This window comes from Bacillus sp. FSL K6-2869 (genome assembly GCF_040869405.1).
Taxonomy (GTDB): Bacteria; Bacillota; Bacilli; order Bacillales; family Bacillaceae; genus Bacillus; species Bacillus altitudinis.
On record NZ_CP152035.1, the window covers coordinates 1,235,638 to 1,292,294 of the forward strand.

The 56,657-nt window shown below is 41.0% G+C and carries 63 protein-coding genes, 1 pseudogene, 4 riboswitches and 1 other annotated feature (1 of these 69 running past the window's edge); of the genes and pseudogenes, 49 read left to right on the forward strand and 15 right to left on the reverse strand.

What is annotated here, in order from left to right; genetic code table 11:
• Positions 1-436: the end of a sugar-binding transcriptional regulator gene (locus MHI58_RS06215; protein WP_007498849.1), read on the forward strand. 521 nt of this gene lie to the left of the window's left edge; only the last 436 of its 957 coding nucleotides appear in the window; the start codon falls outside the window, past its left edge; its stop codon occupies positions 434-436.
• Positions 437-499: 63 nt separating this feature from the next.
• On the forward strand, positions 500-829 hold the full coding sequence (locus tag MHI58_RS06220; protein WP_024719605.1) for a hypothetical protein: 330 nt from the start codon (positions 500-502) through the stop codon (positions 827-829).
• A 13-nt stretch (positions 830-842) separates the two neighbouring features.
• On the opposite strand, the gene MHI58_RS06225 is transcribed toward MHI58_RS06220, so the two are convergent.
• Positions 843-2,168 carry an APC family permease gene (locus tag MHI58_RS06225; protein WP_045034937.1) on the reverse strand — a complete coding sequence of 442 codons (1,326 nt, stop codon included), beginning with the start codon at positions 2,166-2,168 and terminating at the stop codon, positions 843-845.
• Positions 2,169-2,497: 329 nt separating this feature from the next.
• Here MHI58_RS06225 and MHI58_RS06230 point away from each other — a divergent pair, with 329 nt between their 5' ends.
• The gene (locus MHI58_RS06230) at positions 2,498-3,448 is read left to right on the forward strand and encodes a ring-cleaving dioxygenase (protein WP_045034938.1); all 951 of its coding nucleotides are present in this window, start codon (positions 2,498-2,500) and stop codon (positions 3,446-3,448) included.
• A 41-nt stretch (positions 3,449-3,489) separates the two neighbouring features.
• On the opposite strand, the gene MHI58_RS06235 is transcribed toward MHI58_RS06230, so the two are convergent.
• Positions 3,490-4,809 (reverse strand): S1C family serine protease, encoded by a 1,320-nt coding sequence (locus tag MHI58_RS06235; protein WP_045034939.1) that lies wholly within the window; start codon positions 4,807-4,809, stop codon positions 3,490-3,492.
• Between the two features lie 169 nt (positions 4,810-4,978).
• On the opposite strand from MHI58_RS06235, the gene proG reads away from it, so the two are divergent.
• The 10 genes from proG to MHI58_RS06285 all read left to right on the forward strand — a co-directional run bounded on the left by proG (position 4,979) and on the right by MHI58_RS06285 (position 15,374).
• The gene (proG, locus tag MHI58_RS06240; protein ID WP_017359139.1) at positions 4,979-5,803 is read left to right on the forward strand and encodes a pyrroline-5-carboxylate reductase ProG; all 825 of its coding nucleotides are present in this window, start codon (positions 4,979-4,981) and stop codon (positions 5,801-5,803) included.
• Between the two features lie 189 nt (positions 5,804-5,992).
• On the forward strand, positions 5,993-6,817 hold the full coding sequence (locus MHI58_RS06245) for a M55 family metallopeptidase (protein WP_045034940.1): 825 nt from the start codon (positions 5,993-5,995) through the stop codon (positions 6,815-6,817).
• An 18-nt stretch (positions 6,818-6,835) separates the two neighbouring features.
• Positions 6,836-7,771 carry an ABC transporter permease gene (locus MHI58_RS06250; protein ID WP_008346233.1) on the forward strand — a complete coding sequence of 312 codons (936 nt, stop codon included), beginning with the start codon at positions 6,836-6,838 and terminating at the stop codon, positions 7,769-7,771.
• Positions 7,768-8,730, forward strand: coding sequence for an ABC transporter permease (locus MHI58_RS06255; RefSeq protein WP_024719611.1), 963 nt, complete (start codon positions 7,768-7,770; stop codon positions 8,728-8,730). The genes MHI58_RS06250 and MHI58_RS06255 overlap by 4 nt, the downstream gene beginning before the upstream one ends.
• Before the next feature lie 7 nt (positions 8,731-8,737).
• Positions 8,738-9,751 carry an ABC transporter ATP-binding protein gene (locus MHI58_RS06260; RefSeq protein WP_007498841.1) on the forward strand — a complete coding sequence of 338 codons (1,014 nt, stop codon included), beginning with the start codon at positions 8,738-8,740 and terminating at the stop codon, positions 9,749-9,751.
• Complete coding sequence (locus MHI58_RS06265) at positions 9,748-11,367, forward strand: peptide ABC transporter substrate-binding protein (RefSeq protein ID WP_368004397.1); 1,620 nt, start codon at positions 9,748-9,750, stop codon at positions 11,365-11,367. Before MHI58_RS06260 ends, MHI58_RS06265 begins: the two co-directional genes overlap by 4 nt.
• Positions 11,368-11,481: 114 nt before the next feature.
• Positions 11,482-12,423 carry an LD-carboxypeptidase gene (locus tag MHI58_RS06270; RefSeq protein WP_368004398.1) on the forward strand — a complete coding sequence of 314 codons (942 nt, stop codon included), beginning with the start codon at positions 11,482-11,484 and terminating at the stop codon, positions 12,421-12,423.
• Positions 12,420-13,499, forward strand: a complete 1,080-nt coding sequence (locus MHI58_RS06275; protein WP_368004399.1) for a dipeptide epimerase — start codon at positions 12,420-12,422, stop codon at positions 13,497-13,499. The genes MHI58_RS06270 and MHI58_RS06275 overlap by 4 nt, the downstream gene beginning before the upstream one ends.
• Positions 13,499-14,416 (forward strand): NlpC/P60 family protein, encoded by a 918-nt coding sequence (locus tag MHI58_RS06280; protein ID WP_024719615.1) that lies wholly within the window; start codon positions 13,499-13,501, stop codon positions 14,414-14,416. The genes MHI58_RS06275 and MHI58_RS06280 overlap by 1 nt, the downstream gene beginning before the upstream one ends.
• Complete coding sequence (locus MHI58_RS06285) at positions 14,406-15,374, forward strand: ABC transporter ATP-binding protein (RefSeq protein WP_008346217.1); 969 nt, start codon at positions 14,406-14,408, stop codon at positions 15,372-15,374. Before MHI58_RS06280 ends, MHI58_RS06285 begins: the two co-directional genes overlap by 11 nt.
• Positions 15,375-15,435: 61 nt before the next feature.
• On the opposite strand, the gene MHI58_RS06290 is transcribed toward MHI58_RS06285, so the two are convergent.
• Positions 15,436-16,296, reverse strand: coding sequence for a dimethylarginine dimethylaminohydrolase family protein (locus tag MHI58_RS06290; RefSeq protein ID WP_025207220.1), 861 nt, complete (start codon positions 16,294-16,296; stop codon positions 15,436-15,438).
• Positions 16,297-16,475: 179 nt separating this feature from the next.
• Between MHI58_RS06290 and MHI58_RS06295 the strand changes: the two genes are divergently transcribed.
• The 5 genes from MHI58_RS06295 (at position 16,476) to MHI58_RS06315 (ending at position 19,560) form a co-directional block, all read left to right on the forward strand.
• A complete protein-coding gene (locus MHI58_RS06295; RefSeq protein WP_008346212.1) occupies positions 16,476-16,997 on the forward strand; it encodes an acyl-CoA thioesterase in 522 nt (173 codons plus the stop codon).
• A 114-nt stretch (positions 16,998-17,111) separates the two neighbouring features.
• Positions 17,112-17,438: a PadR family transcriptional regulator gene (locus MHI58_RS06300; RefSeq protein ID WP_045034946.1), complete on the forward strand. Its 327-nt coding sequence runs from the start codon at positions 17,112-17,114 to the stop codon at positions 17,436-17,438.
• Positions 17,439-17,442: 4 nt separating this feature from the next.
• Positions 17,443-18,195: an NADH dehydrogenase gene (locus MHI58_RS06305; protein ID WP_045034947.1), complete on the forward strand. Its 753-nt coding sequence runs from the start codon at positions 17,443-17,445 to the stop codon at positions 18,193-18,195.
• Between the two features lie 309 nt (positions 18,196-18,504).
• A complete protein-coding gene (locus MHI58_RS06310) occupies positions 18,505-18,993 on the forward strand; it encodes a small multi-drug export protein (protein WP_007498817.1) in 489 nt (162 codons plus the stop codon).
• A 21-nt stretch (positions 18,994-19,014) separates the two neighbouring features.
• Positions 19,015-19,560: a GNAT family N-acetyltransferase gene (locus tag MHI58_RS06315; protein WP_045034948.1), complete on the forward strand. Its 546-nt coding sequence runs from the start codon at positions 19,015-19,017 to the stop codon at positions 19,558-19,560.
• 18 nt (positions 19,561-19,578) lie between these two features.
• Here the strand turns inward: MHI58_RS06315 and MHI58_RS06320 are convergent, their stop codons facing one another.
• On the reverse strand, positions 19,579-20,622 hold the full coding sequence (locus MHI58_RS06320; protein WP_024719619.1) for a bifunctional transcriptional activator/DNA repair enzyme AdaA: 1,044 nt from the start codon (positions 20,620-20,622) through the stop codon (positions 19,579-19,581).
• Positions 20,623-20,821: 199 nt separating this feature from the next.
• Positions 20,822-20,931, forward strand: a riboswitch (guanidine-I (ykkC/yxkD leader).
• A 66-nt stretch (positions 20,932-20,997) separates the two neighbouring features.
• On the opposite strand from MHI58_RS06320, the gene MHI58_RS06325 reads away from it, so the two are divergent.
• Both MHI58_RS06325 and MHI58_RS06330 read left to right on the forward strand, forming a co-directional pair.
• Positions 20,998-21,327: a multidrug efflux SMR transporter gene (locus tag MHI58_RS06325; RefSeq protein WP_024719620.1), complete on the forward strand. Its 330-nt coding sequence runs from the start codon at positions 20,998-21,000 to the stop codon at positions 21,325-21,327.
• Positions 21,324-21,638 carry a multidrug efflux SMR transporter gene (locus MHI58_RS06330; protein WP_017367096.1) on the forward strand — a complete coding sequence of 105 codons (315 nt, stop codon included), beginning with the start codon at positions 21,324-21,326 and terminating at the stop codon, positions 21,636-21,638. Before MHI58_RS06325 ends, MHI58_RS06330 begins: the two co-directional genes overlap by 4 nt.
• Before the next feature lie 33 nt (positions 21,639-21,671).
• On the opposite strand, the gene MHI58_RS06335 is transcribed toward MHI58_RS06330, so the two are convergent.
• Positions 21,672-21,857 (reverse strand): hypothetical protein, encoded by a 186-nt coding sequence (locus MHI58_RS06335; protein WP_024719622.1) that lies wholly within the window; start codon positions 21,855-21,857, stop codon positions 21,672-21,674.
• A 163-nt stretch (positions 21,858-22,020) separates the two neighbouring features.
• Between MHI58_RS06335 and purU the strand changes: the two genes are divergently transcribed.
• The 6 genes from purU (at position 22,021) to MHI58_RS06365 (ending at position 27,589) form a co-directional block, all read left to right on the forward strand.
• Positions 22,021-22,923, forward strand: a complete 903-nt coding sequence (purU, locus tag MHI58_RS06340) for a formyltetrahydrofolate deformylase (RefSeq protein WP_007498809.1) — start codon at positions 22,021-22,023, stop codon at positions 22,921-22,923.
• A 43-nt stretch (positions 22,924-22,966) separates the two neighbouring features.
• Positions 22,967-23,185, forward strand: a binding site (T-box leader).
• A gap of 56 nt (positions 23,186-23,241) precedes the next feature.
• Positions 23,242-24,339: a glutamate 5-kinase gene (gene proB, locus MHI58_RS06345; RefSeq protein WP_045034970.1), complete on the forward strand. Its 1,098-nt coding sequence runs from the start codon at positions 23,242-23,244 to the stop codon at positions 24,337-24,339.
• A 12-nt stretch (positions 24,340-24,351) separates the two neighbouring features.
• Positions 24,352-25,599: a glutamate-5-semialdehyde dehydrogenase gene (locus MHI58_RS06350; RefSeq protein WP_041507403.1), complete on the forward strand. Its 1,248-nt coding sequence runs from the start codon at positions 24,352-24,354 to the stop codon at positions 25,597-25,599.
• Between the two features lie 124 nt (positions 25,600-25,723).
• On the forward strand, positions 25,724-26,860 hold the full coding sequence (locus tag MHI58_RS06355) for a Rap family tetratricopeptide repeat protein (protein ID WP_024719625.1): 1,137 nt from the start codon (positions 25,724-25,726) through the stop codon (positions 26,858-26,860).
• Complete coding sequence (locus MHI58_RS06360; RefSeq protein ID WP_008346190.1) at positions 26,850-26,984, forward strand: hypothetical protein; 135 nt, start codon at positions 26,850-26,852, stop codon at positions 26,982-26,984. Before MHI58_RS06355 ends, MHI58_RS06360 begins: the two co-directional genes overlap by 11 nt.
• Before the next feature lie 176 nt (positions 26,985-27,160).
• Entirely contained in the window at positions 27,161-27,589 is a 429-nt protein-coding gene (locus tag MHI58_RS06365) for an organic hydroperoxide resistance protein (protein ID WP_007498801.1), read from the forward strand.
• A gap of 33 nt (positions 27,590-27,622) precedes the next feature.
• Here MHI58_RS06365 and MHI58_RS06370 read toward each other — a convergent pair whose 3' ends face one another.
• A complete protein-coding gene (locus tag MHI58_RS06370) occupies positions 27,623-28,069 on the reverse strand; it encodes a MarR family winged helix-turn-helix transcriptional regulator (RefSeq protein WP_008346188.1) in 447 nt (148 codons plus the stop codon).
• Positions 28,070-28,230: 161 nt separating this feature from the next.
• Here MHI58_RS06370 and MHI58_RS06375 point away from each other — a divergent pair, with 161 nt between their 5' ends.
• The gene (locus tag MHI58_RS06375; RefSeq protein WP_368004400.1) at positions 28,231-28,674 is read left to right on the forward strand and encodes an organic hydroperoxide resistance protein; all 444 of its coding nucleotides are present in this window, start codon (positions 28,231-28,233) and stop codon (positions 28,672-28,674) included.
• 48 nt (positions 28,675-28,722) lie between these two features.
• On the opposite strand, the gene MHI58_RS06380 is transcribed toward MHI58_RS06375, so the two are convergent.
• From MHI58_RS06380 to MHI58_RS06390, 3 genes are all read right to left on the reverse strand, one after another.
• The gene (locus tag MHI58_RS06380) at positions 28,723-29,193 is read right to left on the reverse strand and encodes a nucleoside deaminase (protein ID WP_045034949.1); all 471 of its coding nucleotides are present in this window, start codon (positions 29,191-29,193) and stop codon (positions 28,723-28,725) included.
• Positions 29,194-29,335: 142 nt separating this feature from the next.
• Positions 29,336-31,624: a 5-methyltetrahydropteroyltriglutamate--homocysteine S-methyltransferase gene (gene metE / locus MHI58_RS06385; RefSeq protein ID WP_045034950.1), complete on the reverse strand. Its 2,289-nt coding sequence runs from the start codon at positions 31,622-31,624 to the stop codon at positions 29,336-29,338.
• Between the two features lie 155 nt (positions 31,625-31,779).
• A riboswitch (cobalamin riboswitch) is annotated at positions 31,780-31,972 on the reverse strand.
• A gap of 113 nt (positions 31,973-32,085) precedes the next feature.
• Positions 32,086-33,045, reverse strand: coding sequence for a S8 family peptidase (locus MHI58_RS06390; protein ID WP_007498796.1), 960 nt, complete (start codon positions 33,043-33,045; stop codon positions 32,086-32,088).
• A 460-nt stretch (positions 33,046-33,505) separates the two neighbouring features.
• Between MHI58_RS06390 and MHI58_RS06395 the strand changes: the two genes are divergently transcribed.
• The 9 genes from MHI58_RS06395 to MHI58_RS06435 all read left to right on the forward strand — a co-directional run bounded on the left by MHI58_RS06395 (position 33,506) and on the right by MHI58_RS06435 (position 40,301).
• Entirely contained in the window at positions 33,506-33,808 is a 303-nt protein-coding gene (locus MHI58_RS06395; RefSeq protein WP_041092341.1) for a hypothetical protein, read from the forward strand.
• Positions 33,798-34,013 (forward strand): helix-turn-helix transcriptional regulator, encoded by a 216-nt coding sequence (locus MHI58_RS06400; RefSeq protein ID WP_169476040.1) that lies wholly within the window; start codon positions 33,798-33,800, stop codon positions 34,011-34,013. The genes MHI58_RS06395 and MHI58_RS06400 overlap by 11 nt, the downstream gene beginning before the upstream one ends.
• A 199-nt stretch (positions 34,014-34,212) precedes the next feature.
• Complete coding sequence (locus MHI58_RS06405; protein WP_008346176.1) at positions 34,213-34,899, forward strand: response regulator transcription factor; 687 nt, start codon at positions 34,213-34,215, stop codon at positions 34,897-34,899.
• Between the two features lie 3 nt (positions 34,900-34,902).
• Positions 34,903-36,252, forward strand: coding sequence for an ATP-binding protein (locus tag MHI58_RS06410; RefSeq protein WP_045034951.1), 1,350 nt, complete (start codon positions 34,903-34,905; stop codon positions 36,250-36,252).
• Between the two features lie 66 nt (positions 36,253-36,318).
• On the forward strand, positions 36,319-37,008 hold the full coding sequence (locus MHI58_RS06415) for a PepSY domain-containing protein (protein ID WP_045034952.1): 690 nt from the start codon (positions 36,319-36,321) through the stop codon (positions 37,006-37,008).
• A 93-nt stretch (positions 37,009-37,101) separates the two neighbouring features.
• A complete protein-coding gene (locus MHI58_RS06420; RefSeq protein WP_008346169.1) occupies positions 37,102-37,620 on the forward strand; it encodes a PepSY domain-containing protein in 519 nt (172 codons plus the stop codon).
• Between the two features lie 174 nt (positions 37,621-37,794).
• Positions 37,795-37,938 (forward strand): hypothetical protein, encoded by a 144-nt coding sequence (locus tag MHI58_RS06425; RefSeq protein ID WP_008346168.1) that lies wholly within the window; start codon positions 37,795-37,797, stop codon positions 37,936-37,938.
• A 131-nt stretch (positions 37,939-38,069) separates the two neighbouring features.
• A riboswitch (M-box (ykoK) riboswitch) is annotated at positions 38,070-38,234 on the forward strand.
• 208 nt (positions 38,235-38,442) lie between these two features.
• Positions 38,443-39,801, forward strand: coding sequence for a magnesium transporter (gene mgtE, locus MHI58_RS06430; RefSeq protein WP_007498785.1), 1,359 nt, complete (start codon positions 38,443-38,445; stop codon positions 39,799-39,801).
• A 101-nt stretch (positions 39,802-39,902) separates the two neighbouring features.
• A complete protein-coding gene (locus MHI58_RS06435; protein WP_045034953.1) occupies positions 39,903-40,301 on the forward strand; it encodes a lipoprotein in 399 nt (132 codons plus the stop codon).
• A gap of 133 nt (positions 40,302-40,434) precedes the next feature.
• Here MHI58_RS06435 and MHI58_RS06440 read toward each other — a convergent pair whose 3' ends face one another.
• On the reverse strand, positions 40,435-41,298 hold the full coding sequence (locus tag MHI58_RS06440; protein WP_039170301.1) for a LysR family transcriptional regulator: 864 nt from the start codon (positions 41,296-41,298) through the stop codon (positions 40,435-40,437).
• Between the two features lie 208 nt (positions 41,299-41,506).
• Between MHI58_RS06440 and MHI58_RS06445 the strand changes: the two genes are divergently transcribed.
• A complete protein-coding gene (locus MHI58_RS06445; RefSeq protein ID WP_081105410.1) occupies positions 41,507-41,869 on the forward strand; it encodes a cupin domain-containing protein in 363 nt (120 codons plus the stop codon).
• Between the two features lie 258 nt (positions 41,870-42,127).
• On the opposite strand, the gene MHI58_RS06450 is transcribed toward MHI58_RS06445, so the two are convergent.
• A complete protein-coding gene (locus MHI58_RS06450; RefSeq protein ID WP_007498778.1) occupies positions 42,128-42,457 on the reverse strand; it encodes a MerR family transcriptional regulator in 330 nt (109 codons plus the stop codon).
• 192 nt (positions 42,458-42,649) lie between these two features.
• Between MHI58_RS06450 and MHI58_RS06455 the strand changes: the two genes are divergently transcribed.
• The 3 genes from MHI58_RS06455 (at position 42,650) to MHI58_RS06465 (ending at position 43,830) form a co-directional block, all read left to right on the forward strand.
• Entirely contained in the window at positions 42,650-42,805 is a 156-nt protein-coding gene (locus MHI58_RS06455; RefSeq protein ID WP_008346151.1) for a hypothetical protein, read from the forward strand.
• A gap of 38 nt (positions 42,806-42,843) precedes the next feature.
• Positions 42,844-43,008, forward strand: a complete 165-nt coding sequence (locus tag MHI58_RS06460; RefSeq protein ID WP_045034954.1) for a hypothetical protein — start codon at positions 42,844-42,846, stop codon at positions 43,006-43,008.
• 357 nt (positions 43,009-43,365) lie between these two features.
• Positions 43,366-43,830 (forward strand): MarR family winged helix-turn-helix transcriptional regulator, encoded by a 465-nt coding sequence (locus MHI58_RS06465; RefSeq protein WP_088004396.1) that lies wholly within the window; start codon positions 43,366-43,368, stop codon positions 43,828-43,830.
• A 235-nt stretch (positions 43,831-44,065) separates the two neighbouring features.
• On the opposite strand, the gene MHI58_RS06470 is transcribed toward MHI58_RS06465, so the two are convergent.
• Positions 44,066-46,489: an EAL domain-containing protein gene (locus MHI58_RS06470; RefSeq protein ID WP_045034955.1), complete on the reverse strand. Its 2,424-nt coding sequence runs from the start codon at positions 46,487-46,489 to the stop codon at positions 44,066-44,068.
• A gap of 248 nt (positions 46,490-46,737) precedes the next feature.
• On the opposite strand from MHI58_RS06470, the gene MHI58_RS06475 reads away from it, so the two are divergent.
• The 4 genes and pseudogenes from MHI58_RS06475 (at position 46,738) to MHI58_RS06490 (ending at position 50,586) form a co-directional block, all read left to right on the forward strand.
• Complete coding sequence (locus tag MHI58_RS06475; RefSeq protein WP_045034956.1) at positions 46,738-47,352, forward strand: DedA family protein; 615 nt, start codon at positions 46,738-46,740, stop codon at positions 47,350-47,352.
• A gap of 78 nt (positions 47,353-47,430) precedes the next feature.
• Positions 47,431-47,537, forward strand: a riboswitch (yybP-ykoY riboswitch).
• Positions 47,533-48,425 (forward strand): annotated as a pseudogene (locus MHI58_RS06480) (TerC family protein). Its footprint overlaps the riboswitch before it by 5 nt.
• A 215-nt stretch (positions 48,426-48,640) precedes the next feature.
• Complete coding sequence (sigI, locus tag MHI58_RS06485) at positions 48,641-49,396, forward strand: RNA polymerase sigma factor SigI (protein ID WP_008346139.1); 756 nt, start codon at positions 48,641-48,643, stop codon at positions 49,394-49,396.
• Complete coding sequence (locus tag MHI58_RS06490; protein WP_045034958.1) at positions 49,393-50,586, forward strand: anti-sigma factor domain-containing protein; 1,194 nt, start codon at positions 49,393-49,395, stop codon at positions 50,584-50,586. The genes sigI and MHI58_RS06490 overlap by 4 nt, the downstream gene beginning before the upstream one ends.
• A gap of 39 nt (positions 50,587-50,625) precedes the next feature.
• Here the strand turns inward: MHI58_RS06490 and MHI58_RS06495 are convergent, their stop codons facing one another.
• Both MHI58_RS06495 and MHI58_RS06500 read right to left on the reverse strand, forming a co-directional pair.
• Entirely contained in the window at positions 50,626-50,820 is a 195-nt protein-coding gene (locus tag MHI58_RS06495) for an alpha/beta-type small acid-soluble spore protein (protein WP_008346135.1), read from the reverse strand.
• 124 nt (positions 50,821-50,944) lie between these two features.
• Positions 50,945-51,661: a DUF1836 domain-containing protein gene (locus tag MHI58_RS06500; protein ID WP_045034959.1), complete on the reverse strand. Its 717-nt coding sequence runs from the start codon at positions 51,659-51,661 to the stop codon at positions 50,945-50,947.
• A 279-nt stretch (positions 51,662-51,940) separates the two neighbouring features.
• Here MHI58_RS06500 and htpX point away from each other — a divergent pair, with 279 nt between their 5' ends.
• The 5 genes from htpX (at position 51,941) to MHI58_RS06525 (ending at position 55,491) form a co-directional block, all read left to right on the forward strand.
• Entirely contained in the window at positions 51,941-52,840 is a 900-nt protein-coding gene (gene htpX, locus MHI58_RS06505) for a protease HtpX (RefSeq protein ID WP_008346130.1), read from the forward strand.
• A gap of 143 nt (positions 52,841-52,983) precedes the next feature.
• A complete protein-coding gene (locus MHI58_RS06510) occupies positions 52,984-54,330 on the forward strand; it encodes a TrkH family potassium uptake protein (RefSeq protein WP_007498761.1) in 1,347 nt (448 codons plus the stop codon).
• Between the two features lie 297 nt (positions 54,331-54,627).
• A complete protein-coding gene (locus MHI58_RS06515; protein ID WP_045034960.1) occupies positions 54,628-55,155 on the forward strand; it encodes a DUF421 domain-containing protein in 528 nt (175 codons plus the stop codon).
• Positions 55,152-55,316 (forward strand): hypothetical protein, encoded by a 165-nt coding sequence (locus MHI58_RS06520; protein WP_017367114.1) that lies wholly within the window; start codon positions 55,152-55,154, stop codon positions 55,314-55,316. The genes MHI58_RS06515 and MHI58_RS06520 overlap by 4 nt, the downstream gene beginning before the upstream one ends.
• Positions 55,309-55,491 carry a hypothetical protein gene (locus MHI58_RS06525; RefSeq protein ID WP_008346122.1) on the forward strand — a complete coding sequence of 61 codons (183 nt, stop codon included), beginning with the start codon at positions 55,309-55,311 and terminating at the stop codon, positions 55,489-55,491. Before MHI58_RS06520 ends, MHI58_RS06525 begins: the two co-directional genes overlap by 8 nt.
• Positions 55,492-55,523: 32 nt before the next feature.
• Here the strand turns inward: MHI58_RS06525 and MHI58_RS06530 are convergent, their stop codons facing one another.
• Positions 55,524-56,543: an acyltransferase family protein gene (locus tag MHI58_RS06530; RefSeq protein ID WP_017367116.1), complete on the reverse strand. Its 1,020-nt coding sequence runs from the start codon at positions 56,541-56,543 to the stop codon at positions 55,524-55,526.
• Positions 56,544-56,657: the final 114 nt, after the last annotated feature.

The following is a 56,657-nucleotide window of genomic DNA, read 5'->3' on the forward strand; positions in this document are numbered from 1 at the left end:
ACCTGCGATTTTAGAAACAGAAGAATTAAAAGAGCGGCTGATGGCGATGCAGGACATAGAAGCTGTGCTTGAAGAAGGCAGAAATGTTGATATTGCCCTGATCGGTATTGGGAATCCGCATAAAGGCTCTACATTGAAAACAGTCGGTTATTTAAAAGAAGAAGATTTGTCTGGTTTAAGGCAATCAGGAGCTGTTGGTGATATTGGTTTTCGTTTCTTTGACGGGGAAGGGAAACCAGTCCAAGATGAGCTGAACCAAAAGGTGATTGGATTATCGTTAGAACAATTAAAGAGCGTGAAAAAAGTCATCGCCGTTGTGGAAGGAACCCATAAGGCTGAAAGTATTTTAGGAGCCTTAAACGGCGGCTTTATTCAGGTGCTCGTCACCGATGAATTGACTGCGGCAGCTATTTTAAAGGAAGCATCTGTCCAATAAACAGCTGACAGCCATCGTATTGTATAAAAAGAGCAACATCAAACGAGAAAGGAGCTGTGTATCTTGAAGCAAACCGAAATGGAAGCAAACCTACACTGTACTCGGTGCCAAGAAGAGACCCTCCACAGCATCGTTTATGTGAATGATCAGATGAAAAGCGTTGAGTGTACAGAGTGTCATCAGAAGATCAGTGTGCAAGTCGACATCATGAAGGAATTTTACAAAGAAGTGTATGAAAAAATTGCCACAAAGCCGAAGCGGATGACGCAGGAGTATAAGGCGAATCTGAATGGATTTATTTCAAGACTCCCCATCCGGGTTTTAAGTAAGCCATACCGGCTGATGAGATATTTAAACGAATCTTATAAGGTCATTAAGCAATATAAAAAATAAAGCAGAGGCTGTCTTAGCGCTCTGCTTTATTTTGTGTTTTTTTCATGTAGTAATAAATCGGCAGTCCAGCAATGCCGATCAGCATGGAGATCAGGCAGCTTTGCCAATCGGTGATCATGGTGCTGATTAAGACAAAGAAAGAGCCGATAATCGCAATGATCGGTGTGAGCGGGTAAAGTGGTACGCTATAAGCGCGCTTCATTCCCTTGTTTTGTTTTCTTAACTTAAAGACAGCGAAAAAGGCCATCACATAAAAGATGTAAATCATGAAAATCGAAACCTCTGACAGCTTCTCGGGATTACTGACGATCATAAACACAATGGCAATCAAAATCTGAACAAATACAGCGATCCAAGGTGTTTGAAAAGTAGGATGAATGCGTGAAATGGCTTTGGCAAATGGAATTTGTTTTCGTTCTGCCATCGCAAAAATGACACGCGGGAACGAAAGAACCTTTCCATTCAAACAGCCAAAGATACTAATGATGATTCCGATACTAATAATTTTACCGCCAATTGGACCAAAGAGCATTGTAGCAGCTGTGCTTGTTGCATTTTCACCTAGTTGAACGATTTGATCAGCTGGTAACACATGCAAAAGGGCGATGTTAATAAAGAGATAACATGCTGTGACAATTAAAATACCGCCTGCCATCGCGCGAGGAAGCAGTTTCTCTGGATTTTTCATTTCACCGCCAAGCGCTGCAAGCAAAATCCAGCCATCATAGGCGAATAATGTTGCCAAAATTGCTGCACCGAAGTTCATTTGTGCGATACTCTCATTGACGGCTGTGAAAATATGTTCATTTCCTTTCCATAAGCCAAACACAATAATTGCTGCAATTGGAACAAGCTTTCCGATCGTGGTCAGTCCTTGGACAAAACCACCGTATTTCGTTCCCATGATGTTGATCACACATAAAAAAAGAACGGTGATAATGCCAATCGTTGTAGCCCATAAAGAAGAAAGAGAAAATAAATTAGCTAATAATGAACCAAAATAAAGACCAAGAGCACCAATAATCGCTGGTCCGTAAATAATAATTTGCACCCAGCCACATAAGTAGCCCCAAAATTCACCGTACACTTCTTCAAGATAGGCATATAAACCGCCAGTACGCGGGATTTGTGTACCGATTTCAGCGACTGTTAGTCCGCCTGCAAGGGTTAAGATCCCGCCTAACAGCCATGCGAATAAGGCGATGTCTGAGCTTCCTGAATAAGAAAGGACGTTGCCAGGCTTCATAAAAACGCCAGATCCAATAATTGTTCCGATGACAAGAGATAGGGCAAAAAATAAGCCGATGTCTTGTTTTAACGCTGGTTGTTCTTTGTTCATTACACACGACCTCCTGCATTACTTTCGTACGTTACTGTGACATGTATTTTGTTCATTGTAATACGATTTTAGGAAAACAAGAATTAAAAAAATTTTCTGATTTTCGTATTTGTATTTAAAAGTGTTCATTTATTGGAGATATTAGGATGAATGTTATCTTAAAAGCGAACAATAGAAGATTATTTTTGATGTAATGTTAATTTAATGGACAAAAACCGAACATCCAATAAAGATGCAGTCGAATGGTTGACTTTTCTTCTAAAATGACCTATTTTATTCATAAGGATATTATCTTGAATTCGAGATATTTTATAATAGGAGTGAACACAATGAAAATAAATGGGATTCACCACGTATCAGCACTAACAGCAAATGCTCAGAAAAACGTTGATTTCTACCGCCAAATCCTTGGCTTAAAACTGGTGAAAAAAACAGTCAATCAAGATGATCCATCGATGTATCATCTATTTTATGGAGATGAGGTCGCCTCACCTGGTACAGAGCTGACGTTTTTTGAAATACCGATGCTCGCCCGCCGGCTGGACGGAACAAATGCGATCTCACGCACAGGTCTGATTGTCACTTCAGAAGAGGCACTCACCTTTTGGGAAAAGCGCTTTGAAGAAAAAGGTGTAAAGAAAGAAATAGCTTCTTTAAGAGGCGGCAGACCTGCCTTGAAATTTACAGATCCAGAAGGACAGCAGCTGTTTTTGACTGTAGAACCAAGCGTGCAAGATGGAGCGAAGCCGCCAGTGCATGATGAGATTCCTGCTGATTTTGCGATCAGAGGTTTGGGACCAGTAGAATTAACAGTCGCAGAAGCAGATAAAACGATCAGTGTGTTAACGAGCATCCTTGGTTTCACAGAAAAAGCACGTGAACAATCAAATGATGGGGAAATCGTGACGATTTTTGAATCAGGACAAGGCGGAGCTGGAACAGAGATTCATGTCATTGAAAAAGCAGAAGGACCTGCTGAGCGATCTGGCAGAGGGAGTGTTCATCACGTAGCTTTTCGTGTAGCGGACGCAGAAGAGCTTGAAAAATGGCATGATAAAATAGCCAAAGCCGGTTTCACCAACTCTGGTGTTGTAGAACGTTTTTATTTTAAAGCCCTATATTTTAGAGAGCCAAACGGCATTTTGTTTGAAATCTCAACAGACGGTCCGGGATTTACAGTGGATGAAAGCGTGGATGAGCTTGGTGATCAATTAGCACTTCCACCATTTTTAGAGCACAAACGAGCAGAAATTGAACAAAGATTAGTCCCAATCAAGTGAACATGAAAAAAGCAGCTCAATTTTATGAGCTGCTTTTTTCGTTAAGAACTGACTTGCTTTGATTCAGATTGTGTTAATGTCACTTGTTTTGTTTCTTCTTTTCCATTACGAACGAGTGTGATGCTGATGGTATCTCCTACTTTTGCATTCGTGTAAAGCTCGTGGCGTAATTCACTGCCGGTTGTCACTTTTTTGCCATTGATGGCGGTGATAACATCCTCTGCCTTTAATCCAGCTTTTGCAGCAGGTGAGCCAGCAGCGATTTCTTTTACGTACACGCCTTTATCCAGCTGACTGCTTGTCAGTCCAAGCGTTTCCTTCTGATAAGCTTCTGGTACTTGTTCGAGATCCAGCATGCTGATACCGATATAAGGTCGTTCGATTTTTCCTTTTGTGAGAAGCTGCTCTGCAATTGGTTTGACATCATTGATTGGGAGCGCAAACCCGATACCTTCCACACCTGTTTCAGAAATTTTCATACTGGTGATCCCCACAACCTTTCCGTCTGTTGTTAAAAGCGGTCCGCCGCTGTTACCGGGGTTAATGGCGGCATCTGTTTGAATGACATTAATACTGCTTTCGCCAGCTGATGTATCCATAGAAACTGTTCGATCGACACCGCTGACAATTCCTTGTGTCACTGTTCTTGATAAATCTTCACCAAGCGGGTTTCCGATTGCGATGACGGTTTCTCCTGCACGAAGGGATGAGGAGTCTCCAAGTTCAGCGACTTTTGTAACGCCGCTGCTGCTAATTTCCACGACAGCAAGATCAGTCAGCGGGTCAGAACCAACCACTTTTCCTGCTACCGTCTTGCCATTATGCAAGGAGACTGTTAATTTATTTGCTCCTTCAATCACATGGTTGTTTGTTAATACATAGGCTTTACTGCCGGATTTTTTGAAAATAACCCCTGATCCGGTACCGCTTTCTTGTTCTTGACTGCTGCTGTTTTGATTTTGCTGTGATCCATCAAAAGGTGTGTTCATATCGCCAAAATCTGTGGTTGTTTGACTTTGTGTTTGATAGTTTGTAATGCCGACGATGGCTGGTGATACGTTTTCGACCATACTTGAAATACTGCTGGTCGAATTCGATGTTTGTGACGCTGTTGTTTTTGACGAATTTGTACTTGTATCATTTGTCGATACAGCGGCTGTTTTCGTTGACGAATCAGTTGAACTATTTTCTGAATGCTGAGCATATGGAGTTAGAACGTAAACACCTAACGCTAACGTACCTCCTACAATCCCGCTGACAAATGGCTTCAGCCAGCCACTTGGCTTCTTCTGCTTTTTTTTCGGCTGTTCAATGGTTTGTAATTCATAAGAAGTGTGTTTTTCATCTTTGTGATGTGTCATCAAGATCACTCTCTTTCATCGATTTTTACATGTATGTGTGTAAGGTGATTGACCGTATGTGGTGGATACTGACTTTATCGTAAGAAAAAAGTGTGGGATAAAAATGAAAACATTGTGGGAAATTGTTAAAATAAGTAGTGAATCTAAGCAAAATAGAGGAGATTAAACTGTGGAGACTATTGGAATCATTGGATATGGAAGCATGGCAGATATGATGGTACAAAAATGGCTGGACAAAGGAGTACTTCATGCCAGTCAGTTTATGATCCATACAAGAAGTGAAACGGAGCGGCTGCAACAGCTGAAAGAGAAGAACCAGCATGTCAACATTTGCTCTTTAGATGACATCTCTGCATCATGTGATGTCGTGTTTGTTTGTGTACCACCGCTTGCTGTACTTGATGTCTTAGATCAGCTGAGCCCCGCAAAGACATCTCTTCATATCGTATCAGTGGCAGCGGCTGTCACGTTAGACAAATTAATGCAACATACGAATCAGCCGGTTTCTAGATACATTCCCACTTTGACATCAGCCGTAGGGACGGGTGTATCCCTTGTGGCGCATGGTGAAACCACTGGACAGGAGGCACAAGAACGACTCCACCGCCTGCTTTCAGCTTTTAGTATCGTCAGGGAAGTGGAAGAGGACCGGTTTGATGCGGCGAGTAATTTGACAAGCTCTTCTCCGGGCTTTATTGCAGCAATCTTTGAAGAAATGGCGAGAGCCGCTGTTCGGAATAGTGAGCTGTCTTTAGAAGAAGCCTATGAATTTTTAACATATGCGCTGCTCGGTACAGGACAAGTTCTTGTTGAACACGGACTGACATTTGCTGAAACGGTGAACAGGGTCGCAACAAAAGGCGGGATTACAGGAGAAGGCGCTGCAGTCATCCAGCAGCAGGCACCGCAAATGTTCGATGACTTGTTTACACAAACGATGAAAAAATATGCGCAGCTAAAATCGCAAATCGATGAAGCAGACAAACACCACTAAAGACATAGCTAGTGGTGTTTTTTCTGTCAAATAAATCCTTTCGCATCAATGCTTTTGACCTGTATTACCTGAGTCTAAATTCCTTATTTTCAGACATTGTATTGAAAAATCAATCAAGTTCTCATATAATTTTTTAGAAAATTTAGAAAAATATACACAAATTTTAAGTTTAATTAAAGGGGGATGGGGATGAAGCTCTATGTATCAGTCGATATGGAGGGAATTACTGGTCTAGCTGATCATACATTTGTTGATAGCCGCCAGCACAATTATGAGCGCGGGAGAAAAATCATGACAGGTGAAGTGAACGCCTGTGTAGAAGCTCTTCTTACACATGGGGCGACCGAGATTTTAGTGAATGATAGCCATTCTAAAATGAATAATCTGTTGATTGAAGATTTGCATGAGGAAGCATCTCTCATATCAGGCGATGTAAAGCCTTATTCAATGGTCCAAGGATTAGATCAAACGTATGATGCCGCTGTTTTTTTAGGCTATCATGCGAGGGCATCAATGAAAGGTGTGATGTCTCACAGTATGATTTTTGGTGTCAGACATTTTTACATAAATGATCATCCAGTTGGTGAAATGGGCTTTAATGCGTATGTCGCAGGCTATTATGGTGTTCCGGTCATTCTTGTATGCGGAGACGATCAAGCGGCACTTGAAGCCGAAAAGTTAATGCCTGGCGTGAAAACAGTGGCGGTGAAAGAAACCATTTCAAGATCTGCTGTGAAATGTCTTACTCCTGCCAAAGTCAACCAACTAATCTCTCAGCAAGTGGAAGTCGCAATGAAAGAGATTCATCACATCAAGCCGCTCACGCCTCCTGAGCAGCCAGTGCTGAAAATCGAGTTTGCCAATTATGGACAAGCCGAATGGGCGAATTTAATGCCAGGTACGGCCATCATCGAAGGGACAACAACGGTGACGTACCAAGCAGAGAATATATTAGAAGCCTACCAAGCGATGCTTGTCATGACAGAGCTTGCCGCACGTACAACATTTTGTTAAGCGAGGGGGAGACAGCAGATGGCCAGCTTTTTGCTCAAGCGTTTGATTGCCATGATTGCCACGATTTTAACCATCACAACTTTAACGTTTATTTTAATGAAGGTCATCCCAGGATCGCCCTTCAATGAAGAACGAAATACAAACGAAACTGTCCAGCGAAACCTCGAAAGCTACTATCACTTAGACGAACCACTCTATGTTCAATATATGATCTATTTAAAATCCATCGTTACTTTTGATTTTGGTCCTTCCATTAAAAAGCCTTCTGAAAGTGTCAATGATTTATTGGCGAGAGGTTTTCCAGTCTCATTAGAACTTGGTCTTATCTCTATTTTGATTGCTGTCATCTCCGGTATCTTGCTCGGAATCATGGCTGCCCTCCGGCATAATGGCTTGATTGATTATATCGCCATGACGATTGCTGTTTTCGGTATATCCATACCAAACTTTATCTTTGCTACCTTATTAATTCAGCAGCTTGCTGTGAATGTAAAGCTCTTTCCTACAGCGATGTGGACAAGTCCAATGCATATGGTGCTTCCTACCATTGCACTGGCGGTAGGTCCAATGGCTATCATTGCCCGGTTAACGAGATCGAGCATGATTGAAGTTCTGTCGCAGGACTATATTCGAACTGCAAAAGCGAAAGGACTTTCCCCTTATAAAATTGTGTTTAAACATGCCCTGCGGAATGCGCTTTTACCTGTTGTCACGATCCTTGGCACGCTTGTCGCAAGTATTTTAACAGGCAGTTTTGTGATTGAAAAAATATTTGCGATCCCAGGAATGGGAAAATATTTTGTCGAGAGTATTAACAACCGTGACTATCCTGTCATCATGGGAACCACTGTTTTTTACAGCATCATCTTAATTACCCTTCTTTTCATTGTAGATGTGACATATCGTCTGCTTGATCCAAGGATCCAGCTGCATCAGAAAGGAGGAAAGGCATGAGTATACACCTTCAGCATGATCAAACGAATCAAGCGCATGAAGTGCCAGATGAATGGTTTGCTCCTAAAGAACAAAAGACATCTGAAGTCCATGCCATTAAAAGACCCTCACTTTCGTATTGGGCAGATACTTGGCGACGGTTAAAACAAAATAAACTCGCTATGTTTAGTTTATCGGTGCTGATTTTTCTTTTCGTCATGGCTGTATTAGGCCCACTCCTTGCACCGAATAGTGTGACAGAACAGCGGCTTTCCATGCAAAACTTGCCACCGTCAGCTGCTCACTGGTTTGGAACAGATGAACTTGGACGTGATGTGTTTACACGTACTTGGTACGGCGCACGCATTTCATTATTTGTGGGCGTGATGGCCGCTCTCATTGATTTTGCAATCGGTGTCATCTATGGCGGTATTGCAGGCTATAAAGGCGGGAAGTATGACCATGTCATGATGCGGATTGTCGAGGTGCTTTACGGTCTGCCGTATTTACTCGTCGTCATTTTATTGATGGTTCTGATGGGGCCTGGGCTTGTCACTATTATTGTGGCGCTCACTGTCACAGGATGGATCGGGATGGCAAGAATCGTGAGAGGTCAAGTCCTTCAGCTGAAAAGCCAAGAATATGTCCTTGCCTCGAAAACCTTTGGCGCAAAAAGTTTGCGCATCATCCGCAGAAATTTACTGCCGAATACGATGGGACCGATTATTGTCCAGATGACGCTGACTGTACCGACAGCGATATTTGCTGAAGCGTTCTTAAGTTTTCTTGGTTTAGGGATTCAAGCGCCGTTTGCAAGCTGGGGTGTGATGGCCAATGATGCCTTGCCGACAGTGCTGTCAGATAATGGTCACTGGTGGCGTTTATTCTTTCCGGCATTTTTTATTTCGCTGACGATGTTTTGCTTTAATAATTTAGGTGATGGCTTGCAAGATGCGCTTGATCCGAAGATGAAGAGGTGATGGCGTGATGAAAAAAATGCTTCGGATTATCGATCTGCATGTTAGCTTTCGGACATATGGCGGTTCTGTTCAAGCGGTACGCGGGGTGAATGTGGATGTGTATGAAAAAGAAACCCTCGCCATTGTCGGAGAATCAGGCTGCGGAAAAAGTGTGACGTCTCAAAGTATCATGCGGCTTCTCCCTGCATACAGCGCACAAGTCGATCAAGGGGAAATTTGGTTTCGTGATCGCAACTTGCTGTCATTATCTGAAAAAGACATGCGCAGCATACGTGGTGTCGATATCTCCATGATTTTTCAAGATCCTATGACGGCACTCAACCCGACGCTGACAATTGGAGATCAGCTGATGGAGGCTGCAAAAGTGCATCAGAAGCTGACAAAAAAAGAAGTGAAAGAAGAGGCGCTTCGTATGCTTGATTTGGTGGGGATTCCGCAGCCGAAAGAGAGGCTGAAGCAATATCCGCATCAATTCAGCGGTGGCATGAGGCAGCGGCTCATGATTGCAATGGCTCTTATTTGTGAGCCGAAGGTGCTGATTGCAGATGAACCGACAACTGCACTTGATGTCACCATACAGGCGCAGATTTTAGAACTATTTAAAGAGATTCAGAAAAAAACAGGCGTGACGATTATTTTAATCACACATGACCTAGGGGTCGTAGCACAAGTTGCTGATCGAGTGGCTGTCATGTACGGGGGGAAAATCGTTGAAGTTGGGACAAGGCGAGATATCTTTTACAGTCCACAGCATCCCTATACAAAAGGGCTACTGCAATCCGTTCCAAGGCTGGATATGAAAGATGAACTCATTCCTATTGAAGGAAGCCCGCCAGATTTATTTGCTCCGCCAAAAGGTTGTCCATATACCGATCGATGTCCGTCTGCGATGAAAGTGTGTGATCATATTATGCCGCATGAAACGCAGCGTTCACCTACACATGCAGTACATTGCTGGCTCCAAGATGAACGAGCGAAGCAAACGGTTTTATCTTCAACACAAAGGGGGAGTTTTTCATGAGAAAAACAGGTTGGATTCTCAGTATGTGCTTTATCACAGTGATGCTGCTTGCAGGATGTACAGCCAATGAGCAAGCAGGCAAAGGATCTTCAAGCAAGGGTGAAGAGAAAGTTTTAACATTAAATAACGAAAACGAACCGACATCATTTGATCCGCCTATTGGTTTTAATAATGTGTCCTGGCAAGGGCTCAATAACTTAATGGAAGGATTAACGAGACTGAATGAGAAGCACGAACCATCTGCTGCCATGGCGGAAAAATGGGACATCTCAAAGGACGGAAAAACGTACACGTTCCATTTAAGGGATGGGATTAAGTGGTCAAATGGTGATCCAGTCAAAGCAAGTGACTTTGAATATGCGTGGAAGCGGCTGCTAGATCCAAAGACGGGCTCTTCTGCGGCATTCTTAGCTTATATGATTGAAGGGGGCGAAGCGTTTAACAGCGGAAAAGGGAAGAAAGAAGATGTAAAAGTCAAGGCTGTTAATGATCAAACGCTAGAGGTCAAGCTAGCATACCCGCAGAAATCTTTCTTAAATATGACGGCAAACCCTGCCTTTTTCCCAGTGAATGAGAAGGTAGCGGAAAAGGACCCGAACTGGGCCAAGGATGCGAAAACCTTTGTCGGCAATGGACCGTTTAAGCTGACAGAGTGGAAGCATGATGAAAGCTTTACAATGGAAAAAAGTGACACGTATTGGGACAAACAAACGGTCAAGCTAGACCAAGTGAAATGGCTCATGATCAGTGATCGAAACACAGATTATCAAATGTATCAATCGGGAGATTTAGATACGGCCTTCGTTCCGGCAGAACAAAGTGAAGACTTGTTAAAAAGCAAAGATGTGCAAATTGAGGATCAAGCAGGGCTGTTTTTTTATCGTCTAAATGTCAACATGGAGCCTTTTCAAAATAAGAACATTCGCAAAGCCTTTCAAATGGCGATCAATCCACAGGATATTGTAGAGTATGTGACGAAAAATGAAGAGAAGCCAGCACGTGCCTTCGTTTCACCAGGAATTTTAGATTCAAAGGGTGAAGATTTCAGAGAAGCTGGTGGCGACCTTGTCAAACATGATACGAGTGAAGCTGTAAAACTATTAGAAAAAGGGTTGAAAGAAGAGAACTATTCAAAGCTGCCGCCCGTCACATTAACATATAGTACAAAGCCTGAAAATAAGAAAAAAGCAGAAGCCATTCAGCAGCAATTAAAAGAAGCGCTAGGGGTAGATGTGAAGCTTGCCAACATGGAAGCAAATGTGTTTGCAGAAGATCAAAAGGCACTCAAATTCCAATTCTCGCAAAGTTCATTTCTAGCTGACTATGCAGACCCAATCAATTTCTTAGAGAGCTTCCAAACAGGAAATGCGATGAACCGGACAGGTTGGTCAAATGATACGTATGATCAGCTGATCAAAAAGGCGAGTCAAGAAGCAGATGAACAAAAGAGAAATCGTATGCTGCATGATGCCGAGGCACTTCTGATGGAAGAAGTACCGATGATTCCTATTCATTTTTATAACCAAGTCTATTTACAAAAAGAAGGCGTAAAGGGCATTGTCCGTCATCCTGTTGGTTACATTGATTTGAAATGGGCACAGGTAGATGGAGAGTAAATGAAAAAATGAGAGAATGGGGCGCTTTGAAAAAAGCGTCTGTTCCTTTATTTGTTCATGTTATGAAGAAGATGCCCATAGATTGAAAGAAACGAAGAGAAAGAGGGGATTGGCATGAACCATCTGCCAGTGGCACTTCAAACAGGAGATACAGTGGGAATCATTGCACCAGCAAGCCCGCCTGATGAGCTGAAATTAGCAAGAGGTATTTCTTTTTTAGAAAGCTTAGGGCTAAAGGTGAAAAAGGGGAAGTATATCAACTCCCGGTATGGTTATTTAGCAGCTCATGATCATGAACGAGTGGAAGATATTCATCACATGTTTCAAGATCCAGACGTGAAGGCAGTGATTTGTGCTTGCGGAGGATACGGAACAGGAAGAATTGCAGAAGCCATTGATTATGACTTGATTCGCCGGAACCCAAAAATCTTTTGGGGATACAGTGATATTACGTTTTTACATACAGCCATTCAGCAGCAGACGGGTCTTGTGACCTTTCATGGTCCAATGCTCTCCTCTGATGTGGGACTTGAAGAGGTTCATCCGTATACAAAGGATACCTTTTTACAGCTATTCACTCCAAAAGCCTTTTCGTATACGAACCACCTGTCACCTCTTCACACTTTTTATCATGGCACGGCTTCAGGCGAAATCACCGGAGGAAATCTTGCACTTATTGTCACGACACTTGGTACACCTTTTGAAATTGATACAAAGGGGAAGCTTTTATTGATAGAAGATATTGACGAAGAACCATATAAAATCGATCGAATGATGCAGCACCTAGCCTCTGCAGGAAAATTACATGATGCGGCGGGATTTATCATTGGTGATTTTCATCAATGTGAGCCGAAAAAGAAAGAGCAGTCGTTGACGCTCGATCAGTTATGGGAGACGTATATTGTCCCGCAACAGAAACCTGCACTTGGCGGCTTTCGGATCGGTCATTCCTCTCCAAACTTCGCCATTCCAATCGGCGTGCAGGCTACATTAGATGCTACAGAGAAAAAACTGCATATTTCCCCAGGTGTTGCAGCGAAAGAGGCGATCAAATGAAAATCGTAGATGTTCGCACATGCAGAACGAATGTACCGCTAAAGAAGCCTTTCAAAACAGCATTAAGAACGGTGTATGACGCCGCATCTCTTATTGTGATCATCACCTATGATCAAGGTGATGTCAGCTATGGAGAGGCAGTGCCGACATCGGTCATAACAGGTGAAACACTGGAAAGTATCGACTATGCTATTTGCGCTGTGATGAGGCCGCTCTTGATTGGGGCCTCATTGTCACAATATGAACAAATCTTTTCAGCGATCAACCGTGTACTTGTAGGAAACACGAGTGCAAAGGCTGCAATAGATATGGCGATTTACGATGGTTTAGCGAAGCAGGCTGGCCTGCCGCTTTATCAATATCTTGGCGGTTATCGTGATCAGCTGGAAACGGATTACACGGTTAGTGTCAACCGTCCGCTAGAAATGGCAGAGGATGCGAAGCAATATGCAGCTGAAGGCTTTCGTACCTTAAAGATCAAAGTGGGAAAAGATGATATAGATACGGATATTCAGCGGATCAAACGGATTCGAGAAAAAGTCGGGCCGGATATTCAAATCAGGCTTGACGCCAACCAAGGCTGGACATGGAAGGAAGCGGTTGTGGCCATTCGAAAAATGGAGGCACTCGATATTGAACTAGTCGAGCAGCCAGTGCCTAAAGAAGACATCGAGGGTCTGCGCCGGGTGACGGAAGCAACAGACACATTGATTATGGCGGATGAAAGTATTTTTAGCCTCCATGATGCCATCAAGGTGTTAGAAACGAGAAGCTGTGATCTCATCAACTTAAAATTAATGAAAACAGGCGGTATCAAAAAAGCGCTGAAAATCAATAGTTTAGCAGAAGCATATGGCGTCGAGTGCATGGTTGGCAGTATGATCGAGTCAAAACTAGGGATTACCGCAGCCGCTCATTTTGCTGCAAGCCAGCCGAATATTACCCGTTATGATTTTGATGCGCCGCTTATGCTCAAAGAGGACTTAATAGACGGAGGAATTATCTATCAAGGAAAAGATATTCTCTTTCCGCCGCATCATGGGTTAGGCATTCAAAGAGTGAAAGGGGTCTTATGATGTTATATGAATCAAAGGTTCCAGTCGCAAATATATGGACAGCACCGCAGTCGCCGAGAGAAATAGATCGACACGTTCTTCAAAGTTCCGTCCAGATCAAAGAATGGATTGATGAGCAAACATATGAACAGAAATTGGCCTTATGTGAAGAAAACCTTATTCAAACCCAAGTACTGCTTGGCGAACGAGTCATTGGGCTGGAGGAAACAGATGGCTGGATGAAAGTTGTCATCCCGCAGCAGGCAAGCCGGAAACACCCGCAAGGCTACCCAGGTTATATCCCTGTAGAGCAATTAAATGAAGTATCAGAGAGTGAACCACCTGCTAGTCCCTTGATTGTTTGTCAGAAAAAAGCGGTTTTATATCAAAACGGAACACCGGATATGGAGGTTAGTTTTTTAACAGAACTAGCACCTGTTGAAGAAACGAGCGATTCCTTTGATGTTCTAACTCCAGTAGGAAGAAGAGAAATCAAAAAAGAAGATGTGCGCCGTGCTTCATCACCTTCTTCTATGAGCGGTAAGGATGCCTTAGCTATAGGAAAACAATTTATTGGACTGTCATATTTGTGGGGCGGCATGAGCAGCTATGGCTACGACTGTTCGGGTTTTGTTTACAGCATGTACAAAGCGTGTGGATGTTTATTACCGAGAGACGCAAGTGACCAAGCAGTTCAAGGAACTCCAGTCGCATCAAACCATTTGGCGCCAGGTGATCTCATGTTTTTTGCCAATGACAATGGGAAGGGAGCAGTTCGCCATGTAGGGATGTATGCTGGAGATGGCATGATGCTTCACTCGCCTAAAACGGGCAGACAGATTGAACTTCTTTCTCTTTCTGGTACTTCATATGAACAGGAATGGGCAGGAACAAGGCGGTATTTGAAAGCTGAGAGGGGGAGATGTGATGGGAAGTGAACCACTTCTGCAAGTCAACAACTTAAAAAAGCATTTTCATCTATCGAAAGGAAGAACGTTAAAAGCATTAGATGGTGTCACCTTTCAGCTGAAACAAGGCGAAACCTTTGGTCTTGTTGGTGAGTCAGGCTGCGGTAAATCTACACTTGGAAAAGTGCTCATGCGGCTTTATGACCCGACAGAAGGTGAAGCTTTGTATGAAGGGAAAAGTCTCCATCACTTATCGAACCGAGAATCATTTGATTTCAATAGACAAATTCAAATGGTGTTTCAAGATCCGTATTCTTCTTTAAATCCTAGGCTCTCTGTAAAAGATATTATGCTAGAACCGATGGAGATCCACCAATTGTATGGCAGTCAAAAGAAAAGGCTCGAGCGCGTGAAGGAACTGCTTGAAGCGGTGGGGCTAAGTCATGATTTTGCTACACGCTATCCTCACGAATTCAGCGGAGGTCAGAGGCAAAGAATAGGGATTGCTAGAGCACTCGCCTTATCGCCAAAGTTTATCGTGGCAGATGAGCCGATTTCTGCACTAGATGTATCCGTTCAAGCTCAGGTCGTGAATTTGCTGAAAAAACTGCAAAAAGAAGAAGGATTGACGTTTTTATTTATTGCCCATGATTTATCGATGGTTAAATATATTAGCGATCGAATCGGTGTCATGTACTTAGGACATCTCGTGGAGATGACTAGCAGTGATGCTTTATATAAAACACCGCTTCATCCATATACACAAGCATTGCTGTCTGCTATCCCGATTCCAGATCCTGATGTGGAAGATAAACGCAAGCGGTTTATTTTAAAAGGAGAAATTCCAAGTCCAGTGAATCCGCCAAGCGGCTGCGTATTTCGGACAAGATGTCCTGCTGCAATGGATGTATGTGCGGACAAAAAGCCAGTATTACAAGCAGTCGAAGAAGGGCATGAAGTGGCTTGTCATTTATATGATAGGAAATAGATAGAGGGAAGAAGGTAAGCATTTAAAAAGCCAGCGAGTAGACAAGCTGGCTTTTTGGCTTTTATGAACGCCTAATAGGTAATGTACAGCATCTAAAAGAGCCGCCGGATTTAATGATTTCTGAAAAATCTACTTCAATGACGGTGTAGCCGCGCGCTGTTAATGCAGCATTTGTTTCTTGGTTGATTGGTAAGCTGATGACTTTTTTCTGTCCAATGGACAACACATTTGGTCCAAGTGTGAACTGCTCTTGCTCACTTATTTCAATGAGATCATAATGCTTTGTGAGCATATGAAGATCCTTTTCCGTAAAAGCTTCAGGGTAAATCAAGATCTCATGATGAGAAAGAATATTCATCACACAATCAAGATGCAAAATGTGAGAAGGAAGATGAATAGGAATGATGTCGTGATTCGGCAGTTCTTTTTTGAGCTGCTGGATGGCGGCTAGATTTGTTCTTTTGCTGATCCCCACAAATACCCGGGTTTGGTCTACAAGCACATCGCCGCCTTCAATCGTTCCATCATCCAGCGTGATGGTTGTCCATCCTTTTGTCTGTGCCCATTCTTTTAAGGAATGTTCTTCTCCTTGTCTGACAGGGGCTGCCATGTTTGAAACAAATAAAGTCTGTCCAATTGTAAATCCAATATCCCGAGTGAAGACTTGTTCAGGGAAACGTTCATTTGCAGGAAGAAGGACAGGCCGGACATGATGGTTTTTCAGCGTTTGGATGAATTGCTTATGCTGCGTGAGGGCTTTGATTTGAGAAATATTTTCTCTTGCAAAATGCTTTTGGGTTTCATTGATGATCTGTTTAATTTCCATATAAATTGGACTGCATAAGAGGACTTCTTGTAAATCATCATATTCACTCATACATTGCGGCGTTTTATACACTTTCTCTGATTTCATAGAATCCATCAAAGGGCCTCCTTGTTTATCGATAATTATATTATTCCTCCTTCTAGTAAATGTTGAAACATTTCCGAAAGAAAATCTCTCATGAGAGACTAAAGCAAAAAGTTTAGACAAACCTAATAGAATAGTGTTTAATAAAAGTCGTTCCGCATCAACGAAAACAGCAAGAAGGAGCTATGACGATGAGTGAAGAAAATTTCAAATACTGCAAGGAATCGAAAGTTGTGAAAACCAGCAGGGTATTCCCCCTCGATACGAATAACCACCAAACGTTATTTGGCGGGAAATTAATGAGTTATATAGATGACATTGCTTCCATCTCGGCAGCAAGACACAGCCGCAGTGAAACAGTCACCGCATCAATGGATTCAGTTGATTTTTTAGAGCCGATTGGACAGAAAGAGTCCGTCTGCTTAGAATCTTATGTGACATGGGTCGGCACATCTTCTATGGAAGTATTCGTCAAAGTCATTAAGGAAAACTTGATGTCTGGAGAGCGCAGACTCGCAGCAACTTCATTTCTTACCTTTGTCTCGCTTGATGAAAACGGGAAGCCAAAACGAGTTCCACAAGTCATGCCGGAAACAGAGGAAGAAATCATGCTTCATCAAACAGCGAAGCAGCGGGCAGAGGAAAGAAAAAGCCGCCGGAAGCATAGTAAAGCTTTGGCAGACGCACTTGGGACGGATAAGCCTTGGGCGTAAAAATCACCCTTTAAGCGGTGATTTTTTTCTGAGTCGGTATCTTGCATGGCAAGATAGTGTGTGGTAAGATCAAACTATCTTGTCATGCAAGGTACTGAAAGCGGAGGATCGATGATGACACAATCAACACAAATGCTAAAAGGAATTTTAGAGGGATGCCTGCTGTCGATTATTTCTGAAGGTGAAATTTATGGCTATGAAATGACAAAGAAGCTTGCTCACTATGGGTTTGATCAAATTAGTGAAGGTAGTATTTATCCGATCTTGCTGCGCATGCAAAAAGAACAGCTGGTTCATACGTCCACAAAAGTATCGGCGAGTGGGCCGAAAAGGAAATACTATACGCTCACACAAAGAGGCGAAGAAGCGCTGACGGATTTTACCATGCGATGGAATGAGCTGTCAGGGAATGTAGAGCGATTATTACATAAAGGGAAGTGAGAAGATGGTAACAAAAGAAACGAGACACATCTTATTAGAGCTCCAACTCTATCTCATATCAAAAGGGAAAAATCAGGACGAGATCGACGAAGTGATGGATGAATTAACGACACACGCTGTCGAAGCTGAGAAAGATGGGAAAACAGGGGAAGATGTATTTGGCGGAGATCCACGGGGCTTTGCTGACGAGCTAGCGAAAGAGCTTTCTAGAAATCATAAAGACTGGGTTCCGTTTGTCAGTGCTTTTTTAATTGGATCTCTTTTTTACATGATGTTAGCAGATGCCATCAGTCAAAGTTTATCGTATTCTTGGTATGCACTCATTGGTTATCCGCTAATCATAGTGGCCAATGTGATCATGACCATTGTGATGTTTAGAGCTTCTGCCTTTCAAACAAGCAGGAGGGCATTCTTTTACTTTTGGATATTAGGTGTTTTTCAGATGACAGCCTTGATCACAGTGAAATTATTGGACCAAAAACTTGGTACTCCTTTACTTGTGCTGACCTCGAGCCAAAGATGGGGCGTCATTGTTCTGTTACTGCTGTGTATTGTCTTATTGAATGCTATATTAAAGGCGAATATGATGTCGCTCATTCCGTTGATCTTCTTTGGACCGCAACTCCTATTCGAATGGCTTGGATGGACATCACCTCTCATGCTTCTTTTCACAAGTCTGGTATCCATTGTGATTTTAGTCTTGCTCACAATCGCTTTTTTACAGAAAACAAACAAGAAAAATGAACATTTAATGTAAATAGAGCACATCACTTGCGATGTGCTTCAGCGTGTAGACAAACCCTCGCATTCTTTGTCAGTCCTGCGTGCTGGTGCTCACGAATGTCAAATTCGCTCCGCGCCAGTACTCGTCCTTCCTAGACTGCAAAGGTTTTCTATCACGCTGAAAAGAAGACAAAGGGCTAAAATAAAGTTCATTTTAGCCCTTTGTCAACAATCTGGAGCACATCACTTGCGATGTGCTTTTCTTTTTCTAAAAAAATGTAGATATGGGATCACATTTTTCTTTACAATGAGAAGAGGACAAAAATGAAAAGGGGTTCTGTGATTGGATATTGTATGGGGGTATGTACTCGTTTTTATATTGGCTGCTTTACCTTTCTTTGAAGTGGTTGGTGTCGTTCCGCTAGGGATTTTAAGTGGTCTGCATCCTGTGACAACGGCAGTTATTGGATTCGTCGGCAACTTTCTTACCGTCTTGCTACTCATCGTCTTCGTGGACCGATTTAAAGCGTGGTGGCTGAAGAGGAAAGAGGAGAAACATGATGAAAAAGGAGAGAAAAAACAGCTGAAAGCCAGAAAGGTTTGGGAACGGTATGGTCTCCCTGGTTTGGCACTTATCGGTCCTTTTATCATTGGCAGTCATTTAGCAGCTTTTATGTGTATGAGCTTCGGTACGAAAAGAAAACAAGTCACTGTGTGGATGACGGTCAGTTTAATCATGTGGACCGCATTAGCTGCTAGTTTAACGGGTGCGGGGTTCCATTACTTTGCCCCAGATTCAAACGGGTTGTTCGGAGATATTTTTAGCAAGTAAGCAGGGGAGAGAGGATAACAAATGGCACATCAAACACGGATCGTGCTCGAAACAGAGCGCCTCAGACTGAGAACAATGGATAAACACGATGCATCTTTTTTATATGAAAAGCTATTTCAAGATGAAGAGGTCATGAAGTATTATCCTTCACTAAAGGATGAAAAGCAGACAAAAGAGTGGATTGCTTGGAATCAAAAGAATGACCGCACGTACCATACATCCCTGTGGATCATTGAAGAAAAAGAAACGAAGGAACCACTTGGTCAAAGTGGAATTGTTCTCCAAAACGTCGAAGGACAAACAGAGCTTGAAATTGGCTATATGCTAAAGAGATCGGCATGGGGAAAAGGATATGCTGTTGAGGCTGCAAAAGGCTGTCTTGCGTATGGTTTTGACGAAATGAAGGTGAGGCGAATGGTCAGCTTAATTCGCCCTGACAATGAAGCGTCAGTCAAGGTCGCAATGAAAATGGGGATGAAAAAAGAAAAAACCATTTCAAAATGGGATCAAATGATTGATGTTTACAGTGTTACTCGTGACGGAAAAAGCGGCTCGCTTGAATCATAAGGAGAGCCGCTTTTTCTTTTATAGACGCTGTTCTAACTGAAGTAAATATTTCTTTCGTTCGATTCCCCCGCCATATCCGCCAAGTTCACCGCTTGTTTGAATGACTCGGTGACAAGGAATGATGATGGCCAACTGATTGGCACCATTTGCATTTCCAACTGCCCGAACCAAATGGGGATCGCCAAGCATGATGGCAAGATCTCGATACGATCTCGTTTCGCCTGGCGGAATCTGTAATAGAAGATCCCATACCCTTTTCTGAAAAGGGGTGCCATGTATAGCAAGTGGCACAGTAAACTGCGTGAGTTTCTTTTCAAAATATAAGGCCAATTCCTTTGCTAATTGCTGATGGACGTTTGTTTCTCCAACTAGAATACGGGCATGATGTTTTTTTCTGATGTTCTCAATTTCTCTTTCTAATCCTCGCCTGTCCATAAATTCAAGCAAATACACATGGGTTGCATCTGAAATGCTCATCATCCGCCCAATCGGGGTAGAAATAAAATTCGCATGCAAAATATTGACTTGCGCCTTTTTGGGTGGATTTCCCATGATTTTCGTAAAGGCATCATTGAAGGCACTGGAAGACTCATAACCGAAGGTGACTTGCTGATCAATGACTTTTTTTCCGTTCAGAATCTCTTTAAACGCTAGCCCCATTCGGCGTGATCTAGCATATTGAACAAAGGTCATTCCATAGATTTCTTTGAATTTTCTCCGAGCTGTTGCAGAGTGAATCCCTAATTGGCGAAAATCTTCTTCTTTCCACCGTTTCTCAGGACTCTCTTCAACTGCTGATACAAGTGTTTTGACTTCTTCTGGAATGCTGTTAGGATATGTTAAAGGCGTGCATCGCTTACACGGCCGATACCCTGCAAGCAGTGCCTCCTCTGCTGTAAAGAAAAACTCGCAGTTCTCATATTTTGGTTTTCTAGCAGTGCACGTGGCATGGCAGAAGATGCCGGTTGTTTTAATACCAGCAAAAAACGTGCCATCATATTGCGGATTCTTATCAACAAGTGCTTGATAAAATTCGTGTTTTTGTTCGTCGGTCATCATCATTTGATCCACCTCTTGTTTTATTATATCAGTGATGTGGTCGTTCCTCTTTCTAACATTTAGTATACTTCGCTTTCATCCACTTTCTTTCGAAAAATGAACAAGTATATTTGAAGGGAAAAAGCAAAGTGGTAGACCGGCATATCAGGGTGTGATACACTTTTTCATACAGAATCGGCTGTATGCTAGATCTGATTATCATGAATTGGTTTTCTAGGGTTCCGTGCGGGCAGCGCAGTCTGGACCGAGAGAAAACACATAGGGTCTAGACAATAGACCGTATGGACACGGAGGGATAAAAGCCCGGGAGATTTGATCAAACGATCGATTTCCGGGCTTTTTTTATTGCTTGGAATCGGTAAGAAAGGAAGAGATCGAATGAAATGGGGAAATGTTTTGATTGCAGCCGTATTTGAAGTCGGCTGGGTAATGGGGTTGAAATATGCCGGCTCTATATTGGAATGGAGCGCAACCATCGTTTGTATTGTCGTCAGCTTTTATTTACTCCTGAAAGCCACGACGGTACTTCCAGTTGGCACACTTTACGCCGTTTTCACCGGACTTGGAACAGCCGGTACGGTCATAGTAGGGATGGTCATGGGTGAGCCAGTACAGCTAGTAAAATTACTTTTGATCATGGTACTTTTAAGCGGTGTATTAGGTCTCAAATTGACCACAGGTGAAAAGAAAGGGGAGGCTGAATCGTGAGCTGGCTTTTACTCATTGGGGCAGGCATCTTAGAAATGCTTTGTGTCACCATGATGAATCAATTCCAGAAAGATCGCCATGTCAAATGGATTTTCTTCATAGCAGCTGGATTTTCGCTTTCCTTTCTGATGCTGTCTCTTGCGATGAATACAATTCCGATGGGAACGGCGTATGCGATTTGGACAGGAATCGGAGCAGCTGGAGGAGCGATTGTTGGGATGCTGTTTTATGGTGAGTCGAAAGACGCAAAACGTATTTTCTTTATCGCACTCATTTTATCAGCAGCGGTCGGGTTAAAAATCATTGAATAAGAAAAGGCTGGCAAACATGAGCCAGCCTTTTTGCTACATCGAATGATGATTGGAATCGTTTTCATTTTTGCGGTAAAGCTGACTCACAAGAAGAAAACATACACCAAATGTAAGTAAAGGAATGAGTCTTTCTCCGGTCATAAATAGATAAATGCCCGTGATTAGACATACGATGCCGAGCCAAAAACTCACTTTACCAAACAAAGTCATGCTTTTCATCTCCATCACTCCTTTTGTGATAAAAGGTCTATCCATATTATATCACGCCAGGTGCAGAATTGAATGAATATTCAATAAAAAATACGCCGCTTAATTGCTTTTTCTCTTTCCAGTCCAGTATAATATTTCATTAGAATGAAAAACGTAAATGAGGTCATAAGACATGAGAACATTGATTACAGAGAAACTTGAATTACACAGACAAAAGCATGAGCAAAAAGGAAGGCTTTTAGTCAGCTGCCCGGATCAGCCTGGTATTGTGTCAGCTGTTTCTACTTTTTTATTTGAACATGGAGCAAACATCATTGAATCTAGTCAATACACAACAGATCATGAGAGCGGCCGGTTCTTTTTAAGAATTGAATTTGATTGGAAAGACATTTCTGCCAACTTAGATCAATTGAAAAGCAGTTTTGAGCCAATTGCACAATCATTTCACATGACGTGGAGCATGTCGCGTGCAAGTGATCTGAAAAAGCTGGCGATCTTTGTGTCCAAAGAGCTTCATTGTTTACATGAACTTTTATGGGAATGGCAAAGCGGTAATTTAATGGCTGAAATAGCGGTTGTCATCAGCAATCATGAAACGGCAAAAGATACAGTCGAAGCACTCGGCATTCCATTCCACTTCGTGAAAGCAAATAAAGACATTCGCCAAGATGCAGAAAAACAACAGCTTGCATTATTAGAAGAATATGATATTGATGCGGTTGTGCTTGCTAGATACATGCAAATTTTGACGCCAGCCTTTATTGAACAGCACCCGAACAAAATCATTAATATTCATCATTCCTTCCTGCCGGCTTTTATAGGGGCTAACCCTTACAAGCGTGCATATGAGCGAGGGGTTAAACTGATTGGGGCGACTTCTCATTACGTGACAAATGATTTAGACGAAGGGCCAATCATTGAACAGGATATTGAGCGGGTAGATCATAGAGATGATGCAGAGGCATTAAAAAATATTGGCCGCACGATTGAGCGCAGCGTGCTTGCCCGAGCTGTCAAATGGCATCTGGAAGATCGAATCATTGTTCATGAGAATAAAACGATTGTGTTTAATTGACCGCTTGACTTTTCTGAAGCAATTGGTGATAATATAAAAAAATTAACGAGCGTTGAGAAGGAATAGTAAGCAGGACCTGCTGTGTAAAGAGAGCAAATGATACGCTGAAACATTTGCCGCAGACAGCTGCTGAACCTACCCTTTGAGCCTTAGAGGAAAAATCTAAGCGCATGCCTGGCGTTACAGGAGTTGAGTGGAATAAGCAGACGTATGCTTATTCAATGAAGGTGGTACCACGGAAAATCCCTTTTTCGTCCTTTACATAAGGAGAAAAAGGGATTTTTTATGTGGTGAAAGGTATAGCGGAGGGAATCAATGATGAAAAAGCAAAGGATCGTCATAAAAATTGGTAGCAGTTCATTAACAGAGCAAAAGGGAGCCATTGATGAACAAAAAATGCGGGATCATGTCAAAGCCATTGCAAAGCTAAAAGAGGCAGGACATGAAATCATTCTCATTTCGTCAGGAGCCGTTGCGGCGGGATTTGGCAGTTTAGGATATCCGTCAAGACCTGTGACCTTAAAAGGAAAGCAGGCTGCTGCTGCTGTTGGTCAAGGCTTGTTAATGCAGAAATATACAGAACTATTTTCACAGTTTCAGATGACGCCTGCACAAATGCTTTTAACACGTAATGACTTTTCAGATCGTACAAGATATCGAAATGCTTACGCAACGATGATGGAACTGCTCGAAAGAAAAATTTTACCGATCATTAATGAAAATGATTCTGTGTCCATCGAGGAGCTTACCTTTGGTGATAATGACATGTTATCAGCACTGGTCAGTGGCTTAATTCATGCAGACCAATTGATCATTTTAACAGATATCAACGGAATTTATGATGCCAATCCAAGTGAGAAGTCTGATGCGAAGCGGTTTGATGTGCTGACTCACATTTCAGATGAATTGTTCTCATATGCGAAGAGTACGGGTTCAAAGGTTGGAACAGGCGGGATGAAATCTAAGCTTTCAGCTGCACAAACAGCTCTCTCCCTTGGCGTTAAAGTCTTCATTGGCACAGGTGCAGGGGAAGACAAGCTTCTTCACATTCTCGCTGGTCAAGGGGACGGCACATATATTGGTGAACAAGATTTATCATCAGTCAATAACCGTCGCCAATGGATTCAATTCCACTCACCAGTCTCTGGGAAGATCATGATTGATGCGGGGGCAGAGGCGGCGATTTTGCATAATGGAAGAAGTCTTCTTCCAGCTGGTGTCATTGATGTAGCTGGTGAATTTTCTAAAGGAGAGGTCGTCGAAGTCGTTGGTCCAAACGGGTTAGTCGGTAAAGGACAAACATTGTATGATTCTGATGAGCTTCTTGGCATTAAAGGGATGCGAAGTCATGAGCTTTCTCATGAAAAACCTGAAGTCATTCACCGAGATCACTGGGTTCAGCACGTACAAAACTGAGGAGGGAAAACGATGAATGAAGTTCTAGAAAAAGCAAAAAAGGCAAGCGCAGCCAAAGATCAGCTGCTATTAAAAACAACTGAACAAAAGAATGCTGCATTAGACGCTATTGCAAAAGCATTAAAAGCATCTTCAGCGTATTTAATTGCCGAGAACCAAAAAGATGTTCAGGCGGCTATAGACAAAGAGTTCACGCCATCTGTGATCGACAGAATTACATTAACAGAAGAGAGAATTGAAGCGATTGCAGACGCTACGCATCAACTCATTCAGCTCAAAGACCCAATTGGTGAAACATTAGAGACCATTCAAAAAGAAAACGGGCTTTTCATTGAAAAAGTACGTGTGCCTCTTGGAACGGTTGGGATGATTTACGAAGCAAGACCAAACGTGACAGTCGATGCGGCCACTCTTTGCTTGAAAACTGGAAATGCTGTGATTCTTCGAGGAAGTTCATCGGCCATTCATAGTAATAAAGCGATTGTGAAAGTCATTCACGAAGCGCTGCAACCAACGGATATTCCCGTAGACAGTGTACAATTGATTGAAGATACAGGCCGTGAGACGGCTAAAACCCTGTTCACTTTAAATGACTATCTAGATGTCCTTATTCCACGCGGCGGGAAACATTTAATTGATCTTGTTGTGAGAGAGTCTACTGTTCCAGTACTTGAGACGGGTGCAGGGAATTGTCATATTTACATTGATGAAACAGCCCAAAAAGAAATGGCTGAACAAATTGTTCTGAATGCGAAAACACAAAGACCATCTGTTTGTAATGCCATTGAGAGCATTGTCATTCATGAAACATGGGCAAAAGAACATGGCGCTTCGCTTTTTGAAGCACTTCAGACACATGGTGTAGAAATACGGGGCGATGAAGCAGTATGTGCACTTGCACCTAGTGCCACATTAGCGACGACCACTGATTTTGAAACGGAATTTTTAGCGCCGATTGTCAGTATTAAAACCGTCAAGACCATGGAAGAGGCGATACAGCATATTCAAATGTATAGCTCTAAGCATTCTGAAGCGATCATTACGGAAAACGACCAGCATGCGGCACTTTTCTTAACAGCCGTTGACGCTGCCGCTGTGTATCATAATGCATCTACCCGGTTTACAGATGGCTTTGAATTTGGCTATGGAGCGGAAATCGGCATTAGCACACAAAAATTGCATGCTAGAGGACCAATGGGTCTGCCAGCCCTAACCTCTGAAAAATTTGTGATTCGTGGTCAAGGACAAATAAGAGAATAACCCATCCAAAAGAGAGTCTTATCGCACAAGGCTCTCTTTTTCCTTTCATTTTTGTATTTCTTCGGTCAAGTATGATAAAATATGGTAATGTTTTATATTTTGAGAAGATTGGAGAAGGCAACGTATGGCGAAAATCATTCCCTCTTCGGATATTGGAGTGAAAATCAACAAGTGGTATGAATTAATCCGCAGATTTGATTCAGAACAAGCAGAACAGTTAAAGCAGGAAATTCGCACCTCTCTTGATTCAATGGAAGAAGATCAGAATTTGCTTCTCTATTTTTCTTTAATGGAATTCAGACATGAGGTCATGCTTGATTATTTAAAGCCATTAAAGGAAGGAAAGCTTCGCGCCAACTTTTCCGAGCTTTCGAAAGAAATAGATGAGCATCAAACGCATGTCACAGGCATGCTTGAATATTACTATCATTTCTTCAGAGGCATGTATGAGTTCGGCCGGAGAGAGTACATTGCTGCCATATCGTCCTATCAAAAGGCAGAGCACAAGCTTTCTTTTGTATCCGACGATATTGAACGTGCAGAATTTCATTTTAAAATGTCAGAAATATATTATCACATGAAACAAACACACATTTCGATGCACCATGCCAAACTAGCGCTGGATGTCTATATTCAGCACGAACTATATGCGCTTCGTACCATTCAGTGTGAATTTATTGTAGCCGGTAATTATGATGATATGAGAAGGCATGAAAAGGCATTGCCACATCTCGAAAGAGCACTTGCAAGATCAAGAGACTTTCAGAATGTGCGTTTTATTGCTTCTTCTTTGTTTAATATGGGCAACAGCTATTACAGAATGGGAGACTTGAACCGCGCACTCGACTTAATGAAAGAATCCATCTCATTATTTGATCAAAACCAATCTGATCATCTTCGTCGATCGATAGACCCTCTTTATACAGCCGCTCAGATCTTATACAAACAAGGTAAAAACGATGAAGCATTATATTACAGAGAAGAATGTATGAAACGAGCAGAAGCTCTGCAGGATGACATTCATATTCAGAAGACCATTTTTTTAGAAGCATTGTACTTACGACAAGATGCAGAGCATATTAAACGGATTTTCCATTTTTTAGAATCTTCCTATGCATATCCAGATATAGAAGAGCTGGCTTTAGACACCGCAAAGTATTATAATGAAATGGAGGATTATGAAAAATCTTCCATGTTCTATGGGGAAGCGGAACATGCTCGTATCTATATTCAGAGAGGGGATTGTTTATATGAATTTTAAAAAATGGGCAGTCGTCTGTACAAGCATCACGATCTTGGCATTATGGATCACATCACCTAATGCCGACCCCGATAACAGAAACCATACGCTAGAAAAACCGAATCCGCAGCATATCACGATCTAAAAAGCCCTTTTTAAAGGGCTTTTTTTATTGACCGCTTCAATCATCGTAGGTTGCACATTCATAAAAATAAAAAATGGAGGAAAGATGAAAGTGAGTGTTTTTCATTGACTCTTGAATTTAGATTGTGTACAATTCAATTGTAGAAAATATTAATAGAGCGAAAGAGGGTTATATTCATGTCAGAAGTTTTATTTACTGCAACGGTATCAGCTGTAGGAGGAAGAGAAGGTAAGGTTGTGTCAACAGATGGTGTACTAGAGCATGATGTAGCAATGCCAGGAACGCCAAGAGCGAAAAAGCTTGAGAAAGCAACGAATCCAGAGCAATTATTCGCAGCGGGCTATTCTGCATGTTTTGATTCAGCCCTTCAAATGGTCGCAAGACAAGAGCGTATCCGTTTTGAAAGTGAAGTAACGGCACATGTAAGCTTAATCAAAGACAGTTCAGACGGCGGTTTCAAACTAGGTGTTAAATTAGAAGTAAAAGGAACTGGAATTGAGCAATCTGCACTTGATGAACTTGTTCATAAAGCACACGGCGTTTGCCCATACTCAAAAGCAACGCAAGGAAACATTGAAGTAGAATTAGTAGCTGTCGCTCAATAATAGACATCAAAAAAAGGCTGAGGGAATATTCCCTCAGCCTTTTGATTGTGTTAATTTTTGCAGAAGCTCATGTAAAGAAGCGCGAAGTGTTTTCAGCTCTTCTTCTGATCTGCCTGTTCCAGACAGCATTTGAAATGGAATCGAAGTGGCCTTCTCTTGTAAAGCTTCTCCGTATTCTGTTAAACGAATTTGGACCGAACGCTCATCCTCTTTTGAACGTTCACGGATGATGAGTCCATTTTGTTCCATTCGTTTTAGCATAGGTGTGAGTGTACCGGAGTCTAAATATAAAAGCTCTCCCATTGTTTTCACATTTAATGTCCCATGCTCCCATAACAAAAGCAGTGCCAAATATTGCGGGTATGTGATATTTAACTCTTCTAATAATGGTTTATATTGCTTCGTCATTTCTCTTGAACTTGCATATAACAAGAAACAAAGCTGATTTTCCAGCTTCATATGTTCAAATTCATTTGTCATATCTGTCACCAACTATTTTTTGTCATACTTATCATTGTATAAGATTTTCTTCCTTTTTAAAATAAATACAGACTAAAAATGAAAAATTCTTCAATGTGCCATAAATGTTTGAGCAACGAATAGAACGTGAAAGGTATAAGTAGTAGAAGGAGGAGATCAAGATGAAACCATTATTTACTGCAAAAGTAAAAGCACAGCACGGAAGAGCAGGACATGTTCGTTCTGATGATGGTGTGCTTGACCACAACATTGTGATGCCAAACGCAAAGAAAGATGGAGAAACTGGTACGAATCCTGAACAATTATTTGCAGCGGGTTATGCGGCCTGCTTCGGAGGGGCGCTTGAACAAGTCGCCAAGAAGCAAGGTGTCGAAATTGAATCAGAAGTAGAAGGACATGTCAGTCTATTAAAAGATGAAAGTGATGGCGGTTTTAAACTTGGCGTGAAGCTGATTGTTTCCGCTAAAGGGCTCGACCACGACAAAGCGAAAGAGCTTGTTGAGGCTGCACATGAATTCTGTCCATATTCAAAAGCAACAAGAGGAAACATCGAAGTAGAGCTCGAAGTGGCGGAATCACGAAAAGAAAAAAGGGCTAAAATTTAGCCCTTTCTCAAGCATCTACTGACACCTGCTGTGGAGCAGGTGTCTTTTTTAATATTCTTTCTTTTTGTCGTATGTGTCCCATGCTTCAAATGGAGCAAGGGTTTTTTGAAGAGTCATCTGGTAAAATGGGATATTTCTTGATTCGTATTCTTTATTGATTTCTTCATAAATAAAGGAGTCATCAAAACCAGAAGTCGCTGCATCCTTGTGTCCAGCGGCAAAATATACGGCCTTTGGTCTAGCCCAATAGATAGCACCAAGACACATTGGACAAGGCTCACAGCTTGTATACAAAATACAGTCTTCTAATTGGTATGTATGTAGTGTTTGGCACGCCTTTCGAATAGCTGTCACTTCTGCATGTGCAGTTGGATCATTACTTGTTGTGACATTGTTGCTTCCCTCTGCAATAATTTGACCGTCTTTGACAATGACCGCTCCAAAAGGGCCGCCAGTGCCACTATTTACTCCTTCTACTGCAAGATCAATTGCGCGTTGTAAAAAAGCTTCGTGATTCATTGTCTTCCTCCCTTTGTTCGACTGACTTCTCTAGTATAAACGAATCATGATAGAAAAGGAATCATTGTAGGAGGAGATCGAACAGGACAATTTACGGGTAAAAAACCCCTGCCAAATGTTCAGCAGGGGAAGAGTAAGTCCATTATGCGTGCTGCGCTAGCTTTTTACGAGCGACTTCAGCAGCTGTCACCATGTTTTTCAAAGCAGCAATGGTTTCAGGTTCTTGTCTTGTTTTCAGTCCACAGTCAGGGTTGACCCAGAAGCGATCTGTCGGACATACGTTCAGTGCATCATCAATGATTTTACTCATTTCTTCAACAGATGGAACGCGCGGGCTGTGGATGTCATATACCCCTAGTCCAAGACCTTTCAAATACGGGTGTTTTTCTAAATAATCGAGGAACCCGCCATGACTACGTGAATGCTCAATCGTAATCACGTCTGCATCAAGGTCTTCAATCGTATCAACAATATCCTCGAAGTTGCTGTAGCACATATGTGTATGAATTTGCGTTTCATTTTGAACAGACGATGTCGATAGACGGAATGACTCTGCTGCCCAGTTTAAGTATGCTGCCCAATCACTCTCTTTTAAAGGAAGACCTTCTCTTAGCGCAGGTTCATCCACTTGAATCACTTGAATACCCGCTGCTTCTAACGCTTCTACCTCTTTACGTAAAGCAAAAGCGATTTGGAAGGCAATGTCTTTACGAGAGATATCTGTTCTTGGGAAAGACCAGTTTAAGATCGTGACAGGCCCTGTCAGCATTCCTTTGACTTTTTTCTCCGTTAAGCTTTGAGCGTAAACCGTTTCTTTCACTGTCATTGGTTCTGTAAATTCTACATCTCCATAAATGATCGGCGGCTTCACGCAGCGTGATCCATAAGATTGAACCCAAGCGAATTTTGTAAAGGCAAATCCAGCGAGTTTTTCACCGAAGTATTCAACCATGTCTGTACGTTCAAATTCTCCATGAACGAGTACATCTAGGCCAATCTCTTCTTGAATATCAATCCATCTTTTTGTTTCTTTTTTAATAAATTCATCATACTCTGCATCTGTCCACTCATTTTTGCGCCATTTTTGACGAGCACTGCGCACCTCAGCTGACTGAGGGAAGCTTCCGATTGTTGTGGTTGGAAGAAGCGGCAGTTCAAGAGATTCATTTTGAATGCGTAGTCGTTCTTCAAAAGCAACTGGACGTTTAAAATCTTTTGATGAAAGACTGTTGCGCTCTGCTGTCAGGTCCGCATTCGTTCCTTTCGCGAATTCTTTTAACGTCAGAAGTGCTTCATTTGCTGCATGGATGTCTGCATCAATGGCAGCCGCTCCTTTTGATAAGCCTTCTTTTAATAGCGTTAATTCAGCCAGCTTTTCAGTGGCATAAGAAAGTCCGTTTAATAGTTTTTCTTCAAGCTGTTCGCTCGGATGTTTTGCAACTGGGACATGTAGCAGGCTGCTTGAAGGCTGCAGCCATACTTCTTTCGGCTGCACGTCAGCAATCACTTCAGAAATAAACGATAATCTTTCTCCTAGATCTGATCTCCAAATATTTCTGCCGTCGATGATACCGGCTGCTAAAATTTTATCTTTTGGGAAGCCGTGTTTTTTCAATTGTTCAAGGTTTCGTCCTTGATCATGGACAAAATCAAGACCGATGGCTTCAACAGGATACGTCACAAGCTCTTCATAGGCATCTACTGAGTCAAAGTATGTTTGAAGGAGAACGTTTAAGGCAGGTACAGCTTCTTTAATCGTTTGATAGATGGCTTTTACTGCTTTCACGTCTTCACTTGAAGCTGTGACTAAAGCAGGCTCATCAATTTGAACCCATTTTACACCGGCTTCTTCAAGCTCTTTTAACAACTGAGTATAAAGCGGCACTAGGCGCTGCTGAATCTCTTTTACTTCATTTGGTTCATAGCCTTTAGAAAGAGAAACAAATGTATAAAGACCAAGAACGACAGGTTTTGTTTCAACACCAAACGCTTTTTTCACCTTTTCGTATGCTTCAAGCGGTTTGTTATGTGTGAGTTTGAATTCTGTGCTTTTTTCGTATTCTGGAACGATGTAGTGATAGTTTGTATTAAACCATTTTGTCATTTCACTTGAGACAGCATCTTTTGTTCCTCTTGCCATCGCAAAGTATGTATCTAGCGGGTCTTTCAAGCTGCGGAAGCGCTCTGGAATCCAATTGAACATAACGGCAGTATCCAGCACGTGATCATAGAAGGTGAAGTCGCCAGAAGGAACAACGTCAATTTGTTGATCAATTTGAGTTTTAATAGCGGCTAAAAATTGTTCATCGAGTGTGCTTAAGAGGGTTTCTCGGTCAGTTTGACCTTTCCAATAAGACTCAAGTGCTTTTTTCCATTCTCTGTTTAAACCAATTCGCGGAAAACCTAGATTACTTGTTTTAACAATTGTCAATTCCAATTCCTCCTCTAAATATAAAAAGACACTCACACTCATGGTCAAGATTGATGAGGGCAAATGTCTGGTTTAAAAAGACAAAATGTGTGTGCGAAAGAAGGCGTAAGTATCAATGACGAACGCTTTTCCGACATCTCCTATCAACCGTAGGGGGTTTGATGTGATAGAGCGGCTGGTATCCTGGCTAGTGAATCTGCAAGCTTTTCATCCTTCCCATCTTCACGACAGTGGATGATTAACGAAAAGCTCTCCTCACTTACAGTGGCGGGACCGCGCCGGATTTTCACCGGTCTTCCCAATTAAAATTCGACGTGTGATCGAATTACCGACTCTCAAACTATGAATTTATTGTGTTCGATTATATAACGTTCACTTCATTTCGTCAAAGTAAATTTTGAATAATTGTAATTAAAAAAATCCTGAGAAAATTCTATCTTTTCTCAGGACCTAACATGTACCTATAGAGACAAAAGTTCTGCTTCCAATGTTTTCTCAAGAAGTACATCTGGTGCAGTTAAATATAAAAACCCGTTTCCTACAAGGGTTTTCGATTGTTTTAGCGGAAGAGTTCTTCGTACAAGCTGAGCATATACCTCAGGTTCTGTCAGCTTACGCTGGAACGCTTCTTCTTCGGCATTTTTAATAATGGCGAGTGCACCGCTCACATGAGGGGCAGCCATGGAAGTGCCTGTTAGTCTTCCGTATTTATGGTTAGGGAGAGTGGATAAAATGTCTTCACCTGGAGCGACGAGGTCGATTTCTTTATTCGCATTGGAGAATTCAGAGGATTCTCTTGCAAGAGAGACAGAGCCGACGGCAATGACCTCGTTGTATGCAGCTGGATAGGAGAACTCTTCAGTACGCTCGTCTCCGTCACCTTCATTTCCTGCTGCGCAGACAACAAGCACACCGCTGCTTACCGCATGTTGGATGGCCTTTTGCAGTTCTGGTTCATTGCTTGGCCCACCGAGAGACATGGAAATAATATCAACCTTCTGTTCAACCGCATAGTTAATGCCATTGATAATCCATTCGTATTTCCCGCTGCCATTTTTCCCTCCAAGAACTTTCACGATCAACAGTTTGGCTTCAGGGGCAACACCTAAAATACCGCCATTTTGATCCGTTGCTGCAATCGTTCCTGATACATGGGTACCATGCCCGTTGTAGTCTTTTACATTCTCAGCATCTCCATTGTCATCATCGGTAAAGTTTTTTCCTCCGATAATCTGATCTTTTAAATCGGGATGCTCCGTGTCGCAACCTGTATCAAGGACAGCAATGGTTATGCCTTTTCCTTTGAAGCCACTTGACCAAAGTTCGGGTGCTTTAATCTCCTGAATACTTTCCGGCGTCTCTTTCGCTTCCATCACATTGGCTTTTACTTCATACGGAATTAAGCGAATTTCACCTTTCATAAGAAAGCCCTCCTTATTTTGTTTTCAAAGTAGATTCAGGTTGCGTAATGTTATTGTATAAAACAAATGTTTGATTGGAAAGGGTCAATTGTAATAATTTTTCAAATAATCAAATAATTATTTATTGTGCAGTTCTCCTCATATCTTGCCGAAAGAAGTCACCTTTTGAGGAAAACTCTTAGTATCATATGAAAAAGAATGAAATGTTGCATAGTGAGCTTGCACCTGTACAGATGAAAATGGGTGAAAAGAACTAAAAAAGGCAGATCGAAAAAACAATCATATAAAGAGATAGAGGATGACAGAAAAGAAAAAGGTACATGGCATGTGCAGATAATTGTTTTTTCATTATAATGATCGAAAGAATATAGAATGTAAAAAGTATTTGACATTTTTTAAGCGGATGATATGATTGAAATGTAAAAAGTATTTGACATTTTGATTGGGAGGGGACTAACCGTTGGATGTTGTCAAAGTTGTGTATTCAGTCATCTTATTAGTGGTCGGACTGTTCATTTTTATCGCGCCCATGATTCAAAAGGGTGATGAAAGAAAGAGATTTATCTACTCAAAAGCTCAATCGTATGCATTTATGGTGGTCATTGGTATGCTTTTATTAGAAGTCGCAGAGTCTATATTTTTAACGACCCAAGGGAACAATTCTGATAAGGGGTTTGGGATTTCTCCCATCATGTTCCTAACTGTGATTTCGGTCATATATTTAGTTACATTACTCATATACAGAAAAAAATATGGTGATTAAATTGCAAAATCATATAAGAGAACTAAGGAAATCCATTAAATTATCCCAAGAAGAACTTGCTAAACGGTGTAAGGTCTCGAGACAAACCATCAATGCCATTGAAAACGATAAGTACGACCCTACTTTACAATTAGCCTTTGACATCGCCTCTGTTTTGAATACGACTGTAGATGAGCTTTTTGTCAGTCAACCTAAAAAGAAGTAAGGGACCAGCCTCAGAAAAGAGGCTTTTTTTGTTGATTTGTGTAATGTGAAAGGTTCAGCTGAAAATAAAAATCAACCATATTACATAACAATTCCTCATTCATGAAAAATAGAATATGAAGATTGTGACTGTTCCAATGGAGAAAGGCAACATATAATAATGGAAAGACAAGCTTGCCTTTCAGATAGGAGAGATAGAGATGAACAAAGGGAAGATACTCGTGGTAGAAGATGAAAAGAAAATTGCAAGAGTGCTGTCATTAGAACTTGAATATGAAGGATATGAGGTCACAGTCCAAGATACAGGGATGAAAGGACTCCAGGCGCTCGAGGAGGAGAGTTTTGATTTAGTGCTTCTAGATGTCATGCTTCCAGAATTAAGCGGACTTGAAGTGCTTAGAAGGGTTCGAAAGACAAATACGGCAACACCGATCATTTTGATTACCGCAAGAGGAAGTGTTCCCGATAAGGTCAGCGGTCTTGATCTTGGGGCAAACGATTATATTACAAAACCCTTTGACATAGAAGAATTATTAGCGAGAATTCGTGCACAGCTAAGGTTCAATCACAATGCGCAAGAGGAAAAGGAAATTGAGCTAAGTATTGCAGATTTAACGGTGAATGAGAAAACAAGAGAAATTCAAAGAGGCGGTCAGACGCTTGAGCTGACACCAAGAGAATATGACCTGCTTGTTCATTTATTGAAACATCAGCAGCAAGTGCTCACAAGAGATCAGCTTTTAACAGCTGTTTGGGGTTTTGATTATTTTGGTGACACGAACGTGGTTGATGTCTATATTCGCTATTTAAGGAAAAAAATCGATTACCCGTTTGAAAAACAATTGATTCACACAGTGAGAGGTGTGGGTTATGTGATGAAAGGTTAAAGCATGAGATTAAAAAATAAGATCCAGCTTTATACATCGTTGTCCTTGTTTTTAATGGTGCTGCTGTTTCATACAGCGATTTATTTTATTTTTTCAATGACTTTGACGCAAAAAGATATGTCCAGACTGTCGGAAGTAGCTGAAAATATTGCGATTGCACTAAAGAAGTCAGAAGAAGAGGGCCTTCCATCTTCAGAGCTTCTGAAAGCGTATCTGCCTCAAAATGGTATGATCCGTGTCGTCACAGAGAAAGGTGAATCAAAGCTGACCGTCACGAAGGAATCTACGTTCAGCTCACTTCCTTTTACATACGAATCTGGTCAGACAGCAGAAATTCAAGAATACAATAAGCATATGATTGCGTTCGCGGCTATCCCTGTCATTTGGACGAATGGGGACATTGTGTCGCTGCAAGTATATGAAGAAATTGAAAATACAGAAGAGAACTTGGCGTTATTAAAAATGATTTTAATCACTACTGGCGTTTTGTTTATTGTGCTTTCTTATTTTGCAGGCCACATTTTAACAAAACAAATTGTCCGCCCAATTAGTCGAATGACCAATACGATGAAAGCAAGTATGAGAGAAAAGGCATTTAAACGAATTGAATTAACAGGCGATTCAAAGGATGAACTGTATCAAATGGGTCAAACCTTTAATGAAATGGCCGAAATTCTCGAGAAACATTATGAGAAAGAGCAGCAATTTTTGCACGATGCTTCTCATGAATTGAAAACACCCATTACCGTCATCATGAGCTACAGCAATTTACTAAAACGCTGGGGGCAAAGCCGGCCAGAGGTCGTAGAAGAATCCTCTCAAGCCATTCATGATGAGGCAAAAAAAATGAAAAGGCTGACAGATCAACTACTCACACTGGCGAAAAATGGGCAGCCGCTTTACTTGGACATGAAGCCGGTTGATCTTGGTCATTTGTGCAGCCAAGTTGGTCATACACTTGAAGTGGCAACCAATCGAACCATCCTTACTCATGTACAAACAGATCAGCCTGTGATTGCTGAAGGAGACGAAGAGAAGATCAAACAGCTTTTGACCATCTTGATTGATAATGCGGTTAAATATAGTGCAGAGCCAGTTGATGTGAACTGCGGACGAGCAGGAGAGAAACCGTTTATTTCGGTTGTTGACAAAGGAATTGGCATAAAAGAAGCGGATCTGCCGAAAATCTTTGACCGCTTTTTCCGTGTGGATGAAGCGAGAAACAGTGAGACGGGCGGGACTGGACTTGGCCTGTCAATTGCGAAGCAAATTGCTGAAGAGCATGGGGCTGAGCTAAAGGTAGACAGCCGTATCGGTGAAGGAACCGTGATGACCATTCTTTTTCAGAAATAAGTAGGTCTTTTCTCATCAATTTCTCATTTCCTCCTTATAAAATAGGAAATAGGAAGGAGGCGCTGCATGTCTAGAAAAATGAAAATGCTGCTTACGCTCGCAGGATGTCTTTTCATTCTTGTGGCTTTTGCAATGCTCATGATTCAAACCATTGACAAAAAAATATTAAGCGAAGCAGACATTAAAAAAATCATCGCAAAAGACTACAATGGAAACATCACAAATATTGATCTGATCAATCATAAACAGGACTATACATTGACGCTTGAAAATTCAAATGGCATCTATCAAATCATTGCATCTTCCTCAAGCGGTCAAATGAAAGAGATGAAACAGTTAAAGAGCTATCAAAAACCAAATGAGAAAAATGCCGAACTCCAAGCAGAAGAAGTGGCAGTGAAAAAAGTGAAGGGTACCGTGATTCAAAAGAAAGAAAAATCGGATCGCTTTATCTTTACGATTCAATCAAAAAAAGAACTGTATCAAGTGGATGTTGAGAAAGACACGTTCAAGGTGATTGAAGCAGAAAAGAAAAAGCCAACCTCTAAAGAAAAGAAGCTGACAAAAATAACGGTAGAAGAGGCCATTCAGATTGCCGTAAAAGAAGTGGGCGGCACAGTGGATGATGCAGATCTTGAAACTTTTAGCGGAATGCTCGTGTTTGAGGTAGAGCTTGATTTGCCGGATGGAAGAGAGGCAGAGGTATTAGTGAATGCCTATACAGGAGATATTGAAGGCATTACGTACGAAAACTAATCATTTTCTCATGATTTTCTCATCTTCCTTTCCTTCCTTTATCATCTTGTTTTTTTAAGATAAAGGAGAAATCAAACAGAGGAGGAATGAAATATGATAAAAAAAGTACTAGTAGCTACAGCATTCACAGGAGCCCTTGTCGCTGGTGGTTTCACCCTTCAAGCGCAAAATACAAATCAAACGGCAAATGCCGAACAAGTGGTGCAAAAGAAATCTTCATTTGTCTCAAAGAAACAGGCTGAAAAAGCAGCATTAAAAGTTGTGAAAGGCTATGTAGATGATGTAGATCTTGAGCGTAAAAAAGGAAAATGGGTATATGAGGTCGAGATTAAAAAAGGCGGCTTTGAATATAAAGTATATGTCGATGCCAAAACAGGCAAAGCGCTCAATGATCCAGTCAAAGAAAAGAAACAAAATGTAAAAATCACCAAAAAACAGGCTGAACAAATTGCCCTTGCAAAAGTAAAAGGAACAGTCACAGATTCAGAATTAGATAAAGAAAATGGTGTGTACTTATATGAAATTGAAATTACGACACCAAGCGGCGAAGAAGTTGATTTTGAGATTTCCGCTAAAACAGGCAAAATCCTCAAGCAAGAATGGGACGATTAAGCTATAAATGAACCTTTGAGCGTGATAGAAAACCTTTGCAGCCCTAGGAAGGACGAGTACTGGTGCGGGGCGAATTTGACATTCGTGAGCACCAGCACGCACACGCTGAACCTTACACTTTTATGTGTAAGGTTTTTTCATTGGGACAAACTACTGAAAAGGAGGCGAGAGAATATGATGAAGAAAAAAGAAGAAGAACAGACGATGGATCGTGCGGAATATGTTCCCCATCCTGATGGAGAAGGATATGCTTTGTTTTTGCATGATTCTTTTCATCTCCTCTCCCAAGAGGATATGAATCAGCCAGAAGAGGAATAGAAGACATGAAAGGGCGATGGTCAACTTGTCTATCGCTCTTTTTTTGAAAAGTAAGCGAATACATCAGGAAACTTGGCATCTTGCTTATTGACATCATTGCGCTTTTTCTGTAATCTCAGTGTGTCAACAATATGAGACTTCGTTAGGTGAGGCTCCTGTATGGAGATACGCTGCTGCCCAAAAATGTCCAAAGACGCCAATGGGTCAACAGGAATCATCGACATAAGGTGATTTTTAATGCAGCTGGATTTAATCCTATGCCATACAGTGCTAAAGCTCTACGATTGAAGGAGCAAGTGTTTATTTGTCATGCTTACAAAGCGCCTTCATTCGGTTGAAGGTGCTTTTTTATGAGAAAAGGAGGTGTGGGGATGGATCATCCCGATTCGAGACACATAGAGAGTATGTCAAAAGATCAGATTGACGCATCAGATAGCGGAGATCCTGACCCCCCGCACAATCTAAGGGATTCGGGTATCTCCTGATTTTGGGGAGGTAACAGCGATGATACAGAACATTACGTACGATGAACTCATTTTACGCATCATTATTTTACTAAGAGATGGAAAACGTAAAGAATTTAAAAACATTATGGAAGAACTTCAGCCTTATGATATGGCCTACTTATTCAAGGAGCTTCCAGAAAAACACCGCGGCCGCTTTCTCAGCTTTTTAACAGTCGATGACGTGACGGAAATGATGGGTGAACTGGAGCGGGAATATCAAGAGATTGTTCTCGAAAAAGTAGGGAAAGACAAAGCCACCTTCGTCACAAACAAAATGGATAACGATGATCTAGCCAACTTGTTTGATGAGATGGAGGATGAGCTGAAGGATCAGCTTTTATCTAACATGGAAGCAGAGGAATCCAAGGCCGTCCAGCTTCTCATGAATTACCCTGCTGAGACAGCAGGCCGGATCATGACCAATCGGTACGTTTGGATTCCGCAGCATTATACGGTTCAGGATGCCGTGGTGAAGCTGAAAAGCTTTGCTGAAATTGCCGAATCGATCAACTACTTATATGTCATAAATGATCAAAAACAGCTTGTAGGGGTACTCTCATACAGGGATCTTATTTTAGGTGAACCGGATGAAAAAGTGCAGGATCTTATGTTTACAAGAGTCATTGCCGTTGGTGCCTTTCAAGACCAGGAAGAAATCGCAAAGCTCATTGAGCGATATGATTTCCTTGCCATCCCTGTTGTAGAAGAGAACAATGTCTTAGTCGGAATTGTGACAGTCGATGATATCATTGATGTTGTGATTCAAGAGGCAGGAGAAGACTATGAAAAGTTTGCTGCCTCTGGTAAAGATATCACGTTCGACACACCGGCATTTGTGGCGGCATACCGCCGTCTTCCATGGCTCATTTTGCTCCTATTCATTGGGCTGATTTCAGGCAGTATCTTGAATTATTTTGAAGATACCTTGCAGCAAGTCGTTGCTTTAGCATTCTTCATGCCGATGATTGCAGGTATGACAGGGAATACAGGGACACAGTCTCTAGCGGTTGTCATTAGAGGATTGTCAAAAGAAGAATTAACGAAAAAAACCATTATGCGCTTGATTTTCAGAGAGCTGAGAACAAGTATTTATATTGGGATTGTTTGTTCAATCATTATTACGGTCGTTGCCATGGTATGGCAGGGCAATATGATTTTAGGTTTTGTTGTTGGTTCCTCGCTTCTTGCAACACTGATTATTGGAACGATGGCAGGAACGGTCGTGCCGATTATTTTACACAGATTAAACGTCGACCCAGCCATTGCATCTGGACCGCTGATCACAACATTGAATGATATTTTATCCTTACTCATCTATTTTGGAATTGCAACAGCATTTCTTCATACACTGATGTAGTCAAAAGACTGTAAAATGTAACGTTTTACAGTCTTTTTTGAATAAAGATTGCATATAGCGCTTCCATCCTTTACATTTTAAGGAGAAGGTGGGAGAGAAAAATGAAGAAGTTTTTATTCATTTTCATGTGTATTGTTTTGCTAAGTGCATGTTCAAGAGAAGACGAGGGGAAAGACAGAAGACTGGTAGCATCAGAGCATATGCTTGAAGCGATAACTGAAGGAAATAAACGAAAAATGGAAAATGTCTATGTCGAAGGCGCAGTCCCAAGCCCAAATGACATTCTTAAATCGAAAAAGGAATGGGGAATTGAGACGCTTTCTTATGAAGATTTTCAATTGGAAGAAGCCAGCATCCACGTCTTTCATGCAAATTATAAAGATGCAAACACTGGAGAAAAAAAGGCGCTTGCCTTTCGGGTGAAAGAAGATCCTGAAAAAGGCGGCGTACGAATTGACTTTGTAGGGGTTGTTGAAGGAACTGACGCTTCATCTAAATAAAAAGAATCGTTCATATGCTTGGCATAAGTTGAGATAATGTAAAAGGATAGAAGAGCTGAAAGAATGACGCTCTATCTATCCTCTTTTTTTAACACACATGATCTTATTAATGAAAACAATGATTTGTCTCAGATCACATATTCGTAATGCCTATTAACTCCATAAATTGTGACAGAGCACTGGTCATGTACGAATCACGTCGCCTGATCAACACAGTGGGCACGATCCGATGTGGTTCCGGTAATGGATGACAGGTAAATTTGCCTTCCCCCCGAGATTCAACCATAGATTTTGGTAATATAGTCACTCCCAGCCCGCTTTCAACACATTTAAGGACGCCCTCTAACGTACCATATTCCATGACCTTCATAGGAGGATAGCCGTTGTTCTCTAGCCACTTTTGCCATCGTCCTAAATAAATACAATGGGCGAATGACGAGAGCAACGGCTCATGTAAAATAGATTCTACCTGGAATTGCTCCGTGGAGTAGCTTGTAATGAGAACGAGGGATTCTTCCAATACAGGATACTCGATGATTTCTGGATGAAGAATTGGCCCATCTACTAACGCGCTGTCTACTTTGTAGTTGAGGATAGCGCTAACTTGGTCGACTGTAGGTGCCATATACAAGCTCAATTCTACTTGTGGAAATTTTTTGTGATATTCTGTGAAAATGCTGGGCAATCTTGTAGATGCGGTGGACTCTATAGATCCAATGTGTAAAGAACCCCGCGGAGTAGAGGAAAGCTTTACTGCTTCTATCGCTTCTTCGTAATCGTATAGTAATTTATTTACATAGGGCAGCAGTTCACGTCCTGCAGGCGTTAAAGATATTTTCTTATGATATCGATAGAGAAGAGGTACACCTAACTCTTGTTCAAGACGTTGGATTCTTGCGGTGACATTGGACTGCACATAATTTAATTTTTGAGCAGCTTTTGTGATGCTTTGTTCAATGGCAACGGCTTTAAATACTTCCAAAGATTTAATATCCAAACTAACTCTCCTTTTTTGCATCACAAATTGTGATGATCTATATGCTATTTTTTGATTTTACGTGATCCAAAGAAGTATGTAAACTAAATGATAGAAGAGGTTGATGCTCATTGCGGCGTCCCTTTTATCTGATCGAGAGGAGAAAATGAGAATTTTTTAGCTGTGGCAACTAAAACAGACGTTTCCATTTAATAAGGAGGGGAATCGATTGATTTCAAAGGTAAATATCGAAGAAAAATTTTCGCAAATAAATGATTATTGGAATCCTAGAATAGGTGGAGAGTTGAACGACTCATACATGAAAATGGTAAAAATGAAGGGTGAATTCATTTGGCATCACCATGATGATGAGGATGAAATGTTCTTTGTGTGGAAAGGCAATCTAGTCATCCGTTTTAGGGATAGGGAAATAACGCTTCATGAAGGAGAATTTCTTGTGATTCCAAAAGGAGTTGAACATCAGCCAATTGCTGAAGAAGAAGTTCACTTGCTCTTAATAGAACCCAAAACGACGCTAAACACGGGGAATGTGCTCAATGAACGAACTGTTTCGATTCCTGAACAAATTTGAAAAACTAAAACGTTAAAGATCAAGTACCTTAGGGGATAAATAGTTGAATGGTTGTTTTAGCTAATAACGAGGCTGCAATTGCTGCCTCGTTTTGTTGCTTCAATGATTCAAGATGAGCTGTAATGCATTTCCTTTCGCTACCTGAAATAGACTCTTCAGCAAGAATCGGTCTTTGGGTCAGTTCGTGCTTTCATCGATTCATATTCAGGACGATCAGATGCTAAGTCTATTTTGCCGAGTAAGCAATTGTTATTTAGTTCATCGATTCTTGTACCGGAAGTGCGCGTTGATCTGTCCTTCCAGCATTTTTTTCTTATATTGTCCGCTTTTTAATGCCTGTTCTTTTTTCTTCATGTCTTTTAAAATTTCCGCTGTCTGCACACCATCTTCCCGTTTATTGGCGATATCCATTAAACGTTCTACATCAGAAAAAGAATATTTCCGTGTGCCTCTTGTTGAGCGCTGGGGGTAGATGAGTTTACGTTCCTCATAATATCGGATTTGCCTGACGGAAAGTCCTGTTAATTCACTGACAATCCCAATTGAAATGACTTTTTTATCTTTATAAGATACATCTTCCTGCGTCATATCCTCACCCCTGCAAGTCTTTTCTTCATATTATATCCAACAGTCAGTAAAAAAACCTAACGTTTGTTAGATAATATAACACAAAAATGAAAAAATCGAAAAACAATGGAAGGAAAATTAACATATAAAGTGCAAATCATATCACGTGAACATATGATAAGAAAAAGAAAAAATAAGGAGGAGGCGCACTTGATGGAGAAAACACAGATCATCCGTATGGCAAAAGAAATCATCGCATTAGATGTGAAGAGGGATGAACTGCTGGAGCAGTTCATGCAGGCTGCAGGTCAGAATGCACATGCTCTTCTTAGAGCCGTACAAAATGATTTGTATAAAAAGTCCTCATAAGCACCCGATCCATATCCATTGATAGGAGGGGAGAAGTCATGCGGAGTATATTAAAAGAAGCTTTAGCGAAAGAAAGACATTATTATACGAAGCAGCTTTGCTCACTTGGGGTGTATAGCCCTGATATGACCAAGAACATGACAATTAGTGACTTAAAAAAAGAGTATCATTTCTTTTTCAACAAAACAGATCGCTATCTTTAACATCCCTTATCATGTGCGTTGTCACATGAAGGGTTCTTTTTTTGTGTGTTTAATATTATAGCAATATTGGATTTTGTAGAAATTTGACGAATCAAATGTAAGAAAATATAGAGCCTTTACAGATTATGTTAAAATTTGTCGTAACATGATGGTTTGCTGGAAAAGCTTTTTTTCGAGATGATTGTGAAAAATAAGAAGGATTTTAAAAGTTTATATCGAAATCTTATACATAACACGAATGGAGTCACTTATGTGGTTGAAAGGGTTTTCAAAAACGTACTTCTATTTTTTACGAAAGGCTCCAACTGCACCGCAAGAAAGCCTTGAAGTTAAAAAAATATTATAAGAGGTAGATATGTGATGAGACTATCGTTTAATGAAGAAGAAGTAGAACGTTCAATGACGCTTTACAAAGTTTTTGCAAGGGCATTTAAAAGCGTTTCCGAACACAGTATTAGAGACAGCAAGGAGCATGGATTCAATCCAACTGAATTTGCCGTTCTCGAATTACTGTATACGAGAGGTGCTCAAAAACTTCAGCAAATCGGCTCAAGACTCCTGCTTGTCAGCGGGAATGTTACGTACGTAATTGACAAGTTAGAACGAAATGGTTTCATTGAAAGAGAACAGGACCCAAAGGATAAGCGGTCAGTTTATGCCCATTTAACAGATAAAGGGCGCAGTTATTTGGATAAAATTTATCCAATCCATTCTCTTCGAATTGCGCGGGCGTTTTCTGGTCTTTCGCGTGAAGAACAGGAGCAATTAATTAGTCTGCTGAAAAAAGCAGGTATTCACAGTCAGCATTTGTTATTTAGATAAAACGAAAAGGTGCCATGGTTGGCACCTTTTAGATTGTTGACAAAGGGCTAAAATGAACTTGATTTTAGCCCTTTGTCTTCTTTTCAGCCCAGCGTGATAGAAAACCTTTGCAGTCTAGGAAGGACGAGTACTGGCGCGGAGCGAATTTGTCATTCGTGAGCACCAGCACGCAGGACTGACAAAGAATGCGAGGGTTTGTCTACACGCTGAAAGGTGCCATTGGTTGGCACCTTTTTCATGTATCCAGCTGATGAGCAGGATAGGCGATAAATTTTTCAATATCACTAGCTGGAAGTGGCTTGGCATAATAAAAGCCTTGTAGATCGTCACAGCCCTGCGCAGATAAAAGTTGCGCTTGTGCAAAAGTTTCAACACCTTCAGCAATGACTTCTAGAGATAGCTGGTGCCCCATTGCAATAATAGCCCCTGTGATTTGCTCAGACTTTGAATCGCTCAAAATATCCTCGATAAATGATTTATCAATTTTCAGGCGGTGAATCGGCAAATCCTTCAAATAGCTTAAAGAGCTGTGGCCTGTACCAAAATCATCAATACTAATACGGACGCCAAGTTGTTTTAGAGATGTCAGTACTTGTTTTGACTGCTTGATGTTGTCCATTGTCATGCTTTCTGTCACTTCAAGCTCAAGAAGTGATGGTTGAAGGTCGTATTTTTTTAGCGTTAGTTTGATCAAATCAATTAAGTCTTCAGAGTTAAACTGCTTAGCAGATAAATTGACCGCAACAGGGATTTTCAATTGCTTGTCATACCACAATTTTGCCTGCTTACATGCCGTGTCAATGACCCATCTTCCAATATCGATAATCAGGCCCGATTCTTCAGCAAGCTCAATGAAAGCCTCTGGTGATTTTAGAGAACCGTCTGGTGCTTTCATTCTTAAAAGGGCTTCAACACCTGTCATCTGTCTTGTTTTGGCGCTGATTTGCGGCTGATAATGAAGCACAAACTGCTTTCTTTGAATGGCATCTCGTAGCTCCAGTTCGCGATTGAGTCTGTCCTCACTCAATCTCTCCATAGATTCAGTAAAGAATTCATAGCGGCTTTGTTTATGTTTCTTTGATAAATACATGGCCATATCTGCTTTTCTCATCAATTCCATACCATTCTTTCCGTTTTGCGGAGAGATGGCGATTCCAATACTAATGGATGTAATGAGCTGATGGTTTTGAATGAAAAAAGGACGTTCAAATTGGCGAATGATGTTTTCCAAAAGCTGTTCAATTTTATGTGTGTTATGCTCCATGTGAGGAAAGATCATTAAAAATTCATCCCCGCCAATTCTTGCAATAAAGCCATTGTCAGGCAAACATTTGGTTAGTCTGTTTGCGGCGGCTTTCAACAGCAGATCGCCTATGTTATGACCAAGGGCATCATTAATAATTTTAAACCGATTTAAATCAAGAAAAAGAACTGCCGTTGACGTTTTTGTCTCTTCTTGAGCGGATAAAACATCATTTAAATGATTAATTCCGTGACGACGGTTCGGAAGTTCAGTTAATGCATCATAATGTGCCATCACATGAATTTCTTTTTCAGCAATCTTCTGCTGGGTTAAATCTTTTAAAACGAGATAAATGCTGTCAAGTGTATGGTTGACGTGTACGGGTATGTATGTAACATGATAATAATAAAACCGATCTGCTGCTTTCAGTTCTGCTTCACGCGTAATTGCTTTTTTTGATTGATAAATAAAGTCTTCCCACATCTCAGTTGGCATGACGTATTGACTCACATCATCACCAATCCAGGAATTGCACATTTTCAAAATGTGTTTGCCTGGGTCATTCGCAGATATCACTTTTCGATCAACAGATAACACGATAATCCCATCTATATTATGTTTGATCAGTGATTGGAACCGCTGTTCATTTTCTTTTAGCTGATCTGATTGTGACATAATTCGGTGATCAATATAGGCGCCGAAAATCATGAGTGATTGGACGATAAGCGTCATCAGACCGATGAAAATGGACAGGCTAAATGGTGACATTTCAAGAGAACCACCCGCAGCGACCTGACCATCTGAATGAAAAAACATCGTCGAAGACGCCATGCCAGTGTAATGCATGCCCGCAACAGCACCGCCCATCATCAGTGCACCCGCTATTTTTAACAGCTGATCCTCCCGCCTTTTCTCAGAGTGATGAAGCCGGAAAAAAAGGTGTAATGAAAAGAATGAAGCGAGCGCACCAATAAAAAAAGAAAGAAAAAAGAGAACAGGGTCATAGCTGATGGTGACATTCGCCATTGATTCCAATCCGAGGTAGTGCATGCTGCAAATAGCTGAGCCCATCGTGATCGAACTAATCAAAAGTCGCCTTGTGGAAAGTTGCTGCTGAATACATATTGAAAAAGCAATGAAAGAACCGATAAAAGAGGTCAAAATCGATAAAATGAGTAAGGGTGTTTCATATGTGATACCAGAGCGTAGATGAAACGCCATCATGCCAATAAAATGCATTGACCATATTCCCATCCCCATGATCATCGCACCAATGATCAACCATACTCTTTTCTTTGCGCCGCTCGACTGGATCACCCGGCTGGCTAATTGAAGAGCTGAGTAGGAGGCGACAGCGGCGACAGCGACTGACAGAAAGACAAGCCATCCGTTGTAGCTTCCTGTTAAATGTGTCATGTAAGAAAACCTCCTGTATCTAAAAACAGACATATACTTAATATATCGGATCAAGTGGCGCCTGTGTTCACTTTTCCTTTACTTAAAAAGGGCATTCAGCATTTTTTTTGAACATTTTTTATAGTAAAATCAAATTTAATGTAAAAAAACGAAGAAAAGTGAATCATTTTTGGTTTTTTATTCGTTTAATAGGTGGCACGGTACGATTTGCAAGCATAGCCTGTCAAACTGATTATGTGTGAAAGGGATTGATAAACATCGAAGATTTTATTATTTCATTAGCTGATGCCTTTAAGAATTTGTCGTACTTCGGCATCTTTCTTGCATTATGCATTGAATTTGTTCCTGCTGAAGTGGTGTTGCCTCTTGCAGGTTACTGGGTTTCAAAAGGGGACATGGCCTTCATTGGTGTTGTGGCTGCCGGTTCTATTGGCGGTGTGGCAGGCCCCTTGACCTTGTACTGGTTAGGGCGTTATGGAGGGAGACCCTTTTTAAATAAATATGGGAAGTATTTCTTTGTTAAACCTGAGTCACTTGATAAATCGGATGCCTTTTTTGAAAAGCATGGCGGATTTGTTGCGTTTAGCGGCCGGTTTATTCCAGGGGTCAGAACCCTTATTTCCATTCCGTGCGGGATTGCGAAGATGAATGTGTGGGTTTTTTGCCTGTATACGTTTTTGGCGATTACGCCGATTACATTTGTGTACGTGTATTTAGGATTTGTCCTTGGAGAGAACTGGCAAGAGGTTGGAACCATTTTAGAACCATATGTATTGCCGATTGGGATTGGTATGCTCTTGTTGTTTGTTTTCTACGTGTGGCTCAAACGAAGAAAAAGAAAAACAGAAACACCAACGGCTTAATCAGCGGGTGAAGATGAAAAGTCACCTGTTGACAATCCGGGGTCTGTTGATTATGATATAAGTAATCTAAATATTCTTAATCCCACCAAAGGGGAGTAGCGTCCGGTTATCACCGGAAACAAAGTCGTCATTACATGGAATCTCATTCCATCGGCTTTGTTGGCATGATTTACATATCACATGTCTAGCAAGACCTTTGCCATTACAGGCAAAGGTCTTTTTTGCATTCATAAGCCTTTGTCTGTTGTGGGACAATAGATAAAAAATAAGGAGGAATGATGATGGATGCAGCAATTATTTTAGAGTACGGGTGGGTTCTTCTCGTATTGATTGGATTAGAAGGGATTTTAGCAGCTGATAATGCGCTGGTTATGGCTGTGATGGTCAAACACCTTCCTGAAAAACAAAGAAAAAAGGCATTGTTTTACGGACTTGCGGGAGCATTTGTCATGCGATTCGGTTCTCTTTTTCTTATTTCGTTTTTAGTAGATGTGTGGCAAGTTCAAGCCATTGGCGCAATTTATCTTCTCTATATTTCGATTCACCATATTTTAAAATCGCACGTATTTAAGAAAAAGGAAGCAGACACAAACATGAAACAAAGCGGCTTTTGGGCAACCGTCGTAAAAGTTGAGCTTGCTGACATTGCATTTGCAGTAGATTCTATTTTAGCAGCCGTTGCATTAGCTGTGACTTTGCCAGCAACAAACCTTCCACAAATTGGCGGGCTTGATGGCGGTCAATTTATTGTCATTCTATTAGGCGGTATCATTGGTCTAGTGATCATGAGGTTTGCGGCGACTGTATTTGTGAAACTGCTTAAAACGAGACCAAGCCTAGAAACAGCAGCATTTGTCATTGTCGGATGGGTTGGCGTGAAGCTGACGCTCTATACACTTTCTCATCCAGCTATTGGGGTCGTGTCCTCTCATTTCATTCATTCAACATTATGGAAAATCATTTTCTGGACGGTCCTTCTCGCGATTGCAGCATTTGGCTGGTTTTTATCAAGTCCATCAAGAAAAGGCGGCCAACAAAACGAGGAAAAACAAGAGAAGCGGCTGGAAGAGTAGGTTTTTTGAAAGAAATATCATTTCATTTTCATAACACGTATATTACAAAAAAGGGGGGGATACCCCCTTATTTCTTTGCTTTTAAACGAAACGTTGTAAAGTAGATAAAGAAATACATGTCACAATTGAGTAACAGGAAATGAATTCCTCATTTCTTCCTTTGCGCTTCCCTCATAAATTAGCTATCATAAATGAGTAATATAGGGAGAACTGAGGTGAAACCATTGCTTAGCCTTTTGTTTAAAAAGGGAAAGAAAAAGCAAACATTAGAGCAGTCGGCAATCAACATCCAACAGGGTGATACCGAGCTGCAAAATGCATTAATAGAGCAATACAAACCATTTGTCGCTAAGACGGTTTCATCCGTTTGTAAACGATATATAGATGAAAAAGATGATGAATTTAGCGTAGGCTTAATTGCCTTTAATGAAGCGATAGAAAAATACTCTGCCGAAAAAGGCAACTCACTCCTTGCATTTGCGGAGTTAATTATTAAAAGAAAAGTAATCGACTATATTCGAAAAGAAGCAAGAAACGCGCCAACGGTTCAAATGGACCTTCAAGAAAGTGAGAATGGCGAATACTCGCAAAGCATGATTGAAGCAGAGCTTTCTGCAAATGAATATAGGCGTTTAATTGAACAAGAACATAGAAGAGAAGAGATTGAACATTTTAAAGAACGATTGAAAGTATATGGTCTTACGTTTCAAGAACTGCTTGAGCATTCACCAAAGCATGCGGATGCGAGACAAAATGCCATTAAAGTGGCCCATACACTCGTTAAGCACGATGAACTGAGAACCATTTTATTTCAGAAAAAACAATTGCCAGTCAAACAGCTGGAAAAGCTAGTGGAAGTCAGCCGCAAAACGATTGAGAGAAATAGAAAATATATTATTGCGATGGCGATCATTATGACAGGTGATTATGTGTATTTGAAAGATTACCTTAAAGGGGTGCTTAATTCATGAGAAGAGGCATTATAGTCGAGAAAAACAAAAAATATGTCACACTGCTGACCCCTGATGGACAATTTCTGCGGACAAAGTATGAACAGCAAGACTATGAAATCGGTCAAGAAGTGACGTTTCCGAATGAATCACGTCTCGAAAGAAAAAGAGCCGGTTTTTTTGACCTGCTTCGTTTACGTCCGTTAAATGCAGGAATTCTATCAATTGCAGCAATTATTGTCGTGATTTTCACTATGATGCCATCTTTCTCAAGTCAAAAAGCATATGCATATATGACGATTGACATTAACCCAAGCTTTGAGCTGAAACTCGATCACAATTATCAAGTGATCGGTGTCACTCCGCTGAATAAAGATGCGAAGCAAGTACTGGCCAGTATGAAAGATTTAGAAAAAAACGACATGACCAAAGTCGTGCAGGAAATCATCGATGATTGTGATAAAAAAGGATACGTGAACCACTCTAAAAGCATTTATATTTCAACTGTTTATGAAAACAAGCAGGATCATACATACAAAACAAACGTAAAAAGTAAAATCAGCACCATCTCGGGGGAATATCAAAAGCGCAATTATAAGCTGGAAACTGTGGAAGGTGACCTGGAAACAAGAGAAAAGGCACAAAAAGCAGGCATTTCAACAGGAACTTATATTAGAAATCAAGAAATGCAAGACAACGAACAAGAGGACTTTAAAAAAGATGATGAAGATCCAGCAGATGACGAGGCTGTCAAAGAAGAAGAGCCGAAAAATGCTGATGAAGATCAAAAAGACGAAGACAAAAAAGAAGACATAAAGACAGACGATAGCGATGAGATGCAGCCTGATAAAGAAGCTCCTGAAGGCGAAGACAAAGAGCAGAAGGAAGTTGAGAGGGAAGAGCAAGGAGCTGTTCAAAAGCCTCACCAAACAAGCCCTCATCTTGACAACAAAGAGAAAAAGGGAAAAGAAGAAAAGGATCGCTCTTTTGAAAAAGACAAAGAGCAAAAAAAAAATCACACGACTGATCCAGATGAAAAAAAACATCCAAATGGCACATCACGTGGTGATACTGAAAAGCATGTAAAAAAAAACGACAGTGGTCAGAATCGTCCGTACGGCGAACGTAACAGAGATGGCGTCAAACAAAAAGGAAAAAACACATCGCCCTCATACCGTGAAAACCGGGATGAGCCTACATATGAACAGTAAAAAAACGCCAGAATAGATCCGGCGTATTTCACCATGTCTTTATTTAGTTGAATGGCCCATTTGAGATTGCGCCTGCTGTACGAGTCTTTTTGTCATCTCGCCGCCAACAGAACCGTTTGAACGTGCGACTGTATCTGAACCGAGATTCACGCCAAATTCTTGAGCGATCTCGTATTTAAATTGATCTAAAGCTTGTTCTACTCCAGGAACAAGAAGTTGATTTCGATTTGCCATCACATATTCCTCCTTTCACCTCATGTTTGTTGCGCCTTCTTATTTTGAAAAAAACAGCCTGCAATTATGCTGGCAATTGCTGCACAAAAAAGCCGAGGTGATGAAGGTCACCTCGGGCTCAGTTTTAAGCCTTTTTCAGCTGAAGCGTATTCAACATCATTTCTTGCGCTGTGCTTTGCAAGTGAGAAGTGAAAACGGAGAAAACGGTAGAACTGATAATGCCTTTAATCAAATGCCATTGCGGCTTCGTCAATTCTGTAAACTCTTCGTGGAGTTTGTCCGTTTGCTCTTCTGTCATTTCTCGTAAATTCGTTTCCTTTAATGGGAAATGTGTATGGTGATAAATAAAATCAAGGACGTGCGCATATGCTTCATAAAAACGGATGGGGCTGATAATATCATCCGTTCGATCTGTGATCGTATTAAATAAGGCAGATAAGATCGTACGAATAGAATCAAAATCAAATACTGATTTTAAATCCCGGACAATTAATAAAATAACGACTTGATCAATGGAGTACTTCTTGCCAAGCTCTGGATGGCCGATCATATCTTTAATATCGCGCTTGATCCAGTTTTGAATGGCTGTCGATTTAAGTGAAGTCAGTTCACACAAGTTGCCAAGCTCAACGATTTCGTTCGTTGAAAGCCCGTGCTCTGATTTTTGCTTCCGCCGTTCGAGTTTTTCAAAAAACGAAGGGATTTTTAATTCATCATATTCATGTTCCTTATCGCTTTTTACAGATAAATTCAAAAGCTGAAGCGGAGTCAGATCTCCCTCGCCTTTTAGAGAATACAGAAGTCTCGTCATGTCAATTCTCGTTAATTTAAAAGTCACCATGTTCCACCTCATTTTGTACGTCAAAAACGTGATTATTGATCTAATTCAACATCATAATCTCTTTTTAATGAAAATGCAAAATAAACTAAAATAGGACCGCTGCGTCACAATTTGTTCACTTGTTTGCGGATGCAAGTAGCGTAATCATTGAAATGACGAGGTTTTAGCCAGTATGATAAACATAGAAAACGATTCCTTTTTCCTTGCAATTTGAGACGTTTATTTTTATAATTTTATTAATAAGTTCAAATGAACTTAATATGACAGCGGAGGTTATGTATGGGTAAAAGAATATTTCTGTTTATATTAACGAACATTCTTGTTATCACTACGATTGGTATTGTCCTATCGGTTATTAGTGCAGCAACTGGTGTTGGTTCTTATATAGGAGCAGACGGAAGACTTAATATCCTTTATCTTCTTGTATTCAGTGCAGTTGTTGGTTTTGTAGGCTCGTTTATGTCACTAGCGATGTCTCGCTGGATGGCAAAAATGATGATGGGTGTGCGTGTGTTAAATCCAGAAAAGGATTCATTAACATATGATGAGCAGCAGCTTGTTGACCGCGTTCACAGACTATCAAGAGCAGCAGGCCTTTCTAAAATGCCTGAGGTCGGTATTTACCAATCATCTGAAGTAAATGCATTTGCGACAGGTCCTTCTAAAAGAAGATCGCTTGTTGCCGTATCAACTGGATTGCTTCATGAAATGGATGATGCAGCAGTTGAAGGGGTTATCGCTCACGAAGTCGCTCACGTAGCGAACGGTGACATGGTTACAATGACGTTACTCCAAGGGATCGTCAACACGTTTGTTGTCTTCCTTTCAAGAATTGCGGCATGGATCGCAAGCCGTTTCGTTCCACGTGAAGAGCTTGTGCCGATTGTTCACTTTATCGCTGTGATCGTCTTCCAAATAATTTTCTCTATCTTAGGAAGCCTTGTCGTTTTTGCTTACTCTAGACATCGCGAATTCCATGCAGACCGCGGCGGTGCGGACCTTGCAGGAAAAGATAAAATGATTCATGCGCTTCGTTCACTAGAGGCGTATACATCAAGAATCAAAGATGACGATCAAGCAGCTGTTGCTACACTGAAAATCAGTGGTAAAAGAAAAGCTTCTCTTTTCTCAACACACCCTGATTTAAACGAAAGAATTAGAAGACTAGAAGCAAAATAAGAAAGATCAAAAGACATTCTGCGTAAGGATGTCTTTTTCTTTTTGATGAAAAAGTAAATAAAGCACAAAATACCTTTAAAATCTTCTTTCTTTTCATTAAAATGATATAGTATTCGAAAAGAAAGATAAAAGAAGGAATAACCATGAATCCAATGAAAAAACTAATCGACCGGCTGTCGGCTTTTCAGTTGATTGCCCTTTATTATTTTCTTGCTGTGACCGTGTCGTTCATACTACTCAGTCTACCAGTGGCTCATCAAGAAGGAGTCAAATGGACATTTATTGATGCGCTGTTTACAGCTGTGAGTGCTGTCAGTGTCACGGGTCTGACTGTTGTCGATACGTCACAAACATTTAGTGTGACCGGGATGTGGATCCTTGCATTTGTTTTGCAAATCGGGGGTATCGGCATTATGACCCTTGGTACATTCGTCTGGCTGGTTATGCGAAAAAGGATCGGCATTAAAGAAAGAAAATTAATTATGGCAGACCAAAACCAGAGCAACTTATCAGGTATCGTAAAACTCATGAAGCAGGTCTTATATTTAATCTTGCTGATTGAGTTTGTAGGCGGTCTGATTTTAAGTATGTATTTTCTAAAGTATTACGATGTGCAAGGCGCTTTTTTACACGGATTTTTCTCTAGTATCAGTGCCACAACCAATGGAGGCTTTGATATTACAGGGAATTCGTTAATTCCTTATAAAGATGACTATTTCGTCCAATTTATCACGATGCTGCTCATCATTTTTGGCGCTATTGGCTTTCCGGTACTTGTCGAAGTAAAGGATTATTTATTCAATCAAGACCGAAAACATGCATCGTTTTCATTGTTTACGAAAATTACAACGATCACGTTTGGCCTCCTTGTTGTCGTTGGGGCAATTGGGATTTATGCACTTGAAGCCCGGTTTACTTTTCTAGGGAAGAGCTGGCATGAAATCTTGTTTTATTCTTTGTTTCAATCAACAGCTACTAGAAGTGGCGGGCTTTCGACATTAGATATTACGCAATTGACAGAGCCGACACTGTTATTTTTATGTTTGTTGATGTTTATCGGGGCATCTCCAAGCTCGGTAGGGGGCGGAATTCGGACAACCACGTTTGCCCTTAACTTACTTGCTTTGTTTCATTTTGCGAGAGGAAATAAGTCCATTAAAATCTTTAAAAGAGAGCTTCATCAAGCGGATATTAATAAATCCCTCATGGTGACGATGATGGCCTTTATTTTAGTGTTTGGTGCTACGTTTCTGTTAACTTTATCAGACCATCATACGCTTCTTGAAACTTTATTTGAAGTTTGTTCTGCCTTCGGAACAACGGGACTGTCGCTCGGAATTACGTCTGACTTGTCCGTATTTGGTAAGTGTATTATTATGGTCGTCATGTTTATAGGACGGATTGGAATTCCAAGCTTCTTGTATTTAATTGGCCGCCGGGAAAGTGAAGCGAATTATCATTATCCGAAAGAGCGTGTGATCATCGGCTAACCAGTATTCCTACTGAATGCTGGTTTCAGCGTGTAGACAAACCCTCGCATTCGTTGTCAAATCTGTGCTCCGGTGCTCACGAATGTCGAATTCGCTCCGCTCCGGTGCTCGACTTTCCTAGACTGCAAAGGTTTTCTATCACGCTGAAAAGAAGAAGAGCTAAAATAAAGATCATTTTAACTCTTTATCAACAATCAGACCAGCATTCCTACTGAATGCTGGTTTTTTTATTTCCATTATATAACTGGCTAAATCACAAAGGATGTTCGCAATCTATAGGTAAGAGGTGAAAGAGACGTGCTGGATGTGTTATGGAAAGCAATTGTAATGCTACTCGTTGGTACCTTGCTGCTGAGAATAGCAGGACCTAAATCCATTAGTCAATTAACGGTTCAACAGACAGTCATCATGATTTCAATTGGATCGATTATTATCCAACCCTTCATTGAGCATAATTTACTTGAAACCATTTATGCAGCGACCATCTTTATTGTGGCACTTGTGGTGATGGAAAAGCTGTCAATTCGGTTTGATTTCTTTGAAAAATTGGTTTCAGGGAAGTCTGTGGTGATTTTAGAGGATGGAGAAATGCTTGATCACAAGCTGAAAAAAACGCGTCTGACAAGGGACGAATTCAAAATGCGCTTAAAGCAGCAGGGCATCACAGACATCAGCAGTCTCAAAAAAGCAACGCTAGAAGCGAATGGGCAAATTGGATATGAGTTAAAGCCTGAGGAAAAACCAGTGACAGTCAAACAAATGAAAGAGCTGTTTGATCAATTGAGCGAAGAACTAAACATGTTAAAAAGGAATGATGACAAATGAAAAGAAAAGCAGCAAAAAATGAAGCACTCACGAATAATATGACGCCTACAGAAAGCATGGCACACGATCAAGGACAAACACAATTTGACGAGCAATCAGAAGACCGCCAGGCGAACCGAAATTCTCATCAAGGTAAACAGGGGGGAGCATCTCGTGACTAAAAAACATGTGAAAAGTAAAGATATGAAAGACCATAAAAAACCGATGAACCCCGATATCTTGGAAGAGGAATTTGGCAGCGAGCTGGGAGATATAAACAGCAGTAAATGGATTGATACCTTAATGAAGCCTAAAAAAAACGATGAATGTCATACTGAACAGAAAAACAAAAAATAAATAGAAAAAACGATCCAAAGAGATCGTTTTTTCTATTTAATATAACTGTTTTGTCTGCCAGTAATGGTTCTCATCAGACTGGTCATTTTGAGCTCGATGACTGGTTGTGCAACAGTTTTAACAAATGTGCTAGATAGTGTAAAGGTTAAGAGAACCGTAAGCAGCAATAGAATCAATACACTTGCCGTATTTAGAGCCCAATCATCAAACCAAGTCGTTCTTAAAAGCTTAATCACAAAGCCATGAAGTAAATAGACATAAAGCGTTCTTGTGCCCCATTTGGTAAAGAAGAACCGGCGTGTTGGGACTAATGCAAAGAAACTAAAGGTAGCAGCAAATGCAAGTAAATACCATACCATTCGTTTCATAGCTGCAATGAGTCCTTCATCTCCAAGAGAAGCGTAAGACTGTGACCCAAATAAAAAGGAATAATCGAATTCATAAAAATAGCAAAACATGAACACGGCCATCAGTACAAGAAGTGCAGTCAGTTTCCCTTTGCTTGTTCGGATAAATTCAAAGTGCTGCTTTTTTAAATAAAAGCCAGCTAAAAACATCGGCAAAAAGACAAACGTACGAGATAGGCTGAGCGTATCGCTAATGCTGTCCACGTAACCGACAAGTAACGCCATCGATAAACTAACAATCATTGCCCAGTGGAATGGCAGTTTTGAAAAAGGAATGAGTAGTAAGTTCCAAAAGAATAAACTGATTAAAAACCATAAAGACCATTGTGGATCAATCGGATTTAAGTTAGAGATGCTTTGATCCTGTAAGAAATAATAATACACAGAATAGATGACCTGAAAAATCAAATATGGGATGATCAGCTTAACTGCGACTTTTTTCATAAAACCTGGTTTTCTAAAACCTTTGGCAAAGAAGCCAGACACTAATATAAAAGCGGGCATATGGAATGTATAAATAAATTTATATAAGTAGAGTATCCAGTCATTATCATGTATGAATGACCGTAACAAATGACCAAAAACAACTAGAAAAATCAGAAGAAATTTTGCATTATCAAAATAACTGTCTCTCGTTGACGTCATAACATCACCTTTCCTGCTTCATTTCGAACATAAACGTTCTAAGTGCACTGTTCCCTCATTTGCCCCATTTTAAAATACAAATTGGCTCATTTCGCTATTTGATGTGAAATTGTA

Bases quoted from the DNA above. Each gene is read 5' to 3' on its own strand.
- MHI58_RS06225 (WP_045034937.1), bottom strand. From the start codon at position 2,168: ATGAACAAAGAACAACCAGCGTTAAAACAAGACATCGGCTTATTTTTT.
- MHI58_RS06230 (WP_045034938.1), top strand. From the start codon at position 2,498: ATGAAAATAAATGGGATTCACCACGTATCAGCACTAACAGCAAATGCT.
- MHI58_RS06235 (WP_045034939.1), bottom strand. From the start codon at position 4,809: ATGACACATCACAAAGATGAAAAACACACTTCTTATGAATTACAAACC.
- MHI58_RS06245 (WP_045034940.1), top strand. From the start codon at position 5,993: ATGAAGCTCTATGTATCAGTCGATATGGAGGGAATTACTGGTCTAGCT.
- MHI58_RS06250 (WP_008346233.1), top strand. From the start codon at position 6,836: ATGGCCAGCTTTTTGCTCAAGCGTTTGATTGCCATGATTGCCACGATT.
- MHI58_RS06255 (WP_024719611.1), top strand. From the start codon at position 7,768: ATGAGTATACACCTTCAGCATGATCAAACGAATCAAGCGCATGAAGTG.
- MHI58_RS06260 (WP_007498841.1), top strand. From the start codon at position 8,738: ATGAAAAAAATGCTTCGGATTATCGATCTGCATGTTAGCTTTCGGACA.
- MHI58_RS06265 (WP_368004397.1), top strand. From the start codon at position 9,748: ATGAGAAAAACAGGTTGGATTCTCAGTATGTGCTTTATCACAGTGATG.
- MHI58_RS06270 (WP_368004398.1), top strand. From the start codon at position 11,482: ATGAACCATCTGCCAGTGGCACTTCAAACAGGAGATACAGTGGGAATC.
- MHI58_RS06275 (WP_368004399.1), top strand. From the start codon at position 12,420: ATGAAAATCGTAGATGTTCGCACATGCAGAACGAATGTACCGCTAAAG.
- MHI58_RS06280 (WP_024719615.1), top strand. From the start codon at position 13,499: ATGTTATATGAATCAAAGGTTCCAGTCGCAAATATATGGACAGCACCG.
- MHI58_RS06285 (WP_008346217.1), top strand. From the start codon at position 14,406: ATGGGAAGTGAACCACTTCTGCAAGTCAACAACTTAAAAAAGCATTTT.
- MHI58_RS06290 (WP_025207220.1), bottom strand. From the start codon at position 16,296: ATGGATTCTATGAAATCAGAGAAAGTGTATAAAACGCCGCAATGTATG.
- MHI58_RS06295 (WP_008346212.1), top strand. From the start codon at position 16,476: ATGAGTGAAGAAAATTTCAAATACTGCAAGGAATCGAAAGTTGTGAAA.
- MHI58_RS06300 (WP_045034946.1), top strand. From the start codon at position 17,112: ATGACACAATCAACACAAATGCTAAAAGGAATTTTAGAGGGATGCCTG.
- MHI58_RS06305 (WP_045034947.1), top strand. From the start codon at position 17,443: ATGGTAACAAAAGAAACGAGACACATCTTATTAGAGCTCCAACTCTAT.
- MHI58_RS06315 (WP_045034948.1), top strand. From the start codon at position 19,015: ATGGCACATCAAACACGGATCGTGCTCGAAACAGAGCGCCTCAGACTG.
- MHI58_RS06320 (WP_024719619.1), bottom strand. From the start codon at position 20,622: ATGATGATGACCGACGAACAAAAACACGAATTTTATCAAGCACTTGTT.
- MHI58_RS06325 (WP_024719620.1), top strand. From the start codon at position 20,998: ATGAAATGGGGAAATGTTTTGATTGCAGCCGTATTTGAAGTCGGCTGG.
- MHI58_RS06335 (WP_024719622.1), bottom strand. From the start codon at position 21,857: ATGAAAAGCATGACTTTGTTTGGTAAAGTGAGTTTTTGGCTCGGCATC.
- purU (WP_007498809.1), top strand. From the start codon at position 22,021: ATGAGAACATTGATTACAGAGAAACTTGAATTACACAGACAAAAGCAT.
- proB (WP_045034970.1), top strand. From the start codon at position 23,242: ATGAAAAAGCAAAGGATCGTCATAAAAATTGGTAGCAGTTCATTAACA.
- MHI58_RS06350 (WP_041507403.1), top strand. From the start codon at position 24,352: ATGAATGAAGTTCTAGAAAAAGCAAAAAAGGCAAGCGCAGCCAAAGAT.
- MHI58_RS06355 (WP_024719625.1), top strand. From the start codon at position 25,724: ATGGCGAAAATCATTCCCTCTTCGGATATTGGAGTGAAAATCAACAAG.
- MHI58_RS06360 (WP_008346190.1), top strand. From the start codon at position 26,850: ATGAATTTTAAAAAATGGGCAGTCGTCTGTACAAGCATCACGATCTTG.
- MHI58_RS06365 (WP_007498801.1), top strand. From the start codon at position 27,161: ATGTCAGAAGTTTTATTTACTGCAACGGTATCAGCTGTAGGAGGAAGA.
- MHI58_RS06370 (WP_008346188.1), bottom strand. From the start codon at position 28,069: ATGACAAATGAATTTGAACATATGAAGCTGGAAAATCAGCTTTGTTTC.
- MHI58_RS06375 (WP_368004400.1), top strand. From the start codon at position 28,231: ATGAAACCATTATTTACTGCAAAAGTAAAAGCACAGCACGGAAGAGCA.
- MHI58_RS06380 (WP_045034949.1), bottom strand. From the start codon at position 29,193: ATGAATCACGAAGCTTTTTTACAACGCGCAATTGATCTTGCAGTAGAA.
- MHI58_RS06390 (WP_007498796.1), bottom strand. From the start codon at position 33,045: ATGAAAGGTGAAATTCGCTTAATTCCGTATGAAGTAAAAGCCAATGTG.
- MHI58_RS06400 (WP_169476040.1), top strand. From the start codon at position 33,798: ATGGTGATTAAATTGCAAAATCATATAAGAGAACTAAGGAAATCCATT.
- MHI58_RS06405 (WP_008346176.1), top strand. From the start codon at position 34,213: ATGAACAAAGGGAAGATACTCGTGGTAGAAGATGAAAAGAAAATTGCA.
- MHI58_RS06410 (WP_045034951.1), top strand. From the start codon at position 34,903: ATGAGATTAAAAAATAAGATCCAGCTTTATACATCGTTGTCCTTGTTT.
- MHI58_RS06415 (WP_045034952.1), top strand. From the start codon at position 36,319: ATGTCTAGAAAAATGAAAATGCTGCTTACGCTCGCAGGATGTCTTTTC.
- MHI58_RS06420 (WP_008346169.1), top strand. From the start codon at position 37,102: ATGATAAAAAAAGTACTAGTAGCTACAGCATTCACAGGAGCCCTTGTC.
- MHI58_RS06425 (WP_008346168.1), top strand. From the start codon at position 37,795: ATGATGAAGAAAAAAGAAGAAGAACAGACGATGGATCGTGCGGAATAT.
- mgtE (WP_007498785.1), top strand. From the start codon at position 38,443: ATGATACAGAACATTACGTACGATGAACTCATTTTACGCATCATTATT.
- MHI58_RS06435 (WP_045034953.1), top strand. From the start codon at position 39,903: ATGAAGAAGTTTTTATTCATTTTCATGTGTATTGTTTTGCTAAGTGCA.
- MHI58_RS06450 (WP_007498778.1), bottom strand. From the start codon at position 42,457: ATGACGCAGGAAGATGTATCTTATAAAGATAAAAAAGTCATTTCAATT.
- MHI58_RS06455 (WP_008346151.1), top strand. From the start codon at position 42,650: ATGGAGAAAACACAGATCATCCGTATGGCAAAAGAAATCATCGCATTA.
- MHI58_RS06460 (WP_045034954.1), top strand. From the start codon at position 42,844: ATGCGGAGTATATTAAAAGAAGCTTTAGCGAAAGAAAGACATTATTAT.
- MHI58_RS06470 (WP_045034955.1), bottom strand. From the start codon at position 46,489: ATGACACATTTAACAGGAAGCTACAACGGATGGCTTGTCTTTCTGTCA.
- MHI58_RS06490 (WP_045034958.1), top strand. From the start codon at position 49,393: ATGAGAAGAGGCATTATAGTCGAGAAAAACAAAAAATATGTCACACTG.
- MHI58_RS06495 (WP_008346135.1), bottom strand. From the start codon at position 50,820: ATGGCAAATCGAAATCAACTTCTTGTTCCTGGAGTAGAACAAGCTTTA.
- MHI58_RS06500 (WP_045034959.1), bottom strand. From the start codon at position 51,661: ATGGTGACTTTTAAATTAACGAGAATTGACATGACGAGACTTCTGTAT.
- htpX (WP_008346130.1), top strand. From the start codon at position 51,941: ATGGGTAAAAGAATATTTCTGTTTATATTAACGAACATTCTTGTTATC.
- MHI58_RS06510 (WP_007498761.1), top strand. From the start codon at position 52,984: ATGAATCCAATGAAAAAACTAATCGACCGGCTGTCGGCTTTTCAGTTG.
- MHI58_RS06520 (WP_017367114.1), top strand. From the start codon at position 55,152: ATGAAAAGAAAAGCAGCAAAAAATGAAGCACTCACGAATAATATGACG.
- MHI58_RS06530 (WP_017367116.1), bottom strand. From the start codon at position 56,543: ATGACGTCAACGAGAGACAGTTATTTTGATAATGCAAAATTTCTTCTG.